This window comes from Streptomyces sp. NPDC006365, assembly GCF_042870755.1.
Lineage (GTDB): Bacteria > Actinomycetota > Actinomycetes > Streptomycetales > Streptomycetaceae > Streptomyces > Streptomyces xiangluensis.
The window spans coordinates 1-57100 of record NZ_JBIAHS010000021.1 but is presented as its reverse complement, the minus strand read 5'-3'; the positions used below and the strand labels follow the sequence as shown (position 1 = coordinate 57100).

Below are 57100 nucleotides of genomic sequence, written 5' to 3'. Positions count from 1 at the left end.
CTGGCCGGCGTCGCGCTGGTCCTTGGCTTTGCGCGCGTCCTCCTTGGCCCTCGCGATCTCCTCGGCCCGCTTCTTGTCGGCGGCGATCTGCTTGGCCTGGGCGTACGCGATGGCGGCGGCCTTCGCGTCGGCGGAGGCGGCGAGCTCGGCGGCGCGGGCCGCGGCGGCGGAGCGCTGGGCCGCTGCGGAAGAGGCGAGGGCCGCGCGCGCCGAGTCGACGGCCTTGTTGGCCGAGTAGTTGGCGGAGCGGGCGGCGCCGCGGGCGGTGGCGGCGGCGTTCTTCGCCTTGGTGGCGGAGGCCTGGGCGGCGTCGGCCGACTTGTCGGCGGCGTCGGCGTTGTCCCGCGCCTGCTGGGCGTAGTCCTTGGCATTGTCGGCAGAGTCGAGCGCCTTCTGCGCCCACCTCTGGGCCCAGTCGGCGTCTTTGCGGGCCTCGGCGGCGGCCTTCGAGGCGAGGGCTGCGTCCTCCTGAGCCTTCTCCGAGATCTTGGCGGCGGCGGCGATGGCCCCGCGGACGGCGGCGACGTGGGTGGCAGTCTCGAAGTCGAGCTGCGCCGTGCGGTATTGGATCACGGTGATGAAGTTGCGCAGCATCCACGCCGGCCCTTCGAGCGCGACCTCCGCGTAGGCCTTGGTGAAGGCGCCCGCGGTGTTGATCAACTCGACGGTCCGGAACTGGTCGTCCTCCTTGGTGGCCCGCGGGTAGTGATGCTCGAAGAAGTCGTTGAGGGACTCGGTGGTGTTCTCGTCGAGCGCCTTGTTACCGGCCTTCTTGACGGCCTTGCCGGGATTGTCGCCGAGGATCTTGCTGATGGCGACGCGCAGGTCCTCGTCCGAGGCACGCTTCATACCGCCGGTGAGGAAGTCGCCGACGGCCTTGGAGTTGGTGCTCTCCAGCGCGGCCGCGGCGGCCGCGGCGACCTTCGGACCGGCGATCGTCGCCACGTGGAGGGTGGTCTCGCGGTCGTCCTGCGTCTGGGCAAGGGCCCGGTCGAGGTCGATCCAGGCGTAGACGTCGTCGTCGGAGCCGGCGAGGGCGTGTTGGGCGGCCTGCCGGGTGTTGGCCCCGCGGGCGTCGATCAGGGCGACCGCGGCCTGCCTGCCCAGGGTCGCGGCGACCGACATGTCGCCGGAGTACAGGGCCTCTTCCGCCTTGGAGATGAGGTCCTTGGTCCCTTGGGTGGTGCGCTCCGCCATCAGCCGCTTCTCGCGGACGTCGGAGAGCTCGGCCTGCTCGATGGCGGCGAGCTGCTGGGCCTCCTCGATGGCCTGCTGCTTGTCCTGCTCCAGGGTCTGCGCCTCGGCGGCGCGGGCATTCTTCTCCACCTCGATGGCGTCGGTGACGGCCTGGGTGGCGATGTTGGCGGCCTTCACGGCGGCCGCGGCGTGGGCGGTCGACTTGTTGGCGTAGTCGACGGCCTGACCCGCGTGCTTCACGGCCTCCTCAGCGGCGTCCGCGGCATTGTCGGCGTGGTCGGCGGCGGAGTTGGCGGCGTCGCGGGCGGTGCGGGCCGCCCTGGCGGCGGCGGTCGCCAGGGCCTGGGCGGCGGAGGCGGCGTTGGTGGCGCGGTTGGCGGCGCTGGTGGCGATGGCGGCCTGGCGCTTGGCCTCGTTGGCCTCCGCCTGGGCGGCACCGGCGGAGACGGCGGCCTGGGCTGCGGCGATCGCGGCGGCGGCCGAGTTGCGGGCGGCGGAGGCGGCGGCCTGGCCGGCGGCCGAGGCAGCGTCGCCGGCGAGAGCCGCCTTGGCGGCAGCGGCGGCGGCGCTGCGGGCCCTGGAGGCGGCGTTGCGGGCGGCCACCGCGGCGTCCTTGGCGCCCTTCGCCATGCCGGCGTCCTTGGACGCGGCGATCGCGGCGTTGTAGGCGCGGGCGGCGGCGTTGCCGGCCTTCGCGGCGGCCTGGGCGGCGCCTGCGGCGGCCCAGGAGGCGCGCTGGGAGGCCTTCACGGCGGCGTTGGAGGCGTTGACGGCGTTGCGGGCGGCGTCGGCCGCGCCCTTCGCCGCACTCGCGGCCTTGCGGGCCGCGGCCCCTGACTTCTGCACGTCGCTCTTGGCGGCGGCGGCCTCGGCGGCAGCCTTCTCGGCGGCCTCCTTGGCCTTGGTGGCGGCGGTCTCGGCGCGGGCCCCGGCCTCGACGGCCAGGTTCGTCTCGCGCTCGGCGCGCTTGCCCTCGCGCTCGACGACGGCCACCAGCTCCTCGATGGTCGCCGACTCCTGGTCGCGGGCGCGCGCGATGTGCTGGCCGGTCTCCATGAACCACTCGATGTCGTTCGCGGTGCCGCTGAGCGCGCGGTCCGCGTACTTCCGCACCTCCGGGCCGCCGGCCATCAGCATGGAGCTGACCTGGACCCGGGTGTCCTCCAGCCGCGCGTCGTACTGCTTGTCGGCGAGGAAGGCGAAGAGGGCCTGCTCGGTGCCGGCGTCGAGGGCGGCGTTGGCCTTGCGCACCACGGCCTTGCCGCCGGTGGACGCGACGATGCTGGTGGCGACCTGGAGGTCCTCCCGAATGGCGGGGGCGAAGCCCTTCGAGAGGAAGCCGGCTATCGCTTCGTCGCCGTTGTCCAGGGCGGCGACGGCCTCGCGGCGCAGGCCCTTGCCCGCACGGTCCAGGCTGCGGATGATCGCGACCCGGTTGTCCTGCACGGTCTGCTGCGGCAGCGTCTCGGCGAGGAAGGTCCGAATCTCGGTGTCGGTCCCGGACAGGGCCGTGGTGGCGGCGGCCTTGACGCCCTTGCCGCCGGTCAGCCACGCGCGGACGGCCTTGGCGCGCTCGGTGTCCGGCAGCGGCACCGGTTCGGGCGCGGCGGCTTCGGCGGCAGTGGCGGTGGCCGGTATCAGGACCGAAGGGGTGGCCGCGACGGCGGTCGCGCCGGCGAGCGCACCGAGCACGCGGCGTCTGCTCCAGAACGTTTTCTGCATAAGGGGATTTCCTCGCATGAGAAGTGGGATGAGTTCCGCCGGAGTCGGGCGGGCAGGATCCGACATGGATATACGCCACTGAACGACGGCGACCCTATCAACTCGCCACGGTAAAAGCAGAGATAAAGAACAGCTTTACCGGAAGCGGAATACAAGCCTTCGTTACGGTTTCCTTATGGAGGCTCGCACAACCTTTTGCGAGTGTGATGAGGGTCACGATGATGCCCCAACTGCCGCCCTTTTTATGGGTGTTGGAGGGGTGGACAAAGCCGGGGATGCGAGATGGCATAACGAAGATGAAGCGGCTCCCCGGGCTCGTGGAGGGTCTCTGTCTTCGCGGGGGGTGACGCAGCGAAACAGTCGGGGACTGGTTATTCCCGCTGCCCGGGAGTGTGGGGGGCATACGAATTTCGGACGCCTTCTTGCGGACGCCTTCGCGCCTGTCTCGAGCCACACCTACAGACATCGATCGAAAGTAACTTCAGGAAAGTGATGAAGGCACGCACCACAATTGCGGCGAAACCGCAGCGTAAGAGATTCATAGCGCGCACGCTGGGCGCGGCGACCGTCGGAGCCCTCGCGTGGGTCGCGCTGGCGGCCGGCGGCCCCGGCGGGTCCCACCCCGAGACCGGCACCGCCACGGTCGTCGCGGACGGCGACCCCGGCTACGCGGTCGAGGACTTCAACTACCCTCAGGCGGACAAGATCCTGACGGAGCAGAACATCGTCCTGAAGCGCGGCGACGGCCACATCACGCTGGCCGACTGCGCGAGCGGTACCGGTCTGATCGAGGTCCTGGCCCGCGAGAAGGCGGAGACGATCTGCTTCCGGGTCGTCGGCAACTCGGGCTGGCTGACGCTGGAGATCCCTGCTGTCTACGCCGTCAAGGGCAACGACTACGACACCGAGGTCGACATGACTGTCGGTGCCGAAGAGAAGTCCTTCGACATCCTCAAGAACGCCTGGACCGCGGTGGGCGAGAGCGCGGAAGAGCAGGGCCGTGAGCACATGCTCGTGGAGATCAGGACCTCCAAGTAGCGCCCCGTTCAAGCCCGTTGTCCGCTCTGCCTTCAAGGAACTGAACTCATGCGACACACCAGACCCGTGCGCTATGCCGCACTGGCCTCATCCCTGATCACGGGATCCGTTGCGCTGACCGCTGTGCCCGCCGCCGCGGTGACCGGCCCCGAGGTCGCCTCCGGTGACACCACCCACGCCTACACCGCGCAGCTGATCATCGGTGACCACGACCGTGGCTGCTCCGGCGTCCTGGTCGACCGGGAGTGGCTGCTCACCGCGGCCAGCTGCTTCGCCAACGACCCGGCCGCCAGTCTCGCGGTGCCCGCCGGCAAGCCGGCACAGAAGACCACCGCGACCATCGGCCGCTCCGACCTGACCGGCACCGACGGTGCCGTGCGCCAGGTCGTCGAGCTCGTCCCGCGCACCGACCGCGACGTGGTCCTGGCCCGCCTGAACCGGCCGGTCACCAACGTCGCCCCCATCGCCCTGGCCACCGCCGCGCCCGCCGCGGGCGAGGAGCTGAAGTTCGCCGGATACGGCCGTACGAAGACCGAGTGGGCGCCGCTCAAGCTGCACACCGGGGCGTTCTCGGTGACCGCGTCCGCCGCCACCACGGCCACGGTCACCGGCAAGGACGGCGCGGCCGCCTGCATGGGCGACACCGGCGGCCCCGTGGTCCGCGTGGCGAACGGCACCCACCAGCTGGCCGCCGTCAACAGCCAGTCGTACCAGGGCGGTTGCTTCGGCATCGACGAGAGTGTGACCGACACCGGCGGCATCACCGCCCGTGTCGACGACCTGGCCGCCTGGGTGAACTCCAAGGTCGACGCGAACCGCGTCACCGACTTCAACTGCGACGGCACCGAGGACATCGCCATCGCCGACCCCGCGGCGAGTGTCGGCGGCGACGCCGACGCGGGTGTCGTCCGGATCGTGTACGGCGGCGGCAAGGGCACCGCCGAGATCAACCAGGACCTCGACTGGGTGAACGGCGGCTCCGAGGCGAGCGACTGGTTCGGTGAGGCCATCGACACCGTCGACTGGGACGAGGACGGCTGCACAGACCTGGTCGTGGGCACCCCCAGCGATGACATCGGCACCGTCGCCGACGCGGGCATGGTCGACATCCTGCACGGCGCCCCGGGCGGCCTCGGCACGGGTGCGACGAAGAACACCCACTTCGAGCAGGGCCAGGGCGCCGGTGCCATCGCCGCCTCCTCCGCCGAGAGCGGTGACCGCATGGGCCACGCACTCGCCGCCGGCACCACCGCCACCGGCGAGCCGTTCCTGGTGATCGGCCTGCCCGGCGAGTCCATCGGCAGCATCGCCAAGGGGGGCGCGTTCTTCTACCTGCGTGGCAACACCACCGTCGGAGTCCAGCAGAACACCGCGGACGTGCCGGGTGGCGTGGAGGCCAACGACGGCTTCGGCAGCGTCATCGCGGCCGACGCCAACCGCATCGCCATCGGCGCCCCCAACGAGGCCATCGGCACCGACGCGGGCGCCGGCACCGTGGCGGTCTTCGACCACAAGCTGAACGCCGCAGGCATCCCCACCCCGCTGCACAGCCTGGACCAGGACCTCGACTCCGTCTCCGGCGGCGCCGAACCCTCCGACCAGTTCGGCTCCGCCCTGGCCATGGTCCCCTACCGCCCCTCGGGCGCCGCGGCCGCCACCGAGTCGATCCTCACCGTCGGCGCCTGGGGCGAGGACCTGACCATCAACGGCGCCAACAAGTCCGACACCGGCACCGTCCTCACCTTCCGCATCCCCGCCTCGGGCACCTTCACCCAGCTCAACTCCTACACACAGGGCACCAACAGCGACGACATGATCGGCTCCGCCGAGACCGGCGACCGCTTCGGCTGGACCGTGACCGCCGTCAACACCGCACCCCGTGCGGTGAGCACCACGGCGACCATGAAGCTGGCCGTCGGCGTCCCGAACGAGGCCATCGGCACGACGGCGAACGCGGGTGCGGTCCAGACCTTCTCGCTCCTGGGCGCGCCCGGTGCCAACGGCCGGTGGCTGGAGGCCGGCAACGGCGACGGCATCCCCGGCACCCCGGGCGCCAACCAACTCCTGGGCCGCAGTATCCACTTCACCGGCACCAGCCTGTACGTCGGCATGCCGTACGGCCCGAGCACCGGCGCCGTGCACGCCCTGCCGATGTCCAACGTGACCGCCGGCGGTACCGTCGCCCCGGTCACCACCTACCGGCCCGGCCAGGGCGGCCTCCCGTCGGTCGGCAACCGCTTCGGCTACAGGGCGCGATAGCCCACGAGTCCTCCGGGGGCCGGCGCGGACCGGCCGCCCGGAGGACCGCGATGCGCGAAACCCGTCGTACGGCGGGTGGTAGAACCGCACTCCTCGCACCCCTTGTCGCTCTCATCCCACGACAGCACCCCATGGCCCCGGTGTGAACCGGGGCCATGGGGTGCTTCGTTGTCCAGCCGTACCCGTTGCCGTCGGGCTGCCGTAACCCGAACCGCTACTTCACCGACAGCTGGAGCTGGGAGCGCAGCGCCCCCGTGGCCGGCGACTTCAACGGCGACGGCAAGACCGACATCGGTGTTCTTTGCAACAGAGGCACGACAGCCGAGGACCGAATCCGCCACGCCCTGTGGACCTTCACCAGCACCGGCGACTCTGTGAGCACACCCCGCCAGGACTGGGACGGATCCGCCCAGCGAGCAGTGTGCATCGTGAAGTTGCTGGTCACGGGTCTGGCTGGTCACGGGTCTGGTGTGCGCGGGAGTAGGTGACTGCTCGCTGGGAGTACGCCTTGACGTGGATGTCACCCTGTGGCCGCCCTGGACTCCGGCGGCCAGATCGGCGGGGCCTCCACGAGCGCGCGGGATGTGAGCGAGCAGAAGCGGGTGGATGCCGAACTCACCGGGCTGTACGAGCAGCAGCGGCATATCGCCCTGACTCTGCAGCACAGCCTGATGGGCACGCCGCCCGAGGTGCCCGGGATGCCACGGCCTGCCGCTATCTGCCCGCCGCTCAGGGGCCCGGCGTCGGCGGCGACTGATTCGACCTGGTGCCGCTGGGCATCGGCCTCGCCGACGCCCTCATCGGCGATGTCATGGGACGCGGTCTGGAGGCATCCGTAGTCAGGGGGCAGCTGTGCTCGGCCGCGCACACGCCGGCACTCGCGGCTGGTGAGCTGCGCCTCGGCGCCGGTGAATTCGGGCCCGTATGCGGAGTCCAGCTGGACGGTGTCCAGTCAGAGCACGACTTCGTCCGCGTACAGCAGCGTGTGCCCGCACCCGGAACCCCGCGTGGGGTTCCGGGTGCGGGCATCTCAGCGCGCACTGCGCGCACTCCTGCGGGGCGGCTGCTCAGGCAGCGTGTCCCTCGAAGCGGAACTCGGGACTGGTGCGCGGGTCGATTCGGGCACCCGACTCGAGTGCGGTTGCCAGTTGCTCGAGGAGTTCGAGAGTCGGATCGACCCCGCTCTCTTCGATGGACTCGATGTCCTCCTCGGACATCCCGGCCCGGCGCGCCAGTTCAGCCGTGCTCCAGCCCAACGCCGAGCGCCGGTCGTAGACCGCCTGGGCGAAGTCCATCCGCCGCCCCGCGGCGCGGTAGGCGGGGTCTTCGCGGTGCTCGGACGGGACCTTCCACCTGGTGTGGTATCCGCTGCTCATCAGGCCTCCTCGCCCCTACGGTAGACGCCGTGCTCGCCCGCCGGAGGGCGCTCGGCCTCGCAGCGCTTTCGTGCTCTTCGCACTCTCGGGACTTCGTCGGCTTCCCGCATCCTCGTCTTCCGGAACATGGTGAGCAGGACGGCTCTCCGGCCGGGAGCCAGCCAGTACGTCACGCGGAATGCGCCGATACGCAGCTCGCGCAGCCCGTCGCCGAGGTGGCTCGCCAGGGGAAACGGCAGGGCCGGACCATCGGTCGCGAGTCGGTCGGCGAATCGTTCGGCGGCCCTGTAATCCGCAGGCGCGAGCACCTCCAGCCACGCCTGCACCTCAGGCTCAAGTTCGATTGTGTACAGGTCGGGTGGTTCCGGCACTTCTGCTCCGTTCATGCTGGGTTTCAGGGTCTTCACTCTGGTGGCCAGATGCGCTGGGCTTGGCCGATTCGGCTCGGCATCACCGGATTGGGGCGGCGGGCGGCGTGGAGCGGTCAGCCATGCCCAGGCGTCGGCCCCGGGCATGGCTGGCCGACGACCGGGCATGGCGTGAGGCCACCCGACAGCTACTGCGTCCGGCAGCGCGGGCATCCACACGGCGGGTATGACGACGTACGCGGCACCGGGTCGGTGCGACCACCGGTCAGGACCTCGACCTCGCCGCGGTCCTCGGTCACGGCGCCCTGCGCGTTGACCTTGTAGACGCGCAGGGTGAGGCGGGAGCGCCGGCGAGGAGTTTCCGGGAGTTCCAGGGGGTCGGTCATGGGCGGGTAGTGGTCCGCGCACTCGGGGCAGGCGTAGACGTTGAAGCCGGGGCCCGTTGCCGCGTGGACCTCGTGGACCAGGACCGGGTGACTTGTGGTGCGGTGGCAGCGGGCGCACATCCGCACGGCGGGGCGCGTCATCGGATGGCTGCCGGTACGCGGATGCCGTGGATGCGGGTGGGGCCGACGTCGATGCCCAGGGTTGCCAAGTACAGAGCGCGGCGGCGTTCGCGTTGGCGGCGGTGTTCGGCGGGGTCCAGGACGTAGGGGCGTACGGGGCGGGATGTGCTGCCGTCGAGGAGTCCGGCGAACCGGGGCGGCGGGGCCGGGACGAACCGCAGCGGCGGTACCGAGCCGAGGCGGTGGCGGCCACGGGGGCGTGGGGTGCAGATGCTCAGCATCCAGGCGAGGAGTCGGAGGATAGGGTTTTGCATGTCGGCGCTCCTTCGAAGCGTTCGGCCACGCCCCGGGACGGCCGCAATCCGTCGCCGGGGTCTTCATGTTCTGAAGCAGAACTTAGCTCGACTTGTATCGCTACGTATAGAGACGTATCTCAATGATAGAGACCTTATCTGTACGAGTAGCTTCCTGATCATGAACTTCCAGCCGGACGCTGAAATCGATCACGAGGGACCGGTTACGCCCTACCAGCAGCTGGCGGGCATCCTGCGTGCCCGTATCAAGCGGGGGGACTGGCAGCCCAACAGGGCTATCTCCAGTGAGACCCAGCTCGTGCAGCAGTACGGGCTCGCACGTACGACTGTCCGGCGCGCGATCGCTGTGCTTGTCGAAGAGGGGTTGGTCTTCACCGTTCCGCAGCGGGGGACGTACGTTGCTCCGCAGCCGGAGGCCCTCGACGGCGAGTGACCCGCAAGCCCGATAGTGGCGGCACTCCGGGTTGCCGACCGGCCCGGATCAATCGTCTCGTGTGTCGGGAAGCGGTGTGGTCGCCGCCACATACCGCTCATCCACCAGCTGATGGAACCGCCGGGCCCGCCGAGTGCTCGCCGCATCCCGCCGCGCCATGCGGGACGCCGCTCAGAACCTACGAGCCGGAACCGTCGAGAAGATGCTGTCGGCGCCCTGCCGCAAGTGCCCCTCGCTCAGCGCACCAAGCTCGAACATCATCTCCCAGTGGGAGATGACCAGGTTCAGGTAGAGGTGCTGGCGCCGGGACTCCTCGGAGGTGTTCGCGTCCAGCCTGCCCCAGCACGCCATCAGGGACGGGTCCGTCATCGCCATCCGCATCAGTTCGGTGTGGGCGGTGCGCATGCCCTGTTCGCGGTTGGCCTTGCTCTCGCGGGCCTGGAAGACGAGCGAGGCGCCCACACCCGCGAGCGCGAGCCCGGCGATCAACGCCGAGACCGCCCCGTACGCCTGGGCCACATTGCCGACGCGCTGCCAGTCGCTGTCGGAGCCGTCGGGGCCGTAGGCGCGTAGGGCAAAGGGGGAGAGGAGGACGAGGGCGGCGGAGGCGGCTATCGCCAGGACCGAGAGGGCGATACGGACGGCGGGGATGCTCAACGCGCGACGACGTCCGTTCGCGGGGCGGTCGGGGGCGCCGGAGTCACTGCTCATGGCCTGCGTCCCTCCCGGCTCGGGGTGGGGCGGCAACGGGGCGATTGCGCCACGTGGGCACGACGTAAAAGCAGTTGTTCGTGCCGGGACCTCAGGTTAGGAAGGGCACATGACTGCTCTCGGTGCCGTGTTCCGTCCCCAACTGCCGCCCGAAAAGCTACGAGACGTGGCCCGTACCGCCGATGCGGCGGGGCTCGAAGAGCTGTGGCTGTGGGAGGACTGCTTCCTGGAGAGCGGGATCGCCACCGCGTCCGCCGCGCTCGCCTGGACCGAGCGGCTGCGGGTCGGGATCGGGCTGCTGCCCGTGCCCCTGCGGAACGTCGCCCTCACCGCCATGGAGACCGCCACCCTCGACCGCCTGTTCCCCGGTCGCTTCACGCTGACCGTCGGGCACGGGGTGCAGGACTGGATGGGGCAGGTCGGCGCGCGGGCCGAGTCGCCGGTCACGTTGCTGCGCGAGTACCTCGACGGGCTACGGGCCCTGTTGCGCGGCGAGCGCGTCACCACCGACGGGCGGTACGTGAAGCTGGACGACGTCGCGCTCGACTGGCCCCCGCCCGCCGCGCCCGCGGTCCTGGCCGGCGTCACCGGCCCCCGTTCGCTGCGCCTTTCCGGTGAGGCGGCCGACGGTACGTTGCTCACCGCCGGCACCCCGCCGGAGGGCGTACGGAAGGCTCGCCAACTCATCGACGAGGGGCGGAAGTCGGTCACCCGCACCGACCCCCATCGCATCGTCGTCTACCTCCTCACCGCTACCGGACCGGACGCCGTCGCCCGTCTCAAGGCTGAACAAACCGCCGAGGGCGAGGACAAGATCCCCGGCCTCGGAGCCGCCGGCGACGCCGGTACGGTCGCCAAGGCCGTGCAGCGCCTGGTCGACGCCGGAGCCGACACCGTGATCCTCCAGCCCACCGCCGACGAACCGGACCCCGAGGGCTTCGTCCGCTTCGCGGCGGAGGAGGTACGGCCACTCGTTCCGTAGGAACCAAAGCGCTTCGCTGGAAGAAGTAGGAACCAAAGCGCTTCGCTGGAAGAAGAGTGTTTAACCTGCGGGCCGGTGGGGGGCTGGTCGCGCAGTTCCCCGCGCCCCTAATGGGGCGCGATACCGCATCGGACTTCACAAAGGCCGCCTAGGGCACCGTAAGCCCGGAGAAATCCAGTCGCGGGCCGGGACGACCGGCTGCCACGATCGGCTCCATGAGCCAGTCACCCACCACCTTCGAAGACCTCGTCGCCGAAGCCGAAGCCGCCCCCACCGAAGGCTGGGACTTCTCGTGGTTCGACGGCCGGGCCACGGAGGCCCGGCCGTCGTGGGGCTACGCGCGGGCGATGGGGGAGCGGCTGACGAAGGCCGAAGCCGCGCTCGACATCCAGACCGGCGGCGGCGAAGTCCTCAACACGGCGGACCGACTCCCGCCCCTCACCGTCGCCACCGAAGGCTGGCCACCGAACGTCGCCAAGGCCACCGCCCTCCTTCGCCCGCGCGGCGCGGTCGTCGTCGCGTCACCGGAGGACGCCCCGCTGCCGTTCGCGGACGAGGCGTTCGACCTGGTCGTGAGCCGGCACCCGGTGCAGGCGCACTGGACCGAGATCGCCCGCGTCCTCAAGCCCGGTGGCACGTACTTCGCCCAGCACGTGGGACCCAGCAGCGCGTACGAGGTCGTCGAGTACTTCCTCGGCCCTCAGCCGGAGGCCGCGCGCAGCGCCCGCCACCCCGACCACGAACGCGCCGGGGCCGAGGCAGCCGGGCTGGAGATCGTGGACCTGCGGGCGGAACGGCTGCGGATGGAGTTCTACGACATCGGCGCCGTCGTGCACTTCCTGCACAAGGTGGTGTGGATGGTCCCCGGCTTCACCGTCGACCAGTACCGGGACCGGCTGCGCGAGCTGCACGAACGGATCGAGGCGGAGGGCCCGTTCGTTGCCCACAGCGCCCGCCACCTCATCGAGGCCCGCAAGCCGTGAGCCGAGGGCTCAGGCCTCGTCCCGCAAGCCCAGCCGCAAGTGCTCCACGTGATGCAGCGCCTGCTCCAGCAGCTCCGCGACATGGTTGTCGTACAGCGCGTACACGATCGACCGCCCGCGCCGCTCACCCGTGACGAGCCCGAGGTTTCGCAGCAGCCGGAGCTGATGCGAACAGGCCGACTGCTCGAGTCCCGCCGCCTCCGCGAGTTCGCCGACCGCGCACGGCCCCTCCTGGAGGCGGGCCAGTATGCGCAGCCGCGAGGGCGTGGCCAGGGCCTGGAGCGTGGCGGCGACGTCCACGGCGCCGACGGCGTCCAGACGTTCGCGGGTGCTCTTCTCATCGACTCCGTGGCCCATGACGCCATGGTATCGACGGGACCGGACAAGCAGCCGAAACGGCCGCAACCGGTCGGCAGGCGGGTTACCGGCTTATGCGTGCGGGCCGACGGTCACCTTCCCCACCACCAACTCTGGCTTGGCCTCAAGCACTTCACCCACCCGTTCCACCTGCTCCCTCAGCTCCCGCTCCTGCGCCCCGCTCAGCCGCCCCAGGGGCTCCACGGTCACTGTCGTCCGCTTCCCCTGCCGCCGCTGGTGCCAGACCCCGGCGACCACGCCGTCGACGAGCAGCACGGGATAGTTCCCCGCCTGGCCGCCCGCCAGGGCCCGCTGGTACGCGGCTCCGGGGAACATCCGCTCCCGCGGCTGCGCGGCGATGGCGTACGCGTCGAAGTACGGCAGCAGGCGCACCCCGCGTACGCCCTCCGAGGGGAAGCCGGTGTCACCCGCCACGACCCAGGCGGGCGCCCCTTCGAAGTCGACCTCCTCGATCCCGCCGGAGGAGTCCAGGGCGGCGAAGAGATCGGCGGCCCAACTCTTCGGCCCGCCAACCCACTTGGCGAAATGCTGAGGGGTCGCCGGGCCGTACGCGCGCAGATAGTGGCGTACGAGCATGGCGAGGGCCTCGTCCGCGGGCAGCGGCTCGAAGCGTGGCGGACGGGTGTACGTGGCCTTGCGGCCGCGGTTGGGTGCGAAGCACAGGGCGCCGGACTGGCCCGCCCGGTGCATCACCTGGCGCCAGCGCGGCCACTTGCCCTGGAACGCCTCCATCACCAGGTCACCGGCCCAGGGCCCGGTGCGGGCGACGACCTCCTCGGTCAGCTCGTCGATGGTCAGCTGCTTCCCGTCCAGGGCGTCACCGATCGCGGTGACCACCTCGTCCTCCTGACCGGGCGTCATCCGCACGTCCGGCGGGAAGGCGCTCGGGCCGGTCGGGATCGCGGTCAACGCCGTGGTCCAGAAGGGGAGTTCGGTGGATGCGAGGAGGTGGATCGTGCCGCGCGGGCCGTACGTCTTCACCACGCTGCGGTCGTCCCACAGGGCCGCGCGCACGTCCTGCCGGGTCGCGCCGTCGAGTCGCAGGCCCACCGAGAGTTCGGCAGCCGACAGGACCTGTGCGTGGGCGGCGAGCAGTGTGCCGACGACCTTGGCGGCCGGGGTGCCGGGCGGTGCGGGCCTACGGAGCAGTTGTCGCTCATGTCGCCGTGCACTGGCCTCGTCCCATGTGATCCTCGGTGTCATGGTGGCGACGTTAATCCCGAACGAGGTCAGATTCTGTCCTCTTTGCCGCGCTGCACGCGGGCGGGACCTGGAAGGGTCGCTCAGAAGTCCCGTACGGTGATCCGCACCCCGTGCCGCAGGCCCCACCGCTCCATTGCCCCGGCCTCCGCCTCCAGCACGTGCCGGGCCCGGAACCTGGGCAGCCCGACCCGGCCCGGACGCATCGTCCGGACCGCCAGGACCCGTAACTTCCGGTCCAGGTAGGCGACATCGATCGCGAACCGCATGCCCATCGTGTGCACGGCGCTCGCAGGCGTCAGCAGTAGCGCACCTTCGATTCCGTCTCGGTCGAGCAGCCCGCGGCGCCGTGCCCGTACGGACTCGGCGAGCTCCAGTGGGACGGGTTCCGGGTTCTGCGGGGTGGTGAAGGTGGCCATGGCTGCGAAGTTAGCGGTCGGCGTCAAGCGAGTGTTCCGTGTGCGGTTCACCCGGGGGGAGGACCCCGGGGAACATGTCACCGAAGACCCCGCGAGCGGTCAGAAACCCCTGAATTCCTCCTCATTCTCTTTGTTCTCCTTGGATTCCGTTGTGATTCGGCCATGATCAGGACCGGAATGAACGTCTCCGCACCCACCCCGGCGTTGTCGGGCGGTTTCGGAGAGTAGTTATCTGACGCCAATGCACGCAGCATCACTTACGAAGGGTTATGGTGGAAACCCCCCCTCGGGCCGGTCCGTCTCCCCCCCACGGACCGGCCCGTTTTTTGTCCGCTTCCGGGAGGGGGCCGGGTGTGTTCGCCCCCGCCGCCCCTACCCGTCCCGTCCCGGGGCGCTGCCTCGGACCCCAGGGGCTCCGCCCCCGGACCCCCGCATCGGCCTGGCGGCCTCGTCCGCGGAGCGGAGTCCCGGCCGGAGTCCTTGGGCGACCTTGATGGAGTCCGGTGCGGTACTGCGGCGTAGGTAAGGGGCGCGGGGCCGTATCGATTTTGCGGCTCCGCCGCGGGGCGCGTCCAGCGCCCCGTAAGGGGCGCGGGGAACTGGGCGACCAGCCCCCACCAGCCCGCAGGTTCATCACCGTTCTTCCAGCGGAGTGCTCACTGCCGACCCCCGGGGCGGGACGGGCAGGGGCAGAGGGGGCGAAGAACCACCCCCCGCACCCGCCCAGCCCTTACACCCCAAGGGGCCCTGACCGCCCCGCAGCGGTAGGGTGTCGCCCTCGGGGGATCGCCATCTGCACGGAGGGGCTGACTAATAACGTGAACCTGCGCGACAACCTGCGCCGCTTGCTGCTCAGGGTCTACGCACGCAGGGTGGAGGTCCACCTCGATCACGACCAGGTGCCCAAGCACATCGGGGTCATCATGGACGGCAACCGGCGTTGGGCGAAGGCGGCCGGGAGCACCACGGCTCAGGGGCACCGTGCCGGCGCGGACAAGATCGAGGAGTTCCTCGGCTGGTGCTCCGAGACCGACGTCGAGGTCGTCACCCTCTGGCTGCTGTCCACGGACAACTTCGACCGGCCGCAGGAAGAGCTGGGCCCGCTGTTCGGGATCATCGAGAATGTTGTGCGCACTCTCGCCGCAGACGGCCGCTGGCGCGTCCACCATGTCGGTACGCCGGACATCCTGCCTTCGCATGTGCAGACCGCGCTCAAGCAGGCCGAGCAGTCCACGGCCCATGTCGACGGGATAGTGGTGAACGTCGCCATCGGCTACGGCGGCCGTCAGGAGATCGCCGACGCCGTCCGCTCGATGCTCCTCGACCACGCGGACAAGGGCACCTCAATGGAGCAGCTCGCCGAAAGCGTCGACGTCGACATGATCGGCAAGCATCTCTACACCAGCGACCAGCCCGACCCCGACCTGGTGATCCGTACCAGCGGCGAACAGCGGCTGTCCGGATTCATGCTCTGGCAGACGGCGCACTCCGAGTACTACTTCTGTGAGGTCTTCTGGCCGGCCTTCCGCAAGGTCGACTTCCTGCGCGCCCTGCGTGACTACGCGGCGCGACATCGCCGCTACGGAGGCTGAGCCTCCGCTGGCAAAGGGGCTCATCAGGGCGTACTCAGTGGTGTATGTCATCTGGAGTTAACGCGCTCGCCGTCACATGCCGTGGCATGGCCGCGCCTCATCCAGGGCATAAGCCCTCCAGGTCGACACCCGAACCACGGGTGTCGTATCTCAGCGGACGGCACGGGGCCGTCCGCCCGGGAGGCCCTTTGCACCAGCCCGACCGTGCGGTCAGTACGGACGAAGCGGAGGGCCGGTTCTCGGCCCGTGCATCGGTGCCTGAGACCGGTCCAGATCCTCTCCGTCGCTCCCCGACCTCATCCGAGGGGGTACGTCCTTCCGTGGTGACCAGCACAAAGCGCCACAAGCCAGACCGGCGCACTTACGTTCTCGACACCAGCGTCCTGCTGGCCGACCCGCACGCCATGAACCGCTTCGACGAGCATGAAGTAGTGCTCCCCGTCGTCGTGGTCACGGAACTGGAGGCCAAGCGGCACCATCCCGAACTGGGTTACTTCGCCCGGCAGGCCCTGCGTCTGCTCGACGACTACCGGGTGAAGTACGGCCGCCTCGATGCCCCCATTCCCATCGGGGACCTGGGCGGGACGATCCGTGTCGAGCTCAACCACTCGGACCCCAGCGTGCTGCCCACGGGCTACCGCCTGGGGGACAACGACTCCCGCATCCTCGCGGTCGCCCGCAATCTGCAGGCCGAGGGGTTCGATGTCACGGTCGTGTCGAAGGACCTGCCGCTGCGCATCAAGGCGTCCTCCGTCGGCCTCCTCGCCGAGGAGTACCGCGCGGAACTCGCCATCACGGACTCCTCCGGCTGGACCGGAATGTCCGAACTGACGCTGCCGGGTGAGCAGGTGGACATCCTCTTCGAGGAAGGACACGTCTTCGTCCCCGAAGCCGCCGACATGCCCGTGCACACCGGGCTGACGATCCACTCCGAGCGCGGCAAGGCGCTGGGCCGGATGACGCCCGAGGGCAACGTCCGTCTCGTACGCGGCGACCGGGAGGCCTTCGGCATCAAGGGGCGCAGCGCGGAGCAGCGCATAGCGCTGGATCTGCTGCTCGACCAGGACGTCGGGATCGTGTCGATGGGCGGCCGGGCCGGCACCGGCAAGTCCGCGCTGGCACTGTGCGCGGGTCTGGAGGCAGTGCTCGAACGCCGGCAGCACGAGAAGGTGATGGTCTTCCGGCCGCTGTACGCGGTGGGCGGGCAGGAACTCGGCTATCTGCCCGGCAGCGAGGCCGAGAAGATGAGCCCGTGGGCGCAGGCCGTCTTCGACACGCTGTCGGCGGTCACCAGCCGCGAGGTCATCGAAGAGGTCACCGCACGCGGCATGCTGGAGGTCCTGCCGCTCACGCACATCCGTGGCCGTTCCCTCCACGACGCGTTCGTGATCGTGGACGAGGCCCAGTCCCTGGAACGGAACGTCCTGTTGACCGTTCTGTCCCGAATTGGTGCGAATTCGCGGGTCGTTCTGACCCATGACGTGGCCCAGCGGGACAATCTCAGGGTCGGCCGGTACGACGGAGTGGTCGCCGTCATCGAGAAGCTGAAGGGTCATCCGCTCTTCGCGCATGTGACCCTCACCCGGTCCGAGAGGTCCCGGATTGCGGCACTGGTGACGGAAATGCTGGAGGATGGGCAGATCTGACCGAAGTGCTCAACTTCATAGCGGTTGCGCGCTAGTTGGCGCCGTCCAGCAAAGGCACTGAGCCTAGTTGGGCGGCGCCTCGGCGTGTGCGGGTTTCCGGAAACCTCCTGGACCAAACAAGGTGTGAGCTTTCACACGTGGCACAGAATTGCCTCCTGCCGTCGGATTACGGCAGAGTCTCACTCCTGTCAGGCCCCGCATACGACACACCTGTACCCCCAGCGGTACGGCACCACAGCAGAACCCCAGAACTCCATACAGTCGTCGTATGCCGCCCGCGCACCACGCGGCGCTCCCCGCAAGGGAGTTGCCCACCGGGCCCGTGCCTCCCGTGACCCCGCAGTTGGGAGGCCAGCGTCAGGGGCACGATTGCGTCCGCCAGGGTCACCGCGGCGGGCGATGCTGGAAGGAAACCGTGTGAGCCGGATTTCGGTCCGGGGATTCGCAGTGGCCTCGGCCACCGCGGTCACCACTGTCGGCAGTGTCGTCGGTGTTGCCTCGGGTAATACCACGCAGATCCCGTCGGAAGACGCCGAGGCACTCGTCGGCAACTCGACGCTCCTCGCGGACATCCCCGCGGGCCAGCAGGCCCAGGTGCAGACCGCGTCCCTGACACAGCAGGCGGACTCTCAGGCCATCGCGGCGGACGCCACTGCCAAGAAGGACGCCGAGGCAGCCGCACGCAAGAAGGCCGCCGACAACGCGGTCGCCAAGCAGAAGGCAGCCGAGAAGGCCGCGCAGGAGGCGAAGGAGCGCGAGGAGGCCAAGCAGGAGGCCGCCAGCCGCTCCGCGACGCGTGACGCGTCCAGCTTCTCGCCCCAGAAGTCGTACAGCGTCGCGGATGTCCAGGCGATGGCACGGCAAATGGTTCCGGCGGACCAGTTCCAGTGCTTCAGCGACATCGTGGAACGCGAGTCGAGCTGGAACTACCAGGCTGACAACCCCACCTCCGACGCCTACGGTCTGATGCAGGCGCTGCCGGGCTCCAAGATGTCCTCGGCGGGTGCCGACTGGGCGACCAATCCGGCTACCCAGATCAAGTGGGGCCTCAGCTACATGGACGGCCGGTACGGCAGCCCGTGCGGCGCCTGGGAGTTCTGGCAGGCCAACAACTGGTACTGAGCCGGTCGTCCCTCAACCTTGTGGAGCCCCTCACCGTCCTTCGGTGAGGGGCTTCCGGCATGTACGGTCGGAGCCGAAAACTCCAGGGGGGAGTGGTGAACGGCTCAGGGGGACGAGGACGGATCATGTCGCGAGTGCCAGGGTGGCTCGGCCGGGTCGGTGCCGGGTTCACCCGCATGGGAGAGCGGCTGGAGGAGCGGCGTCGCGCTGAGGCCGAGAAGGACGTCCAGGAGGACTCCGAGTCGGCCGCTCCCGAGCTTGTGCCACCCCCGCCGCCTTACGCCCCTGCCGTGGCCCCTTCCCGCCCCGATCCCGCTGCGGCCGTGCCGTGGGGGATGCGGGTCGCCGCCGAGGCCGGCTGGCGGCTGCTCGTTCTCGCGGGCACCCTCTGGGTGCTGATGCGGATCATCAGCGCCGTACAGCTCGTCGTCCTCGCCTTCGTGGCCGCGCTGCTCATCACCGCGCTGCTCCAGCCCACGGTGGCCCGGCTGCAGCGGTACGGAGTGCCGCGCGGGCTTGCCACCGCGCTCACCGCGATCCTCGGCTTCGTCATCATGGGGCTCATCGGATGGTTCGTGACCTGGCAGGTCATGGAGAACATCGACAACCTGTCCGACGAGATCCAGGACGGCATCGACGAACTGCGCCGCTGGCTGCTCAACAGCCCCTTCCACGTCACCGAGGACCAGATCAACGACATCGCGCGGAACCTGCGCGAGGCAATCAGCGCCAACACCGAGGAGATCACCTCGGCGGGCCTCGAAGGCGTCACGGTCATCGTCGAGGCGCTGACCGGCATCCTCCTGACGATGTTCTCGACGCTGTTCCTGCTCTACGACGGCAAGCGCATCTGGCAGTGGACGCTCAAGCTCGTCCCGGCCGCCGCCCGTCCCGGCGTTGCGGGCGCGGGCCCGCGGGCATGGCGGACGCTCACCGCCTACGTCCGCGGCACGGTGCTGGTGGCGTTGATCGACGCCGTCTTCATCGGCCTCGGCATCTTCTTCCTCGATGTCCCGATGGCTGTTCCGCTCGCCGTGTTCATCTTTCTGTTCGCGTTCATCCCGCTCGTGGGTGCCGTCGTGTCGGGTGCGCTTGCGGTGGTGGTCGCGCTGGTGACGCAGGGCGTCTTCACGGCGGTCATGACCCTGGTCGTCGTCCTGGCAGTCCAGCAGATCGAGGGCCATATCCTCCAGCCCTTCATCCTGGGGCGCGCGGTCCGCGTCCATCCCCTCGCGGTGGTGCTGGCGGTCGCGGCGGGCGGCCTGGTCGCGGGGATCGGCGGCGCGGTGGTCGCGGTGCCGCTGGTCGCCGTGACGAACACGGTGGTCGGCTACCTGCGCGCGCACTCCCGTGAGGCGTCACTACGGCACTCTCCGGCGCCGCACGGGGCCACGGCGACGGACGCGGCGCCGGGGGCCGGTCCTGCGCCGGAGGCGGGCCCGGCTTCGACTTCGGCTCCGCCTTCAGTGGAGGCGCCGCCTTCGGACAAGCCGTTACCGACGTAGCCCCTGCGGCTACTCCGCCAGCACGGCCTCCGCGTCCAGCGTGACCGCTACGGCCTGGATCACTGCCGCAATCTTGAACGCCTCCTGGATCGTCGCGCGGTCGACTCCCGCCCTGCGGAGTGCCCGCTCGTGGGAGTCGAGGCAGTCGCCGCAGCCGTTGACGGCGGACACGGCGAGGGACCAGAACTCGTGGTCGGTCCTGTCGACACCCGGGTGGCCGAGGACGTTCGTACGCAGGCCTGCCCGCAGGTTCCGGTACTCCGGGTCGGAGAGGAGATGCCGTGTGCGATGGAAGACGTTGGTCATCGCCATGGTCGCGGCGGCGGACTTGGCGGCCGTGTACGCCTCGGGAGAGAGCTTCGCCGCGGCGTCCTCGGCCAGCTCACGCAGCACACGGGGCGAGCGCGAGGCGATCGCGCAGGCCAGCACCGTTCCCCACAGCCGCTGCTGAGGCAGCTTGCTGTCGCCGATCACGGTTTCGAGGTTCCGCCGCAGATCCTTGGCGTAGTCGGGGATCGCGGACTTCAGCGCTTCGATAGCCATGCAGCACCACTATGCCGGAGGGGCTGATCTTCAGCCCCTCCGGCGTCTGAGGACTCGGGTCCAGGGTGCGGAGCCCCCTGTTGCTACTCCGTGCGCAGCCCCTCCGGCCGCATCAGCCGCAGCAGGGGCGGCAGGCTGAAGAATGTCACCACGAGGACGACTCCCGCGCCGATGCCCGTCATCGCGAGGACGCTCGGCCAGTCGACGCGTACCGGGGTGTTCGTCATCTTCAGCAGGACGGCGCCGAGGGTCAGGCCCACCGCCGAGGCGAGAGCCAGGCCGAGTGCGATCGGGATCGCGGTCTGCCACAGCACCGACAGGCTCAGCGTGCGGCGCCGGGTGCCGAAGGCGACCAGGGCGGACAGAAGCCTCTTGCGCTCGCGCAGCTGCTCCAGCTGGGAGACGAGCAGGCTCGCACCGATCAGCAGCAGGACGCAGGCCGCGCCGACGAACAGGCCGGTACGGATGGACTCGAAGCGCCGGGACTGCTTGGTCGCGGCCATGGTCGTGGAATCCGCGAGCGTGTCGAGCCGTGCCGCCGTGTTCCGTACGTACTCGCGGGCGTCCGGCACCGACGAGTCGAGCCCGACGTAGATCCCGCCGGTGAGGGTCGGCGCGGCCTTCGGCGGCAGGGCGCCCGGAGTGGCCAGGATGCCCTCTCGCGCCCAGCCCGTCGGGTCCTTGCCCTCTGGGGCCTCCCTGATGCCCTCGGGCATCGTCCAGACGACCTCCTTGCCCGGGGAGTCGGTGTACGACGGGTCTATGTAGAGCTTCCGGCCGGGCTTGGCCAACAGCGGCGCGGTCGTGTCGTATTCGACGTTCTTCATGACAAAGACGTCGCCGTCGCGGCACGAGGGCAGTTCGGCCACGTCGCGCAGCGCGGCGCAGTCGCCGACGGTCAGGTTCGCGAAGTTTTCGGGGTCCTTCCTCCGGTCGCCCACCCCACCGTCGGACAGGGCCAGCGTGTGCCGTACGCCCTTGGTCTGCTTCAACTGCCGGTCGGCCTCGCCAATGGGGACCTCCCTCGGCAGGCGAACCGTCATCTGGGCGCGTGAGACGTCCTGGCCCGTGTCCTTCGTATAGTCGCTGGAGACCCCGGAGAACACCATCTGCAGGGCGATCGCGCCGGCCACCGCCACCGCGATGCCGTTGACCATGCTTGCCGCCGTACCGCTGCTCAACTGCAGGCGTCGTACGGCCAGTTGCCAGGCCACCCCGCCGGAGCCGAGCCGCGCGACGACCGCCTCCACGATCCAGGGCAGCAGCGCGGTGATGCCGACCAGCAGCAGGATGACACCGGCGGTCACCATGTACTGGTTGAAGTCGCCGTTGTCCCTGCCTTGCCCGACCATCGGATAGAGCAGCCCGAGTCCGCCCAGCGGAAGCAGCAGCCGCCACCACAGCCGGCGCCGCGCGGGCCGGGCCGTGCGCACCACGCCGAGCGGCTCGATGACGACCCCGCGCAGCGCGAGCAGCGTCACCCCCACCGCGGCCGCCGGGACCGCGATGGCGACCAGCAGGGCGAGGGTGGGCGTCGGGTTGAGATAGCTCGGGAAGACGCTGATGTCGAAGAGCTCGACGGAGCCCGCTATCTGCCGGCCGATCAGGAAGAAGCCGGTGCCGAAGACCAGCCCGAGCAGCGCTCCCGCAAGGGCCTCGCCCGCGGCGATCCGCCGGGTCATCCGGCTGTCGGAGCCGACCAGGCGCAGTGCCGCGAGCCTGCGGTCGCGCCGTTCCCCGCCGAAGCGCACGGCCGCGGCGATGAAGACGCCGACCGGCATCAGCAGCACCACGAAGACCACGAGGACCAGCAGGAGGAGGACGGGGTCCATCCGCTCGGGCGGCGCCCCGGGCCGGAAGCTGTCGATACGCGAGACCGTGCCGCGGTCGACCTTGGAGGCGAGCCCGTCGGCGCCGGTGTAGAAGGCGAGTTCGGCCGAGCCGATCAGACCGCTCTCGCCGATGGTGCCGGTGATGCGGTACGGCAGCCGCTCGCGCAGCAGCTTGCCGTCCTGGGACTTCAGCAGCTCCTCCAGCGCCGGCGAGACCACCATCTCGCCCGGCGCCGGGAACTTCCCCAGCCCGGGCGGCAACGGCGCCCGGGCCCCCTCGGGATCCAACTGCCGCCCGCGGACGTTCCTTTCGCGGTACTCCGTGTCGACGTTGGCGGTGAGCAGCGTGTTGTCGGCCCGGGGAATGACGTCGGCGCTGAACGTGATGTCCGTGCGTGCGTACTCGCGGTCGCTCCGGACCTGCATCGCGTTCGGGATCGCCGTGGTGAGCAGCAGCAGCGCCACCCCCAGGCCGACGCCGACGGCGGTGAGCAGCACGCGCCCCCAGCCCTCACGCCCGCCGGTGAACGCGAACTTGAAGCCCATGCCGAGATCACGCGACCACTGACGCATGCTCATACGATGCGCTCCATGTCCCGGGACTTCCCGTCGCGTACGACGATCTCGCGGTCCGAGTACGCGGCGACGCGGGCCTCGTGAGTGACGAGGACGACGGCGGCGTTGGTGGAGCGGGCGGCGTCCGTGAGCAGGTCCATCACGCGCTCGCCGTTGAGGGAGTCGAGCGCGCCGGTGGGTTCGTCGGCGAACAGGACGCGCGGGCTGGTGACCAGTGCGCGGGCGACGGCGACGCGCTGCCCCTGGCCGCCGGAGACCTCACCGGGCCGCTTGCCCTTGAGGTCGTCGACCTCCAGGCGTTCCATCCACTGCAGGGCGGTGCGCTCCGCCGACTTGCGGCTGGTGCCGTTCAGACGCAGGGGCAGGGCGACGTTCTCCACGCAGGTCAACTCCGGTACGAGCTGGCCGAACTGGAAGACGAAGCCGAACTCCGAGCGCCTGAGCGCGCTGCGCCGGGCGTCGTTCATCGTCGCCATCTCCTGGCCGTTGTACGTGATCGAGCCCGAGTCGGGCGTCACGATCCCGGCGAGACAGTGGAGCAGGGTCGACTTGCCGGAGCCGGACGGGCCCATCACCGCGACGACCTCGCCGGGATGGATGGAGAACTCCGCGCCGTCGAGCGCGGTGGTCGGGCCGTACGTCTTCCGCAGGTCGACGGCGGCGAGCAGGGAACCCTCGGGGGTCATCGGATCACCGCCTCGGCGAGCTTGTCGAGGCGGGCGGCGGTGAGTTCCAGCCACCGCAGGTCGGCCTCGAGGTGGAAGAGCGCGTGGTCGCAGATCAGCTGGTCGGCGAGATCGCCCTTGCGTTTGCGGTCGGTGAGGATCCGCATCATGCGCAGATGCTCGGAGCGCTGCGCGTCGAGGATCTCGACGGCGTTGCGGTGCGTGAGCAGCGCGAGGACGACCTTGGTGTAGAGGGTCGACTGGAGGTACGGCTCCGGCTTCTCCGGCGTCGCGAGCCACCGCTGGACGTCCGTGACACCCGCCTCGGTGATCGCGTAGCGCTTCCGCTCCGGGCCGCCGCCCGCCTCTACGCCATCGACCTCCACGAGGCCGTTCTTCAGCAGCCGGGACATCGTCGAGTAGACCTGGCCGTAGTGCAGCGGCCGGTCGTGACCGAACTTGTCGTCGAAGGCCCGCTTCAGGTCGTAACCGTGACGCGGTCCCGACTCCAGGAGCCCCAGAAGGGTGTGACCGATTGACATGCGGAGCACTCTACACACGGCGTATACACCGCGTGTATACGCGCCGTGTGTAGATCGCGGCGGGGCGTACGGGAGCGCAGGTCGGGGGCGATTGTCACGGTTCTGCTACACGAGTGGGGCCGGGCGCGATCAGCCCGTTGTGGGGGAGTTTGGGGACGAGGCGGCCAGGCCGATGCGGGGGTCTGGGGGGCGAAGCCCCGGGGGCGCCTACTCCTCCGGCTCCCCGGCAGCCGGCGGTCGACCCCGGCGAGGTATCGGTCCAGCCCCGCCGGGCAGGCGCCCGGCCTCCGCGAGCGCCCGCCGCAGCAGGAACTCGATCTGCGCGTTGGTGGAACGGAGTTCGTCACCGGCCCACCGCGCCAGCGCCTCGTACACGAGCGGGTCCAGCCGCAGCAGCACCTGCTTGCGCTGCTGCGGCCGTCGCTTGGGGGCCGGGCCCTCTGAAGGCGTCGTCACTGGTAGAGGGACCCGGTGTTCACGACCGGCTGGGCGGCACGGTCGCCGCACAGGACGACCATCAGGTTCGACACCATCGCCGCCTTCCGCTCGGAGTCCAGCTCGACGATGTCCTGCTCGGCGATCCGGGCGAGCGCGGCCTCGACCATGCCGACCGCTCCGTCCACGATCTGCCGCCGCGCGGCCACGACCGCACCGGCCTGCTGCCGCTGGAGCATGGCCGAGGCGATCTCGGGTGCGTATGCGAGGTGGGTGAAGCGCGACTCGATGATCTGCACCCCGGCAGCCTCCACGCGCGCGTGCAACTCGACGGCGAGCTTCTCGGTGATCTCCTCCGCGTTGCCGCGCAGCGACAGGCCTTCCTCGTCGTGCGCGTCATAGGGGTACTCGATCGCGATGTGCCGCACCGCCGCCTCGGTCTGCGTGGCGACGAACTCCAGGAACTCATCCACCTCGAAGGTGGCCTGTGCGGTGTCCTCGACCTTCCACACCACGACCGCGGCGAGCTCGATGGGGTTGCCGTAGGCATCGTTGACCTTGAGGACGGCGGTCTCGTGGTTGCGTACACGCGTCGAGATCTTCGTGCGCGAGGTCAGCGGGTTCACCCAGCGCAGCCCGTCCTCGCGGATCGTGCCCCGGTAACGGCCGAAGAGCTGGACGACGCGGGCCTCGCCCGGCGCCACCGTGTTCAGGCCGCACATGGCGATGAAGGCCGCGAGGGCGGTCAGGATGCCGAGGACGATCAGCGCCGGCTTGGCGCCGCCGGTCACCACCGCCCCCGTAATGATCAGCCCGATCCCGAGGAGCAGGCCCAACAGTCCGAGCAGAAGAGCGAGTCCGCCGCCGATGCTGTGCGCGGCGAATTCGCGCACCTGCGGCGCGGGCATCTCGGGTGCGTCGGTGGTGGCTGTCGTGCCGTCGGTGGACATGAGTGGTTCCCCCCGTTTGAGTCCTGCTGCCTGTTTGTTCGCCTAGCTTAGTTCTATCTAAGTGATATCACTTTACCCTGTCATGGCAACCTTCCAACCCTTTCGGCCGTCGATTCCTTTGGGGTCGGTGTTTACGGGTGCTGATTGTCACGTCCGGAAAAGGCCGGATCGGCCGTCCTATGTCACAACGCGTGGTGTTAGTTTGCTGAGCTGACTTCAACGGCGAACCTGTGTGACGCGTGAGTTGAACGGACACTGAAGGCGAAGCGGAGCGGATCGGACCCATGGGAAGAGCGGAAGAGAGACGGGCGCGGCAGGGCGGTGGCCGCCGCCGTGCTGCCCCGAAGGACTCCGCCGAGCGCAGCGGCATACGCCGGTTGTTCACCTGGAAGAAGGTCCTGGGCTCGTTCTTCGGCCTCTGCCTGCTCGGTATGGCCGCCTTCGTCGTGATGTATCTGGTCATCGACGTGCCCAAGGGCAGCGCGGCCGCGGCGGCCGCGCGGCAACAGAGCAACGTCTACCAGTACAGCGACGGCACGATCATGGCCCGCACGGGCAAGGTCAACCGAGAGATCGTGGACCTCGCCGAGGTCCCCAAGCCCGTCCAGAAGGCCTTCGTCGCCGCCGAGAACAAGTCCTTCTACAAGGACGCCGGCGTCGACTTCAAGGGCACCACCCGCGGTCTCATCAACACCCTCTCCGGCAAGGGCAAGCAGGGTGGTTCGACGATCACCCAGCAGTACGTCAAGAACTACTACCTCGACCAGGACCAGACCGTCACCCGCAAGCTCAAGGAACTGGTCATCTCGCTGAAGGTGGACCGCACGACGTCCAAGGACGACATCCTCGCGGGGTACATCAACACCAGCTACTACGGCCGCAACGCCTACGGCATCCAGGCCGCCGCCCAGGCGTACTACCGCGTCGACGCAAGCAAACTGACGGTGGAACAGGGCGCCTATCTCGCCGCGGTGTTGCAGGCCCCGAGCCAGTACGACTGGGCGGCCGCGACGCCCACCGGCAGGGAACTCGTCAAGCAACGCTGGGCATACGTACTGAACAACATGGTCGAAGAGAACTGGCTCGACTCCGCCAAGCGCGACGGCATGAAGTTCCCCGAGCCCAAGGAGCCGAAGGGCGCGCCGGGCCTGGAAGGCCAGAGGGGCTATCTGGTGGAGGCGGCCAACAGGCAGCTGGAGCGTCAGCTCATCGCTCAGGGCACGGCCACCGACGTGGACGACGCCAGGGCGAAGGTCGACGCGGGCGGCTGGACCGTCACGCTGAACGTCGACAAGAAGAAGCAGGCGCAGCTCGAGAAGGCTGTCAAGACGCAGCTCACCAGTAAACTGGACGCCAAGAAGCGCAAGGTCGACGCCGACGTCCAGGCCGGAGCCGTCTCCGTCGACCCGAAGACGGGCAGGGTCGTCGCGTTGTACGGCGGTGTCGATTACCTCAAGCACTACACGAACAATGCGACCCGCCGCGACTACCAGCCCGCCTCCACCTTCAAGCCGATGATCCTCGCCGCAGCCGTGGAGGAGGAAGCCGAGACGCAGGACGGCACGCCGATCACGGCGGACACCATCTACGACGGCACCAGCAAACGCCCCGTCACGGACAACGGCAAGAAGGTCGGGTTCGCGCCCCCGAACGAGGACGACGTCGACTACGGCGACGTCACCGTGCAGGCGGCGATGAACAAGTCCATCAACTCCGTCTTCGCGCAGATGGGCGTCGACGTCGGCATGGAACAGGTCATGAAGACCGCGGGCGATCTCGGCATGGACACCGCGGACCTGCAGGCCGTGCCGGCGCAGACCCTCGGCTCGATGGGGGCGAGCCCGATGGAGATGGCCGGGGCGTACGCGACCCTCGCCAACCACGGCAAGAAGGTCACCCCGACCATGATCAAGTCGGTCGAACACAAGGACCGTACGGTCGAGATCCCGGACGCCATCGGCGACCAGGTCATCAGCCGCGAGGCCGCCGACACGGTCACGTCGGTCCTCACCGGGGTGGTCGACGACGGTACGGCCAAGACGTCGGTGCGCGACAACCCGGCCCGTGACGGCCAGCAGGTCGCGGGCAAGACGGGTACGTCCGACAAGAACAGGTCGGCCTGGTTCACCGGCTACACGCCGAACCTGGTCACCTCGGTCGGCATGTTCGGCGAGGACGACAAGCCCCCGCACGCACAGGTGACACTGCAGGGTGCCACCGGCCTCCTGCCGGGCAAGGGCCGGGTCGCCGGTGGTAGTTACCCCGCTCAGATCTGGGCGGCGTACACCTTCAACGCGATGGGCGACGTCAGCAAGTTCGACCTGGAGACCGAGCAGGGCTCGGGCGTCCAGCCGACGTTCACCCCGCCGCCGACGGAGGAGCCGACGGAGCCGACGGAGGAGCCGACGACCGAGGAGCCAGCGAAGCAGCCCCCGACCCAGGAGGAGCCGCCGACGCAGGAGCCGACGGAGGAGCCGCCGACGCAGGAACCGACGGAAGAGCCGCCGACGCAGGAGCCCACCGAACAGCCGACGGACCCGATCGAGCCCCCCGAGGACGGAGGCGGCGAGGGCGACGCGGATCAGGGCCCGGTGGTCCCGTAGCGAAACAGAGCCCCGCGCCTCTTCAAGAGGCGCGGGGCTTCGAGCACTTGGCGAACGGCGGTTGCCGCCCGAGCGGTCAGCCTCGGTTCAGTTCGAACCAGACCACCTTGCCCGTACTGAGCCGTGTCGCGCCCCACCGCCTGGCCAGCCTGTTCACCAGGTACAGCCCGCGTCCGCCCTCGTCCGTGGCGCGCGCCTGGCGCAGCCGTGGCAGCTGGGGCACGTCGTCGCCGACCTCGCAGCGCAGTACGTCCGTGCGCAGCAGGCGCAGGGAGACGGGCCGTGAGGCGTAGCGCACGGCGTTGGTGACGACCTCGCTGACGAGCAGCTCCACGGAGTCGCTCATGTCCTCCATGTCCCAGCGGGACAGTGCGCGCCGGGCGAGGCGCCTGGCTTTGCCCGGTGCCGTCTCCTCGGGGTCCAGATGCCAGACCGCGACATCGCTGGGCGCGATGCCGTCGAAGCGGGCGGCGAGCAACGCGATGTCGTCGTCCCGGTCGCCCGGGCCGAGCATGTCGAGGACCTCGTCGCACAGCGCCTCCAGCGGCGGCGAGTGGTCCGCACCGGTCAACTGGGCGGTGGCGGCGAGCTTTTCCCGCAGCTGCTCTATCCCGGTCCACACATCACGCAGCCGGGACTCGACAAGACCGTCGGTGTAGAGCAGCAGCGTGGCCCCGGCGGGTGCGTCCAGCTCGACCGCCTCGAAGTCCACACCTCCTACGCCGATGGGGGCACCCGGCGGCACTCGCAGCACCTCGGCCCGGCCGCCCAGGTGCAGCAGAACCGGCGGAGGATGGCCGGCGTTGGCGATGGTGATCCGGTGCGCGACGGGGTCGTAGACGGCGTACAGACAGGTCGCCATGCGATCCGTGCCCAGCCGCTGGGCCTGCTCGTCGAGGTGGTGCAGCACCTCCTGCGGCGGCAGATCGAGCCCGGCGAGGGTCTGTGCGGTCGTGCGCAGCTGGCCCATGATGGCCGCCGACGTCATGGAGTGGCCCATCACGTCGCCGACGACGAGGGCGACCCGGCTGCCGGGAAGCGGAATCGCGTCATACCAGTCGCCGCCGACCCGCGCCGTCTCGGCCGCCGGCAGGTAGCGCGAGGCGAGCCGCACACCCGTCGGACGCGGCAGTGTCTCGGGCAGCATCGTGCGCTGCAACTCGTCGGCGATGTACGCCTCGCGGCCGTACAGCACCGCCTTGTCGATGCCGAGCGCGCTGTGCGTGGCGAGTTGGGCCGCGACGAGCAGATCGTCGGCCTCGAAGGCCGGCCGGTCGGGGCGGCGCAGGAAGAGCGCGGCTCCGATCACGCGTCTGCGACCGCGCAGCGGGGCGAGGATCGCGCGCTGGCCGCCCGGAACGGTCAGTTCCTCGCCGATCAGCTCGGGCAGCGCGGCGCGCGCCGCGGGCGCGTCCGCGAAGACCGGCCGTACGCCGCGCAGCACCTCCGCGAGCGCGCCGCCGGGCCGCACCTCGCACAGCTCGGAGGTCGCGCCGAGGTCGGGCTCGCTCTGGAGCGCGGGCAGCAGGAAGCCCTCGGTGTCCCGGTCCTCCGGGATCCGGTCCGTACGCCGCAGCCGCAGTACGACGGGCCCGGTGGGCCGCTCGTCGCCGACCGGCAGCGGATCGCGCAGATAGACGAGGATCGCGTCCGAGTAGGTCGGCACGGTGGCCCGGCACAGGCCCATCACGATCTCGTCGAGGTCTATGCCGCGGGCGATCCGCCGGGTGGCGGCCCCCACGAAACGCAGCCGGTCGCCGTCACGCCGCATGGGCATGGGCGTACCGGGCGCCGGGCCCTGCCCCTTACGGCGGTCCGGCACGGCGTGCGCCTCCGACTGCGCCGGAATGGACCCCGGCACCGGGCGCGGCCGGTGCGGATCGGGTTCGGCGGCCGACGGCTGGGAGTGCTCGGGACCCGCGGGCGCGGGCTTCCCGGCCGGGCCGTGACCATCGGAGGTAGCGGGCTTGCCGTGGCTGCCCGCGGGCGTGCCGGTGGCGGCACAGCGGGCTTCGGCGGGAGCGGGGGAGCCCAGCGGACCGCCCTGTGGCGGTAAAGCCGTGGAGCTGGAGTCCTGAGCCGACGGATCCGGGGTACGCAGCAGCGCCCCGCGGGGGTCCGCGGGGACAGTGGGCCCGGCAGCTCCTGGCTGGTGGCCCTCGTGGGAGGTGGGGTGCTCCGTCACGCGTGTCGAATCCATCCGTCCGGGGCTGCGCGCCATGCGTGCGGTTCGTCCCGCAGGAATGCCGATACCCGGATTACGTGTCCCAGGAACGGAATTCCCGCGTGCTCAGACAGCCTCTCAGGGCCGGGCCCGGCCGGCGACGCCGACAGGGACAGCCCGTCCAGCCGTTTCCCAGCCGTACGACCGTACCTCTCGTACCCCTCGCTCACGTCCTGCCGCCCCTCGGTGACGTATGGTCAAGCCCAGCGCATGCTACGGAAGTTGTTGCTGCTGCTCAGCACTTGCGGAGGACGATCCTACGGTTGTACCACGGGGGCGCAACAAGGGTCTCATGTGGACACGTGGGTGGGCGTACGGTCCCAGTCCTCCGGCAACGATGGCACGGACCAGGCCGGATCCGGGCGCCAGTGCTGCCAGCCGTCCGAGAACGGCGGGCCCCAGGCGCGGATCACCTCTACCGCGGACCGCCCTGCCTCCCGTACGTCTTCGGCCAGTTGAAGATCCATCAGACCGTCCCGCTGGGCCTGTGCGAACTCGTCCTCGTCGCGCCAGCCCCAAGTCCGGTCCGCATACACGCAGATGTCCAGGAAGTGGTCCTCGGAGTCGACCCCACCGGCCCATCTGACCAGTGGTTCCTCCAAGTTGACGTACCAGTTCTTGAACTTCCAGCCCGGCTCCCAGAACAGCCACACCGACCACGCCTCACCAGGCCGCGCCAGCTTCAGCACGCCCGTGCCGAACCAGCGGTCGCGCTGTACGGTCCGCGGCCTGGTGTAGCGCGACTCCAGCGGCTCCGCATGCAGAGGCGTGCCGTCGGCGAGCACCGGCTTCACGCACTCGGTGCCGGGGGCCATCCATACGGCGAGCAGCTCGGCATCGTCCCGCACGACGGTCACGGGACGGCAGATATGGACACGCGCGCCGGCGTTCTCCCGGTACCGCCACAGGATCTGACTCCCGGGCGCCCAGAACGCCGCCGTTCCGCCCGCCTGCACGTCCGCCACCGCTCCGCCCTCTGTCATGGCCAGATTTTAGGTGCCCAGGACATACGACGCTGCGGTTCGCGTCACGGTTCGCGCGCCGCGGGTCAGGACGTTACGGGCGCGTCATCCCCAGGACATCCAACGCCTCGTCCAGCTGCTCCAGCGTGAGATCGCCGCGGTCGACGTACCCGGACTCCAGGACGACCTGGCGGATCGTCTTGCGCTCGGCCAGCGACTTTTTGGCCACCTTCGCGGCCTCCTCGTAGCCGATGTACTTGTTGAGCGGCGTCACCACGGACGGCGACGATTCGGCGTACTCACGGGCCCGTTCGCGGTTAGCGGTGATCCCGTCCACCGTCCGGTCGGCGAGCAGCCGGGAGACGTTCGCAAGGAGGCGTACGGACTCCAGGACGTTCTTCGCGATGACCGGAAGCATCACATTGAGCTCGAAGTTCCCGGCCGCGCCCGCCGCGGCGACGGTGGCGTCGTTTCCGGTCACCTGCGCGGCGACCATGAGAACGGCCTCGGGAATGACCGGATTCACCTTGCCCGGCATGATCGACGAACCGGGCTGGAGGTCGGGGAGGCTGATCTCGGCGAGTCCGGTCCGGGGGCCCGAGGCCATCCAGCGCAGATCATTCGCGATCTTGGTCAGCCCGACCGCGATCGTCCGCAACTGTCCGCTCGTCTCGACGATCCCGTCCCGCGCGCCCTGCGCCTCGAAGTGGTTGCGCGCCTCGGTGAGCGGCAGTCCCGTCGTCCGCGCCACCTCGGCGATCACGGCGGCGGAGAACCCGGGCGGGGTGTTGATGCCGGTGCCCACGGCCGTTCCGCCCAGGGGCAGTTCGGCGAGCCGGGGGAGCGAGGCGCTGAGCCGCTCGATGCCGTACCGGACCTGGGCCGCGTACCCGCCGAACTCCTGGCCCAGTGTCACGGGCGTAGCGTCCATCAGATGCGTACGCCCCGACTTCACGGCGTCGGCGAACTCCTCGGCCTTCCGCTCCAGCGAAGCGGCCAGGTGCTCCAGGGCGGGGACGAGGTCGCGGGTCACGGCGGCGGTGGCGGCGATGTGGATGGAGGAGGGGAAGACGTCGTTCGACGACTGCGAGGCGTTCACATGGTCATTGGGGTGTACGTCCCTGCCGAGCCGTTCGCTTGCGAGGGTGGCGACGACCTCGTTGGTGTTCATGTTGGAGGAGGTGCCGGACCCTGTCTGGAAGACGTCCACGGGGAAGTGCTCGTCCCACTTGCCGTCCGCGACCTCGCCGGCCGCGTCCTGGATGGCCTCCGCGACGTCCTTGTCGAGCACGCCCAGCTCGGCGTTCACCTTGGCGGCGGCGGCCTTGATCCGGGCGAGGGCTTCGATGTGCGCGCGCTCGATGTGCTGGCCGGAGATGGGGAAGTTCTCCACTGCGCGCTGGGTCTGGGCCCGCCACTTGGCGTCCGCGGGGACGCGGACTTCGCCCATGGAGTCGTGCTCGATGCGGTAGTCGGTCATGCGGGGTATAGCGCCCCCGCCGCCCCTGCCCATTCCCGTCCCCTGAGGGCTCCGCCCCTTCGACCCCGCCAGGGTCTCTGCCCCCGACCCACTCGGGGCTGTGCCCCGGACTTCGTTTCAGGGCTGCGCCTCAGACCCCTTCGGGGCTGCATCCCGGGACTTCGTTTCAGGGCTGCGCCCCATACCCACTCGGGGCTGCGCCCCAGACCCACTCGGGGCTGCGCCCCAGACTCCGTTTCAGGGCTGCACCCGGAGTCCCTCGGGGCTGCGCCCCCTGGCCCCGTTCGGGGCTCCGCCCTGGACCCCGTTTCGGGGGGCAGCCCCCGGACCCCGCTCCTCAGTCTCTCCCCCAGCTACCGCTGGGAGGTGCCCCCAAGAGGCTGTTTTGCCCGGGCCGAGGCTGAATTCCGCCGCTGGGATTCCACCGCCCAGGCGGACCCGTGCAGCCCAGCCCCGCACCAACCAGCCCGTCCGGCGCTTGAGGACGAGGCCGTTCAGGCCGATGGGGGTCCGGGGGCGCAGCCCCAGCGGGGTGCAGGGGCGCAGCCCCTGGCGGGGTCCGGGGCCTGGCCCCGGGATGGGACGGGTAGGGGCGGCGGGGGCGAGAAAGGCCTAGCCCAGCCCCGGCCCCCGCACCGGGATCGTCGTGAACGTCGGTGCGGGCGCCGGATCCTTGAAGAAGTCGTTGCCCTTGTCGTCGACCACGATGAACGCCGGGAAGTCCTCGACCTCGATCTTCCAGACCGCCTCCATGCCGAGCTCCTCGTACTCGACGACCTCGACCTTCTTGATGCAGTCCTGGGCGAGCCGGGCCGCAGGCCCGCCGATCGAGCCGAGGTAGAAGCCGCCGTGGGCCCCGCACGCATCGGTGACCTGCTGCGAACGGTTCCCCTTCGCCAGCATCACCTTGGACCCGCCCGCCGCCTGGAACTGCTCCACATAGGAGTCCATCCGGCCGGCGGTCGTCGGACCGAACGATCCGGACGCGTACCCCTCCGGGGTCTTCGCCGGGCCCGCGTAGTACACGGGGTGATCCTTCAGGTACTGCGGCATCTCCTCACCCGCGTCCAGCCGCTCCTTGATCTTGGCGTGCGCGATGTCGCGCGCCACGACGAGCGGACCGGTGAGCGAGAGCCGGGTCTTCACCGGGTACTTGGTGAGTTCCGCGAGGATCTCGTCCATCGGCCGATTGAGGTCGATCTTGACGACGTTGCCCTCTTCGGAGAGGTGCTCGTCCGTCGTCTCAGGCAGGAAGCGCGCCGGGTCCGTCTCCAGCTGCTCCAGGAAGACGCCCTCCGCCGTGATCTTCGCGGTGGCCTGACGGTCGGCCGAACAGGAGACGGCGATCGCCACCGGACAGGACGCACCGTGCCGAGGGAGGCGGACCACGCGTACGTCATGGCAGAAGTACTTGCCACCGAACTGCGCCCCGATCCCGATCCGCTGCGTCAGCTCGAAGACCTTCTGCTCCAGCTCCTTGTCCCGGAAGCCATGGCCGAGCGGCGAGCCCTCCGCCGGGATCTCGTCCAGGTAGTGCGCGGAGGCGTACTTCGCGGTCTTCAGGGCGTACTCGGCGCTCGTTCCGCCGACGACTATGGCGAGGTGGTACGGGGGACAAGCGGCCGTACCCAGCGAACGGATCTTCTCCTCCAGGAACTTCATCATGGAGGCCTCGTTCAGGACGGCCTTCGTCTCCTGGTAGAGGAACGACTTGTTGGCGCTTCCGCCGCCCTTCGCCATGAACAGGAACTTGTAGGCGCCGCCGTCCGTCGCGTACAGCTCGATCTGGGCGGGGAGGTTGGAGCCGGTGTTCTTCTCCTCCCACATGGTGAGCGGGGCCATCTGCGAGTAGCGCAGGTTCAGCTTGGTGTACGCGTCGTAGATGCCTCGGGACAGCGCCTTCTCGTCCTCACCTTCGGTGAGGACGTTCTGTCCGCGCTTGCCCATCACGATCGCCGTACCGGTGTCCTGGCACATGGGCAGAACGCCCGCGGCGGCGATGTTCGCGTTCTTCAGGAGGTCCAGCGCCACGAACTTGTCGTTCGACGACGCCTCCGGGTCGTCGATGATGCGGCGCAGCTGTGCGAGGTGCGCCGGACGCAGGTAGTGCTGAATGTCATGGATCGCCTCTTCGGCGAGCTTGCGCAGCGCCTGAGGCTCGACCTTGAGGAATGTGCGCCCGTCGGCCTCGAAGGTGGAGACACCTTCCGAGGTCACCAGCCGGTACGGGGTGGTGTCCTCCCCCTGGGGGAGCAGATCGGTGTGGACGAACGCAGGGCGGGCTGGGGGGGAAGCATGCGACATGTCGCCCATTCCTCACTAGTCAAAGGCAGCGGCTGGCCTCCGTTGGCAGCGCCCACCAGCGTAGGACGCGGTCGAAGGGCGGGGCTTGTGAGGTAAGGCTCAGTTGGAGTGCCGGACCGACCTTCGGTGGTTTTCCAGGCGGTTTTCCACAGGCCGCCTCAAGGGGTAGTCGCGATCTATCGCGTTTGGGTACGCTGCTGTCGTGGACCTTCAAAAGAGCCCCGCAGGCGACGCGGGAACGCCCGAGCGGCAGCCCCCGGCACCGACCGACTTGCGCGCCTCCGACGCCGACCGTGACCGCACCGCCGACATACTGCGCGACGCCCTCGGCGAGGGGCGTCTCACCGCGGAGGAGCACGCCGAGCGGGTCGAGGAGGTCTTCCGCGCCAAGACCGTCGGCGAACTCGAACCGCTCGTCCGCGACCTCCCCGGTGAGCACCGGACGGGGGCGACGCGCGCCTACCAGCCGCCGCCCAACCTCCCCACTCCGGGCGAGGTGCCCCCGGTCGCCGACGAGAACGTGGTGGCGGTGCTCAGCTCCGCGACCCGCAGGGGCCGTTGGCGAATGGGCCGCCGCACGCATGCGTACGCCATTTTCGGCAGCATCGAGATAGACCTCAGTGAGGCGATCTTCGAACACCGGCAGGTCGTCATCAAGGCCGTCTCGGTCTTCGGCAGTGTGGAGATTCGCGTTCCGGAGAACGTCTCGCTGCGGGGTAACGGCGGCGGTGTTCTCGGCAGTTTCGAGGTGCGCACGCTGGATTCGGGCGAGCCTGACGCACCCGTGGTTTATGTGGACGGACTTGCCCTATTGGGAAGCATTGAGGCAAAACCCAAGCGCGGCAAGGTGGTTGAGGACCTTCTGGACCGGCTCGGCGACCGGGTGAACGACAAGTTGCGCAAACACCTGGGTCATTGACGGTCGCGAATTCGAGGGCAACCCGGCGGCACTTCGGCGGTAAGCGGAGCGATCTGATCCGCTCATAACCGCTCGGACCTGCGAAGAACTCCCGTGCTTCGGAACTCAGTGCATAGGCGCGCGCACAGCGGGTAGGCCTTGTCGCATCGTCGCTCGCTCCCGAAGCCGTCGTCAGGAGTAGACCGTGCTGCATCCGCCGCATCAGTCCCTGCAGGTCGCTGCCGTTCCGCCCCAGGGGGTTCCGGTGCGAGAGAGGGACCAGGACGCCCCGTGGCATACGGAGGCCGTGTGCCGCCGCGACGAGGCCGGGCTGTTCTTCGCACCCTCAAAAGAGCCCACGGCGGCCCGGTTGTCCCGCGAGGACGCGGCGAAGCGGGTCTGCGCACGCTGCCCGGTGATGGTCCAGTGCCGCGAACACGCACTGCTGCAACCCGAGCCGTACGGAGTATGGGGCGGCCTCACCGCCGCCGAGCGCCGCGTGGTCCTGGCCCGACGCCGCCGCCGCGACCTCGAACTCAAGAAGGCGACTCGCTCCACGGCGGGGCAGATAGCGGCGGCTGGATAGTCCGGCACGACAATGGGGCGCCCCTCCGCACAAGGGGGCGCCCCATTGACGTACGTACGACCTTCACGTACGTAAGACTTCTACTTCGCCCGGTCGAAGTCGATCGTGCTGTAAGCGCGCAGCTTGCTCAGCCGGTGCTCGGAGCTGATCTGGCGGACGGTGCCAGACTTGGAGCGCATGACGATCGAGTCGGTCGTCGCCGTCTCGGCGCGGTAGCGCACGCCGCGCAGCAGCTCGCCGTCGGTGATGCCGGTCGCGACGAAGAAGACGTTCTCGCCTGAGACCAGGTCGTCGGTGAACAGGACGCGGTCGAGATCGTGGCCCGCGTCGACGGCCCGCTGCCTCTCTTCGTCGTCCTTGGGCCAGAGCTTTCCCTGGATGGTGCCGCCCAGGCACTTGACCGCACACGCCGAGATGATGCCCTCCGGCGTTCCGCCGATGCCCAGCAGCAGATCGATGCCGGTGCCCTCGCGCAGGGCGAGGATCGAGCCCGCGACATCGCCGTCGGAGATCAGCTTGATGCGTGCGCCGGTCTCCCGGATCTCCTTGATGATGCCGTCGTGCCGTGGCCGGTCGAGGATGACGACGGTGACGTCTTCGGGCGTGGACCGCTTGGCCTTGGCGACCCGGCGGATGTTCACGGACACCGGGGAGTTGATGTCGACGAAGTCGGCGGCCTCGGGGCCGGTGACCAGCTTGTCCATGTAGAAGACGGCGGACGGGTCGAACATGGTGCCGCGGTCGGCGGCGGCCAGCACGGCGATCGCGTTCGTCATGCCCTTCGCGGTCAGCGTGGTGCCGTCGATCGGGTCGACGGCGATATCGCACTCGGGGCCGGTCCCGTCACCGACGCGCTCCCCGTTGAACAGCATCGGGGCCTCGTCCTTCTCGCCCTCCCCGATGACGACGACGCCGTTCATCGAGACGGTGGAGACGAGGGTGCGCATGGCGCGTACGGCGGCTCCGTCGGCGCCGTTCTTGTCACCGCGGCCGACCCAGCGGCCAGCGGCCATCGCGGCGGCTTCGGTGACCCGGACGAGTTCCAGGGCGAGGTTGCGGTCGGGGGCCTCGGACGGGACCTCGAGTTCGGAAGGCAAGTGATGCTCGGTCATCGGAGCGCACCTTTCTGATACGACGACGGCCGGATGAGGGTGTGGCTGACTCTATCCTCAGTCCGACAAAATGAGCAGGGGCCCCCACGGATGAGCAGACCAGTACACCTGCGACGATGAAGGGCGTGGCAGGTATGAAAGGCAAGCAGTCGGTCCGGGACATGGTGCTCTCCCTGGGCCTGATCGGAATCGTCGCGGGAGTCATCTACGTCTTCATTCCCCATGACGAGTCCGAGCCTCCGCTCAAGCGGGTGGACTATCGCGTGGAGCTCCTCACGGCACGCCGCGCGGCCACCTATCCCGTGGCGGCCCCCGAGGGCCTGTCCAAGGAGTGGAAGGCGACGTCGGTGCGGTTCGAGGGCGACAACTTCGACGCCTGGCACCTCGGCTTCCACGATCCCGACGGTGAGTACGTGGCGGTCGAGCAGTCCACTCAGAAGCCCTCGACGTTCATCGAGGAGGCCGGCCAGGGCGCCGAGGAGACGGACGTCACCCAGCGCATCGGCGAGCGGACCTGGACGCGGTACGAGGGCCAGAAGTACGACGCGCTCGTCCTGCGGGAGAAGGGCTCCACGACCGTGGTGACGGGCACGGCGTCGTTCGGGCAGCTGACGAAGCTGGCCGAGGCGCTGAAGATGTCCTGAGGGGTTGCGCGAAACATCTCCCGGGGGTTACTCGGAGTCGTCGCCCGATTCCTCGGCCGCATCGGCGGCCGACGACTCCGCCTCCTCTTCGGCCAGCGCCGCGTCCAGCCGCTTGCGCGCCCCGTCCAGCCAGTGGCGGCACACCTTGGCGAGTTCCTCGCCGCGCTCCCAGAGTGCCAGGGACTCCTCGAGCGTCGTGCCGCCCGCCTCCAGGCGGCGTACGACCTCGATCAGCTCGTCCCGCGCCTGCTCGTACCCGAGCGCCTCGTCCACTTTGCTGGTCATGCGCCCACCTTATGCATCCACTCGAACTGTGCTGTGCTTCCTGGGGAAACGCGGCACCCTACAGCGGCTCCGCCGCAGGCCGGACCCCCGGCCGGACCGTGGGCGGGCCCATGCTGTTCAGGCGGCGCTGTTCAGTCGGCCCGGATCACCGTGAACTCACCCTCGGCCACCCGCGCCCGCAGCCGCTCCTCGGCCGTCACCTCGTCCGGGGCGCGGACCACGTGGCCGTCGGCCTTCTGCAGGACCGCATAGCCGCGCCGGAGGGTCGCGGCGGGGGAGAGGCCCACCACGCGCGCGTGCGTGTGCGACAGCTCCGAATCGGCACGGTCGAGGAGGTGCCCGAGGCAGCGCCGGGCGCGGTCGAGCAGTGCGGAAACCTGGTCCTCGCGCTCGTCGATCATTCGGTGCGGGTCCTCTATCGAGGGCCGGGCCAGCGCGTGCGCAAGCCCGCGCTCCTCCCGCTCGATGAAGGACAGGACGCTGCGCCGGGCCCGGTCCTGAAGGAACCGCACCCGCTCGTACTCCTCGCCGACGTCCGGCACGACCTTCTTGGCCGCGTCGGTGGGCGTGGACGCGCGCAGGTCGGCCGCATAGTCGAGCAGCGGGTTGTCCGGCTCGTGCCCGATAGCCGAGACCACGGGCGTACGGCAGGACACGACGGCCCGTACGAGCTGCTCGTCCGAGAACGGGAGCAGGTCCTCCACGCTGCCGCCGCCGCGCGCCACGATGATCACGTCCACGTCGTCGAGCGCGTCCAGCTCCTTCACGGCCTGGATGACCTGGGGCACCGCGTGCACGCCCTGCACGGCGACGTTGCGCACCTCGAAGCGGACGGCGGGCCAGCGGTGCCGTGCGTTCTCCAGCACGTCCCGCTCGGCGGCGGAGGCCCGCCCGCAGACGAGGCCGATGAGCTGCGGGAGGAAGGGCAGCGCCTTCTTGCGCTCGGGCGCGAACAGGCCCTCGCTCGCCAGGGCCTTCTTCAACTGCTCCAGGCGGGCGAGCAGTTCGCCCACACCCACCGGCTTTATCTCGGCGGCCCGGAGGGAGAGCTGGCCCCTGGGCGCGTACCACTCCGGCTTCGCGTGGACCACCACGCGCGCGCCCTCGCTCACCACGTCGGCCACCGCGTCGAACACCTGCCGATAGCAGGTGACGCTCACGGAAATGTCGTACGACGGATCGCGCAAGGTCATGAAGACCACGCCCGCGCCCGGCCGCCGCGACAACTGGGTGATCTGCCCCTCGACCCATACGGCACCGAGCCGGTCGATCCACCCCCCGATGAGCCGCGACACCTCACCGACGGGCAGCGGGGCGTCCGCGGACGTGTTCACAGCCATGCGCTCGAGAGTAACGGCCGGGTCCGACAATGCGGGGTGCCTCCGGCGGTCGAGCGGGGCGCCTGCGGGTTCGTCGGGGGTCGGGGCCGCGGACGGCGGTGTCCGTCCTCGGGCCGGTTCGCGAGCGGTCGGCTGGTAGAGGTTGCTCGTGCTGGCGCGCCGGCCGCTGCGGGGACACCCACGCCCCGTCCCCTTCCCGCCGTGGGCGGCCACGGGTCCATGGGGGTACGCGTCCACGCTCTGGCAATGGGCCGGGTCGTACGCGGGCCGGGACGACGACCTTCGGTGCGCCGCGCCATCTGTCCACAGCGGCGATCTTCGGCCCGCCGGGCGCGCCCTTACGATGGTTGGCATGACTGCTTCGACTGGCCGCCGTGTCCTGCTTGCCGCCCCCCGGGGCTACTGCGCGGGTGTGGACCGCGCCGTGATCGCCGTCGAGAAGGCCCTGGAGCAGTACGGGGCCCCGATCTATGTCCGCCACGAGATCGTCCACAACAAGTACGTCGTGCAGACCCTGGAAAAGAAGGGTGCGATTTTCGTCGAGCAGACGGCGGAGGTCCCCGAGGGGGCGATCGTCATGTTCTCGGCGCACGGCGTCGCGCCCGTCGTCCACGAAGAGGCCGCCCAGGGCAAGCTCGCCACCATCGACGCGACCTGCCCGCTGGTCACCAAGGTCCACAAGGAAGCCGTCCGGTTCGCCCAGGAGGACTTCGACATCCTCCTGATCGGCCACGAGGGCCACGAGGAGGTCATCGGTACGTCCGGGGAGGCGCCCGAGCACATCACGCTCGTCGACGGCCCCGGGGATGTGGAGAACGTCGAGGTCCGCGACCCGTCCAAGGTCGTCTGGCTCTCCCAGACCACCCTGTCCGTGGACGAGACCATGGAGACGGTCGACGCCCTCAAGGAGAAGTTCCCGCAGCTCATCGCTCCGCCCAGCGACGACATCTGCTACGCCACGCAGAACCGTCAGCTCGCCGTGAAGCAGATGGGCGCCGAGGCCGACCTGGTCATCGTGGTCGGCTCGCGCAACTCCTCCAACTCCAAGCGGCTCGTGGAGGTCGCCAAGCTCGCGGGCGCGCGCGAGGCGTACCTCGTGGACTTCGCGGACGAGATCGACGAGGCCTGGCTGGAGGGCGTCACGACGGTCGGTGTGACGTCGGGTGCCTCCGTGCCGGAGGTGCTGGTCGAGCAGGTCCTGGAGTACCTCTCCACGCGCGGCTTCGAAAACGTCGAGATCGTCAAGGCCGCCGACGAGTCCATCACCTTCTCGCTCCCCAAGGAGCTGCGCCGCGATCTGCGCGCGGAGGCGGCGGCACTGGTGGAGGAGCGCACGGCCGAAAAGTAGCCGGAAGGTAAGGCCGAGAAGTGACTGTCCGTCGTACGTCGTAACGTGGGCCCATGCAGATCTTCGGCGTGGACATCGGTGGATCAGGGATCAAGGGCGCTCCCGTGGACCTGGACCGGGGCGACCTCGCGGCCGAGCGCCACAAGGTGCTCACCCCGCAGCCCTCGACTCCCGACGCGGTGGCCGACGGTGTGAAGGAGGTCGTCGGCCACTTCGGCTGGACGGGCCCGGTCGGGGTCACGTTCCCGGGTGTGGTCACCGGCGGCGCCACCATCCGTACGGCTGCCAATGTGGACAAGGGCTGGGTGGACGTCGACGCGCGCGTGCTGCTCAGCGAGCGGCTCGGCGGACTCCCGGTGACGATCCTGAACGACGCGGACGCGGCGGGTGTGGCCGAGATGCGGTTCGGCGCGGGCCGTGACCGTCAGGGCACGGTCATCGTCCTCACCTTCGGTACGGGCATAGGCAGCGCGCTCTTCATCGACGGCGTCCTCGTGCCGAACACGGAGCTGGGCCACCTCGAACTGCACGGCCACGACGCCGAGAAGCACGCCTCCACCAAGGCCAAGGACGACCATGAGCTGACCTGGGACCATTGGGCCCGGCGCGTCCAGAAGTATCTCGCCCATGTGGAAATGCTCTTCTCACCCGAGCTCTTCGTCATCGGGGGCGGCGTCAGCCGCAAGTCGCACAAGTTCCTGCCGCTGATCGAGGGCATCAAGGCGGAGATCGTTCCGGCGCAGCTGCAGAACAACGCGGGGATCGTGGGGGCGGCCATGCGGGCGGCGAAGGCGGGGTAGCGGCCGGGAGCCCCTGCGTCTCCTACGACGGTGGAGGCCCGTCTCGGACGATTCCGGAGTGGCTCGTACGAGGCGGCGGGCCGGCCGTGCTGTCGTAGGAGACGGGCCGTCGAGCCTCAGACTCCGGGGCGGATGGCTTCTCAGACCGTGCGGCGTCTCGGCTGAGCCTGCGCCCTGGCCTGGGCCGGGCGCCTTTTCTGGGCCGGAGGCCGAGGGGACTGGGCTGCCGCCCGGCGCTGTGCCGCCCGCCGGCTCATGAGGCGAACCTTGCGGACGGTCACGATGAGACCGGCGATCAGTGTGCCGCCGTACAGCCAGCCCGCGTGCATCGCCAGGGCGGTGAACAGCCCCATCAACCCGTCCCAGAACCCTCCTTCGCTGCCGGCGATGGGCAGCAGCCCGAAGGTGAACGCGATGGGCACGGCGACCGGCGCGGTGACCAGGTCGGCCCGGCGCACCCAGATCGCGGTGAGCGCGCAGACCGGCAGGAACAACACCCCGTAGACGACGAGGGACGATCCGAACAGCAGCCGGTCGAGAAGGGCGAGCGCGAACATCGTCGCGACGCAGAACAGACCGCTGCCGAGTCCGGTGAGCCGAGGGTTCGGCATCCTGCGTACGGCCAGTACCAGCGGGGACACGGGCAGCGGGCTCCGGGGAACGCCGGGCCGGCCCTGCTGGGGCGTACGGGCCCCGTTCCCTTGCAGGCCGCGCGCGGCCTGCAAGGGAACGGGTGGGCCGCTTCGCGGTCGCGACGGAGGCCGCGGCTGGGGCCTGGATTGAGGGGGACGCGTCCTGTGTTGGTCCACTGGTCCAACTTAGGTCGGTTTATGTGTGGAATGGCTGCCGGGACACGCGCTTTGATCGACATTGGCCATGCGTTCGATACGTCGCCGGTCCGGGGATCCGCACGCCGTAGACTGGTGGATCGGTCCGCCCGGGTCTCCTCCAACCTCAGTTACGGGAAGTCGCAACGTGTCGCTCACGATCGGAATCGTCGGTCTGCCGAATGTCGGCAAGTCGACCCTGTTCAACGCCCTGACCAAGAACGACGTACTGGCGGCCAACTACCCGTTCGCCACGATCGAGCCGAACGTCGGCGTGGTCGGTGTCCCCGACGCCCGGCTGACGAAACTGGCCGAGATCTTCGGTTCGCAGAAGATCCTCCCCGCCACCGTCGACTTCGTCGACATCGCGGGCATCGTGCGCGGCGCGAGCGAGGGCGAGGGACTGGGCAACAAGTTCCTGGCGAACATCCGTGAGTCCGACGCGATCTGCCAGGTCATCCGTGCCTTCAGGGACGAGGACGTCGTACACGTCGACGGCAAGATCTCGCCGAAAGACGACATCGAGACGATCAACACCGAGCTGATCCTCGCGGACCTGCAGACAATCGAGAAGGTCCTGCCGCGCCTGCAGAAGGAGTCGCGGATCAAGAAGGACGTCGCGCCGAAGGTGGCCGCGGTCGAGGCGGCCAAGGAGATCCTGGACGCCGGTCAGACTCTGTTCGCGGCGGGCATCAAGCAGGACTCGGACCAGGAAGCCCTGCTCCACGACCTGCACCTGCTGACCACCAAGCCGTTCCTGTACGTCTTCAATGTCGACGAGGACGAACTGACCGACGAGACCTTCAAGGCCGAGCAGCGCGCCCTGGTCGCCCCCGGCGAGGCGATCTTCCTCAACGCCAAGCTGGAGGCGGACCTCGCGGAACTCGACGAGGAGGACGCCCTGGAACTCCTCCAGTCCGTCGGCGCCGAAGAACCCGGCCTCGCCACACTCGCCCGAGTCGGTTTCAACACCCTCGGCCTCCAGACCTACCTCACGGCCGGCCCCAAGGAATCCCGCGCCTGGACCATCAAGAAGGGCGCCACAGCCCCCGAGGCCGCCGGCGTCATCCACACCGACTTCCAGAAGGGCTTCATCAAGGCGGAGATCATCTCCTTCGAGGACCTGGTGGAGATGGGCTCGGTCGCCGAGGCGCGCGCCAAGGGGAAGGCGCGTATGGAGGGCAAGGAGTATGTGATGCGGGATGGGGATGTGGTGGAGTTCCGCTTCAACGTTTAGTGGCCGCGCTGGCATGGATGCCGTGATTTAGCAAACATGCAGGTCAGATGGGGGTCGGCTTGATTCCGGGTCGGCCCCGTTGGCGTGCCCGCGGCTGGATCGGTGCTGGATAATCTGACGCTTCGTCACTTATCGTCGCCCGTCGTTCTCCGTACGCTGGCTGGATCGGCGCTGGATCCGGCGACGCGCAGCGTCGGGCCGCCGTTCTCGCCGTCGCCCACCAGGGCCGGGACCGAGTGTGCGCAGTACACCCGGAGGCCTGTTCAGCGGATCCGGTGCCGCAACGGGGTTCACCGTGCTCAAGCCGGAACTTCGGCTTCTTCTGCGCCCTGTTCCCCGGCCCTTTCCGTCGCCTCCTCACCGGCCAGTGATCCCAGTGGCGCGGCTTTGACCCCCTGGTTCAGCCCGACTGCATCACGCCGGCCATCGAGGGCCTGAACGTATGGGATGCAGTGAGAAGAGCGCCGTGGACGGCTGAGGACGCCGCCCGTCTGACATAGCGATCGCTGTCTGGAGGCCATACATCACGCTCTTGGTGAATCAGAAGAGAAACCGCCCCGTGCACGCTGGCACACAAAACTCTGGCGGTTTCGGTCTTACTCGTAACAGGTACCCCGGCATCAAGACAGGCTGCGACCTTGTCCCGGAAATAGCGGAAGCATGCATCTTCGTTCTGGCGGCTGGCTTCGGTGGCCTCACCGGCCATCACCAGTCGGTACTGGGAAGGATAACGAAGTCCAAATGTGATGTAGGCGACGCAGGTTTCATAGAGCGCCGTCACAGGATCCGAGATTTCCCGGGACACTGCTTCCAACTCGATGAACAGTGAGCTCCACACACGCAGGCACGTCGCATGGACGAGTTCCCTCTTCGAGGCGAAGTGGAGGTAGACGGCTGGCGGGCTGACTCCCGCACGTGTTGCTACTGCACGAATCGTAAGAGCGTCGGCGCCACCGTCTTCCAGCAGTTGGTCGGCGATGTCGAGAAGCTGGTTTCGGAGCAGACCGCCCTGGCCCTTGGCGGCGCGAACTCGGGAACCGGTCACAGATATGAGCCTTCGTGAGAGGGCGGCAATACGCAGATGCCGAAAATTTCCGAGCGGCCCCGAGGGGAGGGCGCCTCACCGTGATGTTTTGGCGGTGCGTGACCAAGCATCAAGATGCCTTCGGTTTGATGGTAGTGACCACTTGGGTTACCCGGGCGCATAGTTCGCCTTTGTCATCATGAACGTTGACCTCGACGACAGTGTTGCGCCCCAGGCGCAAAGGACGAGCTGTCGCAACGACGCTCGTGTGTGCGGGCCGAAGAAAATGCGTGCTCGACTCCAGGGTGGCTGGTGCGGCGCCGGCTGGACCGTTGAGGGCGGCGCAAACGGCAGCACACACATCGGCGAGCCCCATCAATGCCCCTCCGTGGAGGCCACCGCCCACCGTGGAAAGGGAGAGATCGTGCGCCAGCCTGGCTTGAACGCTGACTTCCGTGATCTCCTCGAACACGACTCCGAGCGTCTTGGCATACGGAGCGAGCGCGTAGACGTCTTCGGCTTCAAGTGTGAGCACAGGGCACTCCTGTCCTTGTTAGTGGCGATAACTTATCGCTGTTAACTCATGTCGTCAACCGGCCGCGAACCACGCCAGTCCGTGAGCGTGGCCGTTCGGACCAGCCATGTACGTCCGGCCCGTGATGTCCAGCGGCCGACGGGCCGGACAACCCTCACCGGACCGTTTGGCCCTGACCGTGGCCACTGGGCCCCATGACAACGAGGGTGTGTCCGGGGTGGGCTGGGAGGAGAGAGCCAAAGGGTCTGGACGTAGGAGGCATGATGAGTGGTCTGGTGGTCGTGGGCGTGGACGGGTCGGCGTCGGGTCTCGCCGCCGTGGAGGCGGCGGCACGGGAGGCGCAGGCGCGTGGAGCGGGGCTTCGGGTGGTGCACGCGTTCGTCTGGCCGGCCATGCATGTGGCCTTGGGCCCGTCGCCGCTGGGGCCGCCCGAGGGCGGGCTCCAGAAGATGGCCGACCGTCTGGTGGCCGAGGCAGTCGAGCGTGCCCGGGCGACGGCGCCGGAGATCGATGTCAGCCACGCGGTGGTGACCGGTGAACCCCTGACTGTCCTGGAGGCACAGTCACGTGTGGCTGAGCTGGTGGTGGTGGGATCCCGGGGCATGGGCGCGTTCGTCGGGCTGCTGATCGGGTCGACGGCGGTGCATCTGGCGGCGCACGGCCGGTGTCCGGTGCTGGTCGTGCGTGGGCAGCCGAGTGCGGAGGGCCCGGTCGTGCTGGGCGTCGACGGCTCGGCCGCGGGCGAGCGGGCGGTGGACTTCGCCTTCGCCGAGGCCGAGCTGCGGAAGGCGCCGCTGGTGGCGCTGCACGCCTGGACCACGTGGAACGCGCCGATGCCCGCGCCTCAGGACGCGTCCGCTCCGTACGCGAACCCGCCGGGCGCTCTCGCCGGGGAGGAGGAGTGCTTGGTGTCCGAGGCGCTCGCCGGCTACCGGGAGCGGTACCCGGATGTGGTGGTGGAGCACAGGGTGGTGCATGGCGGGACGCGGGAGGCGTTGGTCGATGCGAGCCGGTCCGCGCAGCTGGTTGTGGTCGGTGCCCGGGGGCGCGGCGGTTTCGCCGGGCTGTTGCTCGGTTCGGTCAGTCAGGCCGTGCTGCATCACGCCCATTGCCCGGTCGCGGTGGTGCGGGCAGCGGGCGCGCAGCACTGACCGTGTCCGGTGCGAGGCTCGTCGCCCTGTTCCGCCGTGCGGGCGGGCGGAAGGCCGTCGGCCGGGTGGGTGCGAGGCGGGTGACAATGGGGCCGCAGACCGCGAGGAGCATCACGTAGGTGGCGACCAGTGCCGCGAGGCGTCCCTGCGTGGGGGCGGCCAGGCCGATGATGACGACGGAGAACTCGCCGCGGGCGATGAGCGCGGTTCCGGCCCGCAGTCGGCCGCGGCGGCCCGCGCCGTCGCGGCGGGCGGCGTACCAGCCGGTGGCCAGCTTGGTGGCGGCCGTGATCACGGCCAGCGCCGCGGCGGCGGGCAGCATGGGCAGCAGATCGCCCGGATCGACGGACAGGCCGAGGGCCAGGAAGAACACCGCGGCGAACAGGTCGCGCAGCGGGCTGAGCACCGTTCTGGCCCGGTCGGCGGCGGCTCCGGTCAGCGTGAGTCCGATGAGGAAGGCGCCGACGGCGGCGGAGACGTGGATGATCTCGGCCAGCGCGGCGACGATCAGGGTGATGCCGAGGACCCGGAGCAGTACCTGCTCGGGATCGGGATGGGCCAGGATCCGGCCGACATGGTGGCCCCAGCGCCAGGACGCGGCTATGGCCGCGGTGACGGCCGTCATGGCCGCCGCGACGGCGAGCAGCGCCTGCCACCAGGTGCCTCCGGAGGCGACGACGGCGAGCAGAGGCAGGTAGGCGGCCATCACGAAGTCCTCGACCACCAGCACGGACAACACCGCCGGGGTCTCCCGGTTGCCCAGGCGGCGCAGGTCGCCGAGCAGGCGGGCGATGATGCCGGTGGAGGAGACGTAGGTGGCGCCGGCGAGCGCGAGGATGCCGCCCGCGTCCAGGCCGAGCAGCCAGCCGGCCACGGCGCCGGGGGCGGCGTTGAGGGCGAGATCGACGGCTGCGGAGGTGCGGTGGCGGCGGACGCTGGCGGTGAACTCGCGGACAGTGAAGTCCAGGCCGAGGACGAGCAGCAGGAGGATCACACCGATCGAGGCGCCGGTGTCGACGAAGTCACGGGCGGCCGGAACGGGGGCCAGGCCGCCGTCGCCCAGGGCCAGTCCGGCCACCAGGTACAGCGGCACGGGCGAGAGGGCGAAGCGCCGCGCGATCGTGCCGAGCAGGCTCAGCGCGGTCAGGATGATGCCCAGCTCCAGCAACAGGGCGATGGGTGTGTGCACCGGTCAGCCCTGGATGATGCGCTGGACGCCGTCGATGCCCTCGTGGGTGCCGATCACGACCAGGACGTCACCGGCCCGCAGGTTCTGTCCCGGCCCGGGTGAGGCGATCACGTCCTCGCCGCGGACGACGGCCACGATCGAGGCGCCGGTGCGGGTCCGGGCCCGGGTGTCGCCCAGGACACGTCCGACGAACGGGCTGCCCGGACCCACGGTGACCTGACCGGCGCTCAGGCCGGGCACCTCGCGGGTCAGGTCGGCGAACCGCTCCGCGATGCGCGGGGCGCCGAGGATCTCGGCGAGGGTGTCGGCCTCCTGACTGGTGAGCCGGACGACCGGCTGGGCCTCGTCCGGGTCGTCACCGGGATACACCACCAGCTCGAAGTCGCCCGAGCGCTGGGCGATGACTCCGATCCGGTCGCCCTCGTGGTTGACGAACTCGTACCGCAGTCCCACACCGGGCAGCAGCACCTCGTTGACGTCCATGTGGATCTCCCCGCCAGTCATGAATCGGATCTCCCGCGCGAACCCGTGATCCCGGCCCGCCGTGTCCAGGTCTTCGGCAGGCGCCGCGGGGTACTCAAGTTCCGTACCGCGGGTGGACGACCCGCTCGGTTGCGGCCAGTGTCCTGACCGCGCGGGGGTGCTCGGCAGGGCCGAGTGGCCCTTGGGGCGGCCTGATGGCCCCTAGGCGCAACGGGTGGCTGAGCCGAGGCTGGGAGCCGAAGGGCCGCGTGTCGGCGGCGTTGCGGGACGGGAGAACCCAGTGACTGATCCGGTGATCGTAGGGGTGGACGGCTCTGCCTCCAGTCTTGAGGCGGTCGACGTCGCGGCCCGTGAGGCGCACCTGCGTGGCTCCTCGCTGCGGATCGTGCACGCGTTCGGCATTGTGCCCGGACACCGGCCGGCCGGCGGGCTGCCGTGGAGCCCGGCCGACCACGGTCTGGAGCCGATGGCCCAGGGCGTACTGGCCCGCGCCGAGGAACGGGCGTACACAGCCGCGCCGGGTGTGGGGATCACCCGGTCGGTGGTGGCCGGGGAGGCACTCCAGGTACTGGAGATCGAGTCGCGGTCGGCATCGCTGGCCGTGGTCGGCAGCCGGGGCCTGAGCGGCTTTTCAGGGCTGCTGCTGGGCTCGACGGCGGTGCATCTGGCCGCTCACGGCCGGTGCCCGCTGATGGTGGTGCGCGGCCGTCCCGATCCGGACGGTGCGGTGGTGCTGGCCGTGGACGGCTCCGATGCCGGTGAGGTGGCGGTGGAGTTCGCGTTCGCCGAGGCGGCCCTGCGCGGGGCGCCGCTGGTGGCCCTGCACGTGTGGAACACCTGGAGCGAGCGCGCCTATGAAGGTCCCGGTGACCCCCTGAACGCCATGGTGGCGGACACCGACCAGCTCCGTGAGGCCGAGCAGCACCTGCTGGACGAGACGGTCACGGCCTGGCAGAAGGTCTTTCCCCAGGTCGAGGTGGAGCGGCGCCTGGTGCGTTCCCGGATCCGTCCGGCCCTGATCGACGCGAGTCGGGGGGCCCAGCTGGTGGTGGCCGGCGCCCGGGGACGCGGCGGCTTCACCGGCCTGCTGCTCGGCTCCGTAAGCCAGGCCCTGCTGCACCATGCCCACTGCCCCGTCACCGTCGTCCGCGGCAAGGAGTGACCGTGCCTCAGCAGGTCACGGCCGGGAACCACACCCTGCCGGTACAGACGCCTCCGCAGCCGGACGCCTACCGACGCGACGCCGCCGAAGTGGCGGACTTGCTCGCCGTGGTCCCGGCCATGGGCCTGGCCACGGCGGACGCCGAGCGGCGGGCCGCCGCCTGGGGAGCCAACGAACTGGCCGAACCGGCACGTCGGCCGCAGTGGCTGCGCCTGCTGGACCAGTTCCGCAGCTGGCTGATCGGCATCCTGCTCGCCGCCGCCGTCATCGCCGGAATCATCGGCGAGATCAAGGACGCCCTCGTCATCGCCGTCGTCCTGCTCATCAACGCCACCATCGGCTACCTGCAGGAACGCCGTGCCGAACGCAGCCTGGAAGCTCTACGCCAGATGCTGGTCCCCACCGCGCGCGTGCGCCGCGACGGTCAGGTGAGGGTGATCCCGGCCGGCACCCTGGTGCCCGGCGATGTCGTCCTCCTGGAAGCAGGCGACCGTGTCCCGGCCGATGGGCGCCTGGCCGTCGCCGAGTCGGTCGAGGCAGCCGAGGCGGCGCTGACCGGCGAGTCCCAGCCTGTCGCCAAGACGACCGCGCCCACCGCGGCCGACGGCGACGAGCCCGTGCCCGTCGCCGAGCGCGCCGGCATGCTCTTCATGAACACCGCGCTGACCCGCGGCCGCGCCGAGATGATCGTCACAGCGACCGGGATGCGCACCGAGGTCGGCGTGATCGCCGAGGCGCTGCGCACCGGCGCGGAACCGTCCAGCCCGCTGCAGGTCCAGATGGACAACCTGGGCCGACGCCTGGCCCTGGTCAGCGGCGTCACCGTGGCCGCCTACGCGCTCGTGGCTCTCCTGCGCGGCGAGGAACTCGCCGATCTCGCCCTGCGGGCGGTGGCCCTGGCGGTCGCCGCGATCCCCGAAGGGCTGCCCGCCGTTCTCGCGCTCACCCTGGCCCTGGGCGTCTACCGTATGGCCCGGCGCGGTGCCATCGTCAAGCGCCTGGCCTCCGTCGAGGCGCTCGGCTCCGCGACCGTGGTGTGCAGCGACAAGACCGGCACCCTGACCCTGAACGAGATGACGGCCCGCGCCCTGTGGGCCGCAGGACGCGGCTACGACGTGACCGGCGAAGGCTACGACACCACCGGCACTGTGCTCCCCGCAAACGGGGAGAGCGGCGTCGACTTGCACGAAGCGGTGCTCCCGTTCGCGCTGTGCAACGACGCCCGCCTCACTCCGGACGGCGTCATCGGAGACCCCACCGAGGCCGCCCTGATCGTGCTCGCCGACAAAGCCGGTCTCGACGCCGAACTGCGCACGCACATGACGCGTACGGGTGAGGTGCCCTTCGACCCGGCCGCCAAGTACATGGCCACCTTCCACGCTGACGCCGACGGCCGCGTCAGCGTCCACGCCAAGGGAGCCGTCGACGTCCTGCTGGACCGCTGCACCCATGTCCTGACCGAACACGGACCCGCGCCCCTGGACGCCGAGCGCCTCCGGGAAGTCACCGATGTCGCCGGGCGGATGGGCAGCCAGGGCCTGCGCGTCCTCGGCGCCGCCACCGCCACCACCGACGAGCCGCACCCGCAGGAGGTGACAGGGCTGACCTTGACCGCCGTCGCCGGGATCGCCGACCCGCCCCGGCCCCAGGCCCGCGACGCGGTCACCCTCGCTCAGGCCGCCGGCGTCACCGTCAAGATGATCACCGGGGACCATGCCGACACCGCTGCCGCCATCGCCCGCGAAACCGGCATCACCGGAGACGTCGTCTCCGGCCCCGAACTGGCCCGGATGAGCGACCAGGACCTCGCGGACCGCATCGACGACATCGGCGTCTTCGCCCGCGTCGCGCCCGAACACAAAGTGACCATCGTCCGCGCCCTCTCCGAGCGCGGCCACATCGTGGCCATGACCGGAGACGGCGTCAACGACGCCGCCGCCCTGCGCGCCGCCCACATCGGCGTCGCGATGGGCGTCACCGGCACCGACGTGGCCAAAGAAGCCGCCGACATGGTCCTGACCGACGACGACTTCTCCACCATCGTCCGAGCGGTCCGCGAAGGCCGCTCCATCTACGACAACATCATCACCTTCGTCCGCTTCCAACTGTCCACCAACATCGGCGCCATCCTCACCCTGATCGCCACCGTGCTGGCCGGACTGCCCGCCCCCATGTCCGCGATCCAGCTGCTGTGGGTCAACATCATCATGGACGGACCGCCCGCCATGGCCCTGGCCATCGACCCCCCGCGGGACAACGTGATGCAGCGTCCGCCCCGCCCACCCGGCGAACGCATCCTCAACGCACGCCGCCTGGCCGCCATCAGTCGCTCCGGCGCGGTCATGGCCACCGGCACCCTCGCCGTCTTCACCGGCGCCCGCCAGCTCACCGACACCGCGACCGCTGCCACCATGGCCTTCACCACGTTCGTCCTCTTCCAGCTCTGCAACGCGCTGGCCGTGCGCAATGAGGACGGCCCGGTCCTCGGCCGCCACCAGCTGCACAACCGCGCGCTGTGGAGCTGCCTGGCCGCCGTCCTGGCCCTCCAGGTCGTCGCCGTACAGGTGCCCGTGGCCCAGCGGGTTTTCGACACCGTCTCCCTCAGCCCGGCTCAGTGGGCGATCTGCCTCGCCACCGCCTCCACCGTGCTGCTGACCGAGCACGCCTGGCGCACCGCCCGCGCACGGTTCAGCCACCCGGCCGACGTGAAGCACGAGAACTGAGCCTGTGAGGCACCACGAATTCGCCGATTCGCGCGGCTCAGGAAGGTGACCGGGGGCTGGTGGCGTCGGCGGCCGGCGGCGTGCGTACGAGCACGGTCGTCCTGCTGTCGTCCTGCTGTCGTCCGGCGAGATCGACGAGGCGGTCCGTCAGAAGGTGGAGTACCGCGCCCCCGGCGCATGACGCCACCGCTGCCGGCCGCCGGAAACGGCCTGCGCCCGCGCCACTGATTGCCGTGTGGGCCCCGTCCGGTTGGTGGACTTGGTGGAGTTGGTGCGTCACCGGCACCGTGGGATCATGTGCATAACTGGATAAAAGGGGATTGAAATGTCTGCGATCAAAGAAAGCGTCGACATCTCTTGTCGCCCCGAAGAAGTCTTCTCCTATGTGACCGATCCCTCGCACCTCCCCGAGTGGCAGGAGAGCGCCGTGTCGGTACGCCCCGTGGGAGACGCTCCTCTGGCCGTGGGTTCGAGAGTCGTGGTGACCCGGCGGATCGGTCGCCGGGACATCCCGATGACCTCGGAGGTGACCGAGCTTGATCCGCCGAGAAGCTGGCGGATCGACGGCATCGACGGTCCCGTCCGAGGGCACGTGAAAGGAACGATCGAGCCGCTCGGCGACGGCGAACGGTCGCGCCTGACAATGTCCCTCGACTTCGAGGCGCATGGGATCGGCAAGGTGCTCGTTCCGCTCGTCGTCCGTCCGCAGGTGCGCAAGGAGATGCCGAGGGACGAGCAGACGCTGAAGAGACTGCTCGAGGGGAGTGTGTGAACCCTGCGTCGCTCTCTGGCTGCCGACCCGGCGTCGCTCCGAACGGGCGGGCGCCGGACGGGCTTGGGAAGCAACGGCTGGACGAGGATCCCGCGTTGCTCAAGTAGGCGCCGGTACCTGCGGCCGACCACCACAAGCTCATCTTGTGCGGCGGCCCCCCGTATGGCTTCGCAGGCGTGTCCGAGACTGATCGCACGGGCGACAGGGTGCAGGATCGCAACTCACTCCACGACTTGGGGACTGTGCCGGCCTCTGGCCGCCCTGTGCAGTCGAGAGCCTTCACCGACGGAATCGCCAGGCTGTGCGCTCGCCTGGCCACCAGCAAGCCGGATGTCCTGTGGATGCCGCTGCGGGGCAGGTGCTCCAGACCGCGCGGTCCCGCCCGCCGAACTCGTGAAGCACCTGTCAAGTCCAACTGGCCCCAGCCATACGGACTCTGACTGAATGGCTTCGCGTTCCGCCAGCCTCGCGGGCCCACGTGCAGGTGCCCCTCGCAGCGGGGGGTTCGACTGGCTTGAGCTGCCCACTTCACTGGTGAGCCGAGCGCCGAAAGGGATCGGCTCCCACCGCGGTGTCCCGGCGTCAGCGATCGACGTGGATCGCTCGGTCGAGGCCCACCTGACCCGGCCCGCCTGACCCGCGTCCATCGCAAACTGGGTGTCCGCTCCCGCACCGAACTCACCCGCACCTTGCTGTCCCACGGTTTGGTTCCTGCTCCACCCGGCTGAGCCGGCCCGTTTCCGGCTCCCCGGCACCAGGCGCCGCAGCCGACGCCCGAGATCGGCCGTCCGCGTCCTCTGGCCTGGACCGGAACGGGACTGATACGCCGGGTTCGAGGGTTTTCCCCGATGCGTCCGCCCGCCGTCCGCGGTTGCCTGTGCGGAAAGCCGGGGGATCCGGCTTTCCGCAACAGGAATCTGACCGACGGACTCCGGCTCCACTCGATCCGATCCGAAAGGGATGTGCGATGCCGAATGTGTTCCGGCCCGTGCCCGACTGGTTCTCCCATGAGAACCAGGGAGCCGGGGTCGCGGTGGCCGACCTCGACGGTGACGGCCGGCAGGACCTGCTCATGTTCATGGTCGACAACCCGCCGGGGCAGAACCGCGGGCTGTTCCGGATCGGCCGGGGTCTGTCCGCCGACGGGACCGTCATGGGCCCCTGGACGCCGTGGGCCGATGTCCCCGACTGGTTCTCCCACGAGAACCAGGGTGCCGGAGTCACCCTCGCAGACCTCGACTCCGACGGCAGCCAGGACCTGGTCGTCGCCATGGTGGACAGCGCAGTGGGGCAGAACCGCGGGCTGTTCCGGATCGGCCGGGGCCTGTCCGCCGACGGGACCGTCACTGGTGGCTGGACGCCGTGGACCGACATCCCCGACTGGTTCTCCTGGGAGAACCAGGGGGTGTCCGTCGCCGTGACGCCGCCGGACCCGCAGGGCGTCCGCGACCTGCTCGTGTTCATGATCGACAATGGGCCGCAGCAGAACCGGGGACTGTACCGGATCGGCCACGGACTCGGCGCGGACGGTGCCGTGACCGGCGGCTGGACGCCTTGGCAGGACGTCCCCGACTGGTTCTCGTGGGAGAACGCGGCCTGCGGCGTCGCGGTCGCCGACCTCGACCGAGACGGTGGCCGCGACCTGATCGTCTTCCATATCGACGACGCCCCCGATCAGAACCAAGCCTTCTACCGGATCGCCCGGGACCTCGGCCCGGACGGCCTGCCCGGCGGCGGGTGGGGAGAGTGGCGCGGCGTGCCGAACTGGTTCTCCTGGCAGAACCAGGGCGGCGGGATCGCGGTCGCGGAACTCGACGGGCGGCTGACGCTCATCGCGTCGATGGCCGACGCCCCGCCGCAGCAGAACCAGGGCCTGTACCAGGTGCTGGAGCTGGAACCGGACCCGGCGAGGGAGGGGCGCTGGGAGCTGTTGCCCTTCCGCTCGGGCGTCCTGGCGGTGCACGCCGCGCTGCTGCCAAAGGGCGACGTGCTGTTCTTCGCCGGTTCGGGCAGCAGCATGGTGCGGTTCGACAGCCCGCTCTTCGGCGACGAGGACGAGGGAGTCTTCACCAGCGTTGTCTGGGACCCGCCGGGCAACGCCTTCACTCACCCGGGGACCCTGCGTACGGCAGACGGCCGCCCCTTCGACATGTTCTGCGGCGGCGACGCCTTCCTCCCGGACGGCCGGATGCTGTCCGCAGGGGGCACGCTCGCCTACAACCCGTTCAAGGGCCGCAAGGACGTCGCGGTCTTCGACCCGACCAGCGGGAAGTGGTCGTTCGCAGCGCCGATGGCGCACGGGCGCTGGTATCCGACGCTGATCACGCTCGGTGACGGCACCGTGCTGGCCACGACCGGACTCGATGAGTCCGGCGCGGGTCACAATCAGACACTGGAAACCTACTCGCCTGCGACGGACAGCTGGCAGGTGACGGACCTGGAGCCCGGCTTCCCCGGGCTGCCGTTGTACGCCCACCTGTTTCTGATGGCCGACGGCCGGGTCTTCTTCTCCGGTGGGCGGATGGACGACCCGCTCGACGTCGAGCCCGGCATCCTCGACCTGGCTCACGACCCCGTTCAGGTGGTCGCGGTTCCGGACCTGCTCTTGCCCGACATGCGCAACCAGTCCGCCAGCGTGATCCTTCCCCCGGCCCAGGATCAGCGGGTGATGGTCATCGGCGGTGGTCCGGTCGGCAAGCCCGACCGGACGGACGCGACGGACGCCGTCAGCGTGGTCGACCTCACCGCCGACGAGCCCCGCTACACGGCGGCCGCGCCGCTGGGCCTGCCACGGCTGCACCTGAACGCCGTGCTGTTGCCGGACCGCACGGTCTTCGTCGGTGGCGGTTCGCTGAAGCAGGAGGACGAGCCGCTGGCCCGACACGAGGCGGAGATCTATGACCCCGCCTCGGACAGCTGGAGCCTGATGGCGGCCTCCACCGTGCCACGCCTGTACCACTCGACGGCTGTGCTGCTGCCGGACGGCCGGGTTGTCGCGGCGGGCGGCAACCCAGAGGGCGGCGAATCGGTGCCCTGGGAGCCGCCGGACAAGAACGAGGAGATGCGGCTGGAGGTATTCAGCCCGCCTTACCTCTTCCGAGGAGGGCGCCCGACCATCGGCTCGGTTCCCGAAGAGTGGCAGTACGGCGAGACGGTGACGGTGGCGACTCCGAACGCGGATGCCATCCGATGGGCCTCGCTGGTGCGGAACGGCGTCACGACGCACTCCTTCGACAGTAACCAGCGACTCGTCGACGTGAAGATCGCGCGACAGGGTGGTGGGACGCTTGACGTGCGAGTGACGGAGAATCGTGACATCGCGCCGCCGGGTTGGTACATGCTCTTCCTCGTCAACGAGGAGGGCGTGCCCTCCACGGCTGAGTGGGTGCATCTGAGCTGACGGCGGCAAGGGCGTACATGCCGTGGCCAAGCTGTTCGGACCAGTAAGTGTCCATGGCCCCTCGCGACGGCAGCCCCGGGCCGTTCCGCCGGTTCAAGCAGATGGCCGGCGTACGCGGGCCGGTCCATGCCGGCGTGCAAGGCCGGAAACCGGTGACCGTCGGCTGGCCGAGCGACGGGTCATACGTGAAGCGCCGGGGCTGCGCCGCTTTGCAGCCGGCCGCTTCGCCCGGGTTTATGCGCGGGCGCGGACCCGGCCGAGACCGCCGGGCGGGCAGGGAACAGTGTGGAGGTTCCCTGCCTCGGCGCGGCGCAGCGTTCAGTACTGCTCGGTCTCCACGAAACCCGCGTCCGTGTCGTTGTTCGCGCCGAAGGTGTCGGCAACGGCGGTGGGGTCGAATCCGGGCGGGCTGTCCTTGAGGCCCAGGCCCAGGCCGGCCAGCTTCGCCTTGACCTCGTCGATGGACTTCGCACCGAAGTTACGGATGTCCATAAGGTCGGCCTCGGAGCGCGCCAGGAGCTCGCCCACGGAGTGGACGCCCTCACGCTTCAGACAGTTGTACGAGCGGACGGTGAGCTCCAGCTCCTCGATCGGCAGCGCCAGGTCGGCGGCGAGGGCGGCGTCCGTGGGGGACGGGCCCATGTCGATGCCCTCGGCGTCGATGTTGAGCTCGCGGGCCAGACCGAACAGCTCCACCAGCGTCTTACCGGCGGACGC

51 protein-coding genes (1 of these 51 cut by a window edge) are annotated in these 57100 nt (G+C 69.7%); 23 read left to right on the top strand and 28 right to left on the bottom strand.

Features of this window, described 5'->3' with window-relative positions; genetic code table 11:
• Window positions 1–2919, bottom strand: the 5' portion of a protein-coding gene (locus ACFYO0_RS38435) for a hypothetical protein (RefSeq protein ID WP_388685760.1). Its footprint begins 462 nt before the window's first position; only the first 2919 of its 3381 coding nucleotides appear in the window; the start codon lies at window positions 2917–2919; its stop codon lies off the left edge, out of view.
• A gap of 492 nt (window positions 2920–3411) precedes the next feature.
• On the opposite strand from ACFYO0_RS38435, the gene ACFYO0_RS38430 reads away from it, so the two are divergent.
• The 4 genes from ACFYO0_RS38430 to ACFYO0_RS38415 all read left to right on the top strand — a co-directional run bounded on the left by ACFYO0_RS38430 (window position 3412) and on the right by ACFYO0_RS38415 (window position 7055).
• The gene (locus tag ACFYO0_RS38430) at window positions 3412–3957 is read left to right on the top strand and encodes a hypothetical protein (protein WP_388685757.1); all 546 of its coding nucleotides are present in this window, start codon (window positions 3412–3414) and stop codon (window positions 3955–3957) included.
• A gap of 48 nt (window positions 3958–4005) precedes the next feature.
• Entirely contained in the window at window positions 4006–6216 is a 2211-nt protein-coding gene (locus tag ACFYO0_RS38425) for a trypsin-like serine protease (RefSeq protein ID WP_388685755.1), read from the top strand.
• Between the two features lie 155 nt (window positions 6217–6371).
• Window positions 6372–6704 carry a hypothetical protein gene (locus ACFYO0_RS38420; protein WP_388685753.1) on the top strand — a complete coding sequence of 111 codons (333 nt, stop codon included), beginning with the start codon at window positions 6372–6374 and terminating at the stop codon, window positions 6702–6704.
• A gap of 39 nt (window positions 6705–6743) precedes the next feature.
• Window positions 6744–7055 (top strand): hypothetical protein, encoded by a 312-nt coding sequence (locus tag ACFYO0_RS38415; RefSeq protein ID WP_388685751.1) that lies wholly within the window; start codon window positions 6744–6746, stop codon window positions 7053–7055.
• 228 nt (window positions 7056–7283) lie between these two features.
• Here the strand turns inward: ACFYO0_RS38415 and ACFYO0_RS38410 are convergent, their stop codons facing one another.
• The 4 genes from ACFYO0_RS38410 to ACFYO0_RS38395 all read right to left on the bottom strand — a co-directional run bounded on the left by ACFYO0_RS38410 (window position 7284) and on the right by ACFYO0_RS38395 (window position 8780).
• Entirely contained in the window at window positions 7284–7592 is a 309-nt protein-coding gene (locus ACFYO0_RS38410) for a helix-turn-helix domain-containing protein (RefSeq protein WP_352378408.1), read from the bottom strand.
• Window positions 7592–7978 (bottom strand): type II toxin-antitoxin system RelE/ParE family toxin, encoded by a 387-nt coding sequence (locus ACFYO0_RS38405; RefSeq protein ID WP_388685749.1) that lies wholly within the window; start codon window positions 7976–7978, stop codon window positions 7592–7594. The genes ACFYO0_RS38410 and ACFYO0_RS38405 overlap by 1 nt, the downstream gene beginning before the upstream one ends.
• A gap of 170 nt (window positions 7979–8148) precedes the next feature.
• Entirely contained in the window at window positions 8149–8487 is a 339-nt protein-coding gene (locus ACFYO0_RS38400) for a hypothetical protein (RefSeq protein WP_388685746.1), read from the bottom strand.
• On the bottom strand, window positions 8484–8780 hold the full coding sequence (locus ACFYO0_RS38395; RefSeq protein ID WP_388685744.1) for a hypothetical protein: 297 nt from the start codon (window positions 8778–8780) through the stop codon (window positions 8484–8486). The genes ACFYO0_RS38400 and ACFYO0_RS38395 overlap by 4 nt, the downstream gene beginning before the upstream one ends.
• A gap of 160 nt (window positions 8781–8940) precedes the next feature.
• Here ACFYO0_RS38395 and ACFYO0_RS38390 point away from each other — a divergent pair, with 160 nt between their 5' ends.
• Window positions 8941–9213, top strand: a complete 273-nt coding sequence (locus ACFYO0_RS38390) for a GntR family transcriptional regulator (protein WP_388685742.1) — start codon at window positions 8941–8943, stop codon at window positions 9211–9213.
• Window positions 9214–9384: 171 nt separating this feature from the next.
• Here the strand turns inward: ACFYO0_RS38390 and ACFYO0_RS38385 are convergent, their stop codons facing one another.
• The gene (locus ACFYO0_RS38385) at window positions 9385–9924 is read right to left on the bottom strand and encodes a DUF6082 family protein (protein ID WP_388685739.1); all 540 of its coding nucleotides are present in this window, start codon (window positions 9922–9924) and stop codon (window positions 9385–9387) included.
• 109 nt (window positions 9925–10033) lie between these two features.
• Here ACFYO0_RS38385 and ACFYO0_RS38380 point away from each other — a divergent pair, with 109 nt between their 5' ends.
• Window positions 10034–10906 carry an LLM class flavin-dependent oxidoreductase gene (locus tag ACFYO0_RS38380; protein WP_388685736.1) on the top strand — a complete coding sequence of 291 codons (873 nt, stop codon included), beginning with the start codon at window positions 10034–10036 and terminating at the stop codon, window positions 10904–10906.
• Between the two features lie 215 nt (window positions 10907–11121).
• Entirely contained in the window at window positions 11122–11889 is a 768-nt protein-coding gene (locus tag ACFYO0_RS38375) for a class I SAM-dependent methyltransferase (protein WP_388685734.1), read from the top strand.
• A gap of 9 nt (window positions 11890–11898) precedes the next feature.
• On the opposite strand, the gene ACFYO0_RS38370 is transcribed toward ACFYO0_RS38375, so the two are convergent.
• The 3 genes from ACFYO0_RS38370 to ACFYO0_RS38360 form a co-directional block, all read right to left on the bottom strand.
• Entirely contained in the window at window positions 11899–12246 is a 348-nt protein-coding gene (locus ACFYO0_RS38370) for a helix-turn-helix transcriptional regulator (RefSeq protein WP_033323600.1), read from the bottom strand.
• A gap of 72 nt (window positions 12247–12318) precedes the next feature.
• Entirely contained in the window at window positions 12319–13470 is a 1152-nt protein-coding gene (locus ACFYO0_RS38365; protein WP_388685731.1) for a winged helix DNA-binding domain-containing protein, read from the bottom strand.
• 80 nt (window positions 13471–13550) lie between these two features.
• The gene (locus ACFYO0_RS38360) at window positions 13551–13886 is read right to left on the bottom strand and encodes a DUF192 domain-containing protein (RefSeq protein ID WP_388685728.1); all 336 of its coding nucleotides are present in this window, start codon (window positions 13884–13886) and stop codon (window positions 13551–13553) included.
• Between the two features lie 818 nt (window positions 13887–14704).
• Here ACFYO0_RS38360 and ACFYO0_RS38355 point away from each other — a divergent pair.
• From ACFYO0_RS38355 to ACFYO0_RS38340, 4 genes are all read left to right on the top strand, one after another.
• The gene (locus tag ACFYO0_RS38355; RefSeq protein ID WP_388685726.1) at window positions 14705–15478 is read left to right on the top strand and encodes an isoprenyl transferase; all 774 of its coding nucleotides are present in this window, start codon (window positions 14705–14707) and stop codon (window positions 15476–15478) included.
• 320 nt (window positions 15479–15798) lie between these two features.
• Window positions 15799–17124: a PhoH family protein gene (locus ACFYO0_RS38350; protein WP_388685723.1), complete on the top strand. Its 1326-nt coding sequence runs from the start codon at window positions 15799–15801 to the stop codon at window positions 17122–17124.
• 399 nt (window positions 17125–17523) lie between these two features.
• Entirely contained in the window at window positions 17524–18246 is a 723-nt protein-coding gene (locus ACFYO0_RS38345) for a lytic transglycosylase domain-containing protein (RefSeq protein ID WP_388685721.1), read from the top strand.
• Window positions 18247–18371: 125 nt separating this feature from the next.
• The gene (locus ACFYO0_RS38340; protein ID WP_388685719.1) at window positions 18372–19751 is read left to right on the top strand and encodes an AI-2E family transporter; all 1380 of its coding nucleotides are present in this window, start codon (window positions 18372–18374) and stop codon (window positions 19749–19751) included.
• Window positions 19752–19760: 9 nt separating this feature from the next.
• Here ACFYO0_RS38340 and ACFYO0_RS38335 read toward each other — a convergent pair whose 3' ends face one another.
• The 6 genes from ACFYO0_RS38335 to ACFYO0_RS38310 all read right to left on the bottom strand — a co-directional run bounded on the left by ACFYO0_RS38335 (window position 19761) and on the right by ACFYO0_RS38310 (window position 25294).
• A complete protein-coding gene (locus tag ACFYO0_RS38335) occupies window positions 19761–20294 on the bottom strand; it encodes a carboxymuconolactone decarboxylase family protein (protein ID WP_388685717.1) in 534 nt (177 codons plus the stop codon).
• 83 nt (window positions 20295–20377) lie between these two features.
• Window positions 20378–22705, bottom strand: coding sequence for an ABC transporter permease (locus ACFYO0_RS38330; RefSeq protein WP_388685714.1), 2328 nt, complete (start codon window positions 22703–22705; stop codon window positions 20378–20380).
• Complete coding sequence (locus ACFYO0_RS38325; protein WP_388685712.1) at window positions 22702–23388, bottom strand: ABC transporter ATP-binding protein; 687 nt, start codon at window positions 23386–23388, stop codon at window positions 22702–22704. Before ACFYO0_RS38325 ends, ACFYO0_RS38330 begins: the two co-directional genes overlap by 4 nt.
• Complete coding sequence (locus tag ACFYO0_RS38320) at window positions 23385–23909, bottom strand: PadR family transcriptional regulator (RefSeq protein WP_388685709.1); 525 nt, start codon at window positions 23907–23909, stop codon at window positions 23385–23387. Before ACFYO0_RS38320 ends, ACFYO0_RS38325 begins: the two co-directional genes overlap by 4 nt.
• A gap of 207 nt (window positions 23910–24116) precedes the next feature.
• On the bottom strand, window positions 24117–24365 hold the full coding sequence (locus ACFYO0_RS38315; protein WP_388685706.1) for a hypothetical protein: 249 nt from the start codon (window positions 24363–24365) through the stop codon (window positions 24117–24119).
• Window positions 24362–25294, bottom strand: a complete 933-nt coding sequence (locus ACFYO0_RS38310; protein ID WP_388685703.1) for an SPFH domain-containing protein — start codon at window positions 25292–25294, stop codon at window positions 24362–24364. Before ACFYO0_RS38310 ends, ACFYO0_RS38315 begins: the two co-directional genes overlap by 4 nt.
• Before the next feature lie 284 nt (window positions 25295–25578).
• On the opposite strand from ACFYO0_RS38310, the gene ACFYO0_RS38305 reads away from it, so the two are divergent.
• Window positions 25579–27897 (top strand): transglycosylase domain-containing protein, encoded by a 2319-nt coding sequence (locus tag ACFYO0_RS38305; protein WP_388685700.1) that lies wholly within the window; start codon window positions 25579–25581, stop codon window positions 27895–27897.
• A gap of 76 nt (window positions 27898–27973) precedes the next feature.
• Here ACFYO0_RS38305 and ACFYO0_RS38300 read toward each other — a convergent pair whose 3' ends face one another.
• The 4 genes from ACFYO0_RS38300 to ACFYO0_RS38285 form a co-directional block, all read right to left on the bottom strand.
• A complete protein-coding gene (locus tag ACFYO0_RS38300; RefSeq protein ID WP_388685697.1) occupies window positions 27974–30097 on the bottom strand; it encodes a SpoIIE family protein phosphatase in 2124 nt (707 codons plus the stop codon).
• Window positions 30098–30411: 314 nt separating this feature from the next.
• Window positions 30412–31104: a DUF402 domain-containing protein gene (locus tag ACFYO0_RS38295; RefSeq protein WP_388685695.1), complete on the bottom strand. Its 693-nt coding sequence runs from the start codon at window positions 31102–31104 to the stop codon at window positions 30412–30414.
• A 73-nt stretch (window positions 31105–31177) separates the two neighbouring features.
• On the bottom strand, window positions 31178–32563 hold the full coding sequence (locus ACFYO0_RS38290; protein ID WP_388685692.1) for a class II fumarate hydratase: 1386 nt from the start codon (window positions 32561–32563) through the stop codon (window positions 31178–31180).
• Between the two features lie 612 nt (window positions 32564–33175).
• The gene (locus tag ACFYO0_RS38285; protein ID WP_388685689.1) at window positions 33176–34867 is read right to left on the bottom strand and encodes a fumarate hydratase; all 1692 of its coding nucleotides are present in this window, start codon (window positions 34865–34867) and stop codon (window positions 33176–33178) included.
• Between the two features lie 202 nt (window positions 34868–35069).
• Between ACFYO0_RS38285 and ACFYO0_RS38280 the strand changes: the two genes are divergently transcribed.
• Window positions 35070–35786, top strand: coding sequence for a DUF1707 domain-containing protein (locus ACFYO0_RS38280; protein WP_388685687.1), 717 nt, complete (start codon window positions 35070–35072; stop codon window positions 35784–35786).
• Window positions 35787–35970: 184 nt separating this feature from the next.
• The gene (locus ACFYO0_RS38275; protein ID WP_388685685.1) at window positions 35971–36351 is read left to right on the top strand and encodes a WhiB family transcriptional regulator; all 381 of its coding nucleotides are present in this window, start codon (window positions 35971–35973) and stop codon (window positions 36349–36351) included.
• Window positions 36352–36431: 80 nt separating this feature from the next.
• Here ACFYO0_RS38275 and glpX read toward each other — a convergent pair whose 3' ends face one another.
• Window positions 36432–37463, bottom strand: coding sequence for a class II fructose-bisphosphatase (gene glpX, locus ACFYO0_RS38270; RefSeq protein ID WP_388685682.1), 1032 nt, complete (start codon window positions 37461–37463; stop codon window positions 36432–36434).
• A 125-nt stretch (window positions 37464–37588) separates the two neighbouring features.
• Between glpX and ACFYO0_RS38265 the strand changes: the two genes are divergently transcribed.
• On the top strand, window positions 37589–38107 hold the full coding sequence (locus tag ACFYO0_RS38265; protein ID WP_388685679.1) for a DUF4245 domain-containing protein: 519 nt from the start codon (window positions 37589–37591) through the stop codon (window positions 38105–38107).
• 27 nt (window positions 38108–38134) lie between these two features.
• On the opposite strand, the gene ACFYO0_RS38260 is transcribed toward ACFYO0_RS38265, so the two are convergent.
• Entirely contained in the window at window positions 38135–38392 is a 258-nt protein-coding gene (locus ACFYO0_RS38260) for an exodeoxyribonuclease VII small subunit (RefSeq protein WP_388685676.1), read from the bottom strand.
• Window positions 38393–38523: 131 nt separating this feature from the next.
• Complete coding sequence (gene xseA, locus ACFYO0_RS38255; protein WP_388685675.1) at window positions 38524–39732, bottom strand: exodeoxyribonuclease VII large subunit; 1209 nt, start codon at window positions 39730–39732, stop codon at window positions 38524–38526.
• 343 nt (window positions 39733–40075) lie between these two features.
• On the opposite strand from xseA, the gene ACFYO0_RS38250 reads away from it, so the two are divergent.
• Window positions 40076–41080, top strand: a complete 1005-nt coding sequence (locus ACFYO0_RS38250) for a 4-hydroxy-3-methylbut-2-enyl diphosphate reductase (protein WP_388685672.1) — start codon at window positions 40076–40078, stop codon at window positions 41078–41080.
• A 53-nt stretch (window positions 41081–41133) separates the two neighbouring features.
• Window positions 41134–41880: a polyphosphate--glucose phosphotransferase gene (ppgK, locus tag ACFYO0_RS38245; RefSeq protein WP_388685670.1), complete on the top strand. Its 747-nt coding sequence runs from the start codon at window positions 41134–41136 to the stop codon at window positions 41878–41880.
• Window positions 41881–42020: 140 nt separating this feature from the next.
• On the opposite strand, the gene ACFYO0_RS38240 is transcribed toward ppgK, so the two are convergent.
• Entirely contained in the window at window positions 42021–42521 is a 501-nt protein-coding gene (locus ACFYO0_RS38240) for a DUF6542 domain-containing protein (RefSeq protein WP_388685667.1), read from the bottom strand.
• A gap of 334 nt (window positions 42522–42855) precedes the next feature.
• Between ACFYO0_RS38240 and ychF the strand changes: the two genes are divergently transcribed.
• On the top strand, window positions 42856–43944 hold the full coding sequence (gene ychF, locus ACFYO0_RS38235; RefSeq protein ID WP_386342358.1) for a redox-regulated ATPase YchF: 1089 nt from the start codon (window positions 42856–42858) through the stop codon (window positions 43942–43944).
• Between the two features lie 400 nt (window positions 43945–44344).
• Here the strand turns inward: ychF and ACFYO0_RS38230 are convergent, their stop codons facing one another.
• On the bottom strand, window positions 44345–44989 hold the full coding sequence (locus ACFYO0_RS38230) for a TetR/AcrR family transcriptional regulator (protein ID WP_388685663.1): 645 nt from the start codon (window positions 44987–44989) through the stop codon (window positions 44345–44347).
• A 109-nt stretch (window positions 44990–45098) separates the two neighbouring features.
• Entirely contained in the window at window positions 45099–45503 is a 405-nt protein-coding gene (locus tag ACFYO0_RS38225) for a PaaI family thioesterase (RefSeq protein ID WP_388685660.1), read from the bottom strand.
• Between the two features lie 263 nt (window positions 45504–45766).
• Between ACFYO0_RS38225 and ACFYO0_RS38220 the strand changes: the two genes are divergently transcribed.
• Entirely contained in the window at window positions 45767–46654 is an 888-nt protein-coding gene (locus ACFYO0_RS38220) for a universal stress protein (protein WP_388685981.1), read from the top strand.
• On the opposite strand, the gene ACFYO0_RS38215 is transcribed toward ACFYO0_RS38220, so the two are convergent.
• Together ACFYO0_RS38215 and ACFYO0_RS38210 are read right to left on the bottom strand one after the other, a co-directional pair.
• Window positions 46584–47843 (bottom strand): cation:proton antiporter, encoded by a 1260-nt coding sequence (locus tag ACFYO0_RS38215; protein WP_388685658.1) that lies wholly within the window; start codon window positions 47841–47843, stop codon window positions 46584–46586. The genes ACFYO0_RS38220 and ACFYO0_RS38215 overlap by 71 nt on opposite strands.
• A gap of 3 nt (window positions 47844–47846) precedes the next feature.
• Window positions 47847–48347 carry a cation:proton antiporter regulatory subunit gene (locus tag ACFYO0_RS38210; RefSeq protein WP_388685656.1) on the bottom strand — a complete coding sequence of 167 codons (501 nt, stop codon included), beginning with the start codon at window positions 48345–48347 and terminating at the stop codon, window positions 47847–47849.
• A gap of 259 nt (window positions 48348–48606) precedes the next feature.
• Between ACFYO0_RS38210 and ACFYO0_RS38205 the strand changes: the two genes are divergently transcribed.
• The 4 genes from ACFYO0_RS38205 to ACFYO0_RS38190 all read left to right on the top strand — a co-directional run bounded on the left by ACFYO0_RS38205 (window position 48607) and on the right by ACFYO0_RS38190 (window position 56383).
• Entirely contained in the window at window positions 48607–49488 is an 882-nt protein-coding gene (locus ACFYO0_RS38205) for a universal stress protein (protein WP_388685653.1), read from the top strand.
• A 2-nt stretch (window positions 49489–49490) separates the two neighbouring features.
• Window positions 49491–52211 (top strand): cation-translocating P-type ATPase, encoded by a 2721-nt coding sequence (locus ACFYO0_RS38200; protein ID WP_388685652.1) that lies wholly within the window; start codon window positions 49491–49493, stop codon window positions 52209–52211.
• A 325-nt stretch (window positions 52212–52536) separates the two neighbouring features.
• Window positions 52537–52983 (top strand): SRPBCC family protein, encoded by a 447-nt coding sequence (locus ACFYO0_RS38195; protein WP_388685650.1) that lies wholly within the window; start codon window positions 52537–52539, stop codon window positions 52981–52983.
• A 967-nt stretch (window positions 52984–53950) separates the two neighbouring features.
• On the top strand, window positions 53951–56383 hold the full coding sequence (locus ACFYO0_RS38190; protein ID WP_388685647.1) for a galactose oxidase-like domain-containing protein: 2433 nt from the start codon (window positions 53951–53953) through the stop codon (window positions 56381–56383).
• 318 nt (window positions 56384–56701) lie between these two features.
• Here the strand turns inward: ACFYO0_RS38190 and ACFYO0_RS38185 are convergent.
• Window positions 56702–57100, bottom strand: a 399-nt coding sequence (locus ACFYO0_RS38185; RefSeq protein ID WP_388685644.1) for a DNA-directed RNA polymerase subunit alpha C-terminal domain-containing protein, incomplete at its 5' end; no start/stop codon positions are given.

Coding starts and splice junctions, on each gene's coding strand:
- ACFYO0_RS38430 (WP_388685757.1), top strand. CDS start 3,412: ATGAAGGCACGCACCACAATTGCGGCGAAACCGCAGCGTAAGAGATTC.
- ACFYO0_RS38425 (WP_388685755.1), top strand. CDS start 4,006: ATGCGACACACCAGACCCGTGCGCTATGCCGCACTGGCCTCATCCCTG.
- ACFYO0_RS38420 (WP_388685753.1), top strand. CDS start 6,372: ATGGGGTGCTTCGTTGTCCAGCCGTACCCGTTGCCGTCGGGCTGCCGT.
- ACFYO0_RS38410 (WP_352378408.1), bottom strand. CDS start 7,592: ATGAGCAGCGGATACCACACCAGGTGGAAGGTCCCGTCCGAGCACCGC.
- ACFYO0_RS38405 (WP_388685749.1), bottom strand. CDS start 7,978: ATGAACGGAGCAGAAGTGCCGGAACCACCCGACCTGTACACAATCGAA.
- ACFYO0_RS38400 (WP_388685746.1), bottom strand. CDS start 8,487: ATGACGCGCCCCGCCGTGCGGATGTGCGCCCGCTGCCACCGCACCACA.
- ACFYO0_RS38395 (WP_388685744.1), bottom strand. CDS start 8,780: ATGCAAAACCCTATCCTCCGACTCCTCGCCTGGATGCTGAGCATCTGC.
- ACFYO0_RS38390 (WP_388685742.1), top strand. CDS start 8,941: ATGAACTTCCAGCCGGACGCTGAAATCGATCACGAGGGACCGGTTACG.
- ACFYO0_RS38385 (WP_388685739.1), bottom strand. CDS start 9,924: ATGAGCAGTGACTCCGGCGCCCCCGACCGCCCCGCGAACGGACGTCGT.
- ACFYO0_RS38380 (WP_388685736.1), top strand. CDS start 10,034: ATGACTGCTCTCGGTGCCGTGTTCCGTCCCCAACTGCCGCCCGAAAAG.
- ACFYO0_RS38375 (WP_388685734.1), top strand. CDS start 11,122: ATGAGCCAGTCACCCACCACCTTCGAAGACCTCGTCGCCGAAGCCGAA.
- ACFYO0_RS38370 (WP_033323600.1), bottom strand. CDS start 12,246: ATGGGCCACGGAGTCGATGAGAAGAGCACCCGCGAACGTCTGGACGCC.
- ACFYO0_RS38365 (WP_388685731.1), bottom strand. CDS start 13,470: ATGACACCGAGGATCACATGGGACGAGGCCAGTGCACGGCGACATGAG.
- ACFYO0_RS38360 (WP_388685728.1), bottom strand. CDS start 13,886: ATGGCCACCTTCACCACCCCGCAGAACCCGGAACCCGTCCCACTGGAG.
- ACFYO0_RS38345 (WP_388685721.1), top strand. CDS start 17,524: ATGCTGGAAGGAAACCGTGTGAGCCGGATTTCGGTCCGGGGATTCGCA.
- ACFYO0_RS38340 (WP_388685719.1), top strand. CDS start 18,372: ATGTCGCGAGTGCCAGGGTGGCTCGGCCGGGTCGGTGCCGGGTTCACC.
- ACFYO0_RS38335 (WP_388685717.1), bottom strand. CDS start 20,294: ATGGCTATCGAAGCGCTGAAGTCCGCGATCCCCGACTACGCCAAGGAT.
- ACFYO0_RS38330 (WP_388685714.1), bottom strand. CDS start 22,705: ATGAGCATGCGTCAGTGGTCGCGTGATCTCGGCATGGGCTTCAAGTTC.
- ACFYO0_RS38325 (WP_388685712.1), bottom strand. CDS start 23,388: ATGACCCCCGAGGGTTCCCTGCTCGCCGCCGTCGACCTGCGGAAGACG.
- ACFYO0_RS38320 (WP_388685709.1), bottom strand. CDS start 23,909: ATGTCAATCGGTCACACCCTTCTGGGGCTCCTGGAGTCGGGACCGCGT.
- ACFYO0_RS38310 (WP_388685703.1), bottom strand. CDS start 25,294: ATGTCCACCGACGGCACGACAGCCACCACCGACGCACCCGAGATGCCC.
- ACFYO0_RS38305 (WP_388685700.1), top strand. CDS start 25,579: ATGGGAAGAGCGGAAGAGAGACGGGCGCGGCAGGGCGGTGGCCGCCGC.
- ACFYO0_RS38300 (WP_388685697.1), bottom strand. CDS start 30,097: ATGGATTCGACACGCGTGACGGAGCACCCCACCTCCCACGAGGGCCAC.
- ACFYO0_RS38295 (WP_388685695.1), bottom strand. CDS start 31,104: ATGACAGAGGGCGGAGCGGTGGCGGACGTGCAGGCGGGCGGAACGGCG.
- ACFYO0_RS38290 (WP_388685692.1), bottom strand. CDS start 32,563: ATGACCGACTACCGCATCGAGCACGACTCCATGGGCGAAGTCCGCGTC.
- ACFYO0_RS38285 (WP_388685689.1), bottom strand. CDS start 34,867: ATGTCGCATGCTTCCCCCCCAGCCCGCCCTGCGTTCGTCCACACCGAT.
- glpX (WP_388685682.1), bottom strand. CDS start 37,463: ATGACCGAGCATCACTTGCCTTCCGAACTCGAGGTCCCGTCCGAGGCC.
- ACFYO0_RS38260 (WP_388685676.1), bottom strand. CDS start 38,392: ATGACCAGCAAAGTGGACGAGGCGCTCGGGTACGAGCAGGCGCGGGAC.
- xseA (WP_388685675.1), bottom strand. CDS start 39,732: ATGGCTGTGAACACGTCCGCGGACGCCCCGCTGCCCGTCGGTGAGGTG.
- ACFYO0_RS38250 (WP_388685672.1), top strand. CDS start 40,076: ATGGTTGGCATGACTGCTTCGACTGGCCGCCGTGTCCTGCTTGCCGCC.
- ppgK (WP_388685670.1), top strand. CDS start 41,134: ATGCAGATCTTCGGCGTGGACATCGGTGGATCAGGGATCAAGGGCGCT.
- ACFYO0_RS38220 (WP_388685981.1), top strand. CDS start 45,767: ATGAGTGGTCTGGTGGTCGTGGGCGTGGACGGGTCGGCGTCGGGTCTC.
- ACFYO0_RS38210 (WP_388685656.1), bottom strand. CDS start 48,347: ATGACTGGCGGGGAGATCCACATGGACGTCAACGAGGTGCTGCTGCCC.
- ACFYO0_RS38195 (WP_388685650.1), top strand. CDS start 52,537: ATGTCTGCGATCAAAGAAAGCGTCGACATCTCTTGTCGCCCCGAAGAA.
- ACFYO0_RS38190 (WP_388685647.1), top strand. CDS start 53,951: ATGCCGAATGTGTTCCGGCCCGTGCCCGACTGGTTCTCCCATGAGAAC.